50 protein-coding genes, 3 tRNA genes and 3 rRNA genes (1 of these 56 running past the window's edge) are annotated in these 57,671 nt (G+C 37.9%); 49 read left to right on the forward strand and 7 right to left on the reverse strand.

Going from position 1 to position 57,671, the window contains the following annotated elements:
• Nucleotides 1-665 precede the first annotated feature (665 nt).
• From EVJ47_04405 to EVJ47_04440, 8 genes are all read left to right on the forward strand, one after another.
• Nucleotides 666-2,218: ribosomal RNA gene (locus tag EVJ47_04405) — 16S ribosomal RNA — on the forward strand.
• Nucleotides 2,219-2,292: 74 nt separating this feature from the next.
• Nucleotides 2,293-2,369: transfer RNA gene (locus tag EVJ47_04410), tRNA-Ile, on the forward strand.
• A 19-nt stretch (nt 2,370-2,388) separates the two neighbouring features.
• Nucleotides 2,389-2,464, forward strand: a tRNA-Ala gene (locus tag EVJ47_04415).
• 92 nt (nt 2,465-2,556) lie between these two features.
• Nucleotides 2,557-5,578, forward strand: a 23S ribosomal RNA gene (locus EVJ47_04420).
• A 62-nt stretch (nt 5,579-5,640) separates the two neighbouring features.
• Nucleotides 5,641-5,757, forward strand: a 5S ribosomal RNA gene (gene rrf / locus EVJ47_04425).
• The 16S, 23S and 5S rRNA genes sit together here with 2 tRNA genes alongside, the layout of an rRNA operon.
• Before the next feature lie 90 nt (nt 5,758-5,847).
• Complete coding sequence (locus EVJ47_04430) at nt 5,848-6,738, forward strand: prepilin peptidase (GenBank protein RZD14421.1); 891 nt, start codon at nt 5,848-5,850, stop codon at nt 6,736-6,738.
• A gap of 104 nt (nt 6,739-6,842) precedes the next feature.
• Nucleotides 6,843-8,516, forward strand: a complete 1,674-nt coding sequence (locus EVJ47_04435) for a hypothetical protein (protein ID RZD14422.1) — start codon at nt 6,843-6,845, stop codon at nt 8,514-8,516.
• 87 nt (nt 8,517-8,603) lie between these two features.
• Nucleotides 8,604-8,680 (forward strand) — tRNA-Met (locus EVJ47_04440).
• A 292-nt stretch (nt 8,681-8,972) separates the two neighbouring features.
• Here the strand turns inward: EVJ47_04440 and EVJ47_04445 are convergent.
• Nucleotides 8,973-9,356, reverse strand: coding sequence for a hypothetical protein (locus EVJ47_04445; GenBank protein ID RZD14423.1), 384 nt, complete (start codon nt 9,354-9,356; stop codon nt 8,973-8,975).
• 84 nt (nt 9,357-9,440) lie between these two features.
• On the opposite strand from EVJ47_04445, the gene EVJ47_04450 reads away from it, so the two are divergent.
• From EVJ47_04450 to folK, 6 genes are all read left to right on the forward strand, one after another.
• Nucleotides 9,441-10,274, forward strand: a complete 834-nt coding sequence (locus tag EVJ47_04450) for a GGDEF domain-containing protein (protein RZD14424.1) — start codon at nt 9,441-9,443, stop codon at nt 10,272-10,274.
• Between the two features lie 96 nt (nt 10,275-10,370).
• The gene (locus tag EVJ47_04455) at nt 10,371-11,321 is read left to right on the forward strand and encodes a chemotaxis signal transduction protein CheV (GenBank protein ID RZD14425.1); all 951 of its coding nucleotides are present in this window, start codon (nt 10,371-10,373) and stop codon (nt 11,319-11,321) included.
• Between the two features lie 130 nt (nt 11,322-11,451).
• Nucleotides 11,452-11,727: a peptidoglycan-binding protein gene (locus EVJ47_04460; GenBank protein ID RZD14696.1), complete on the forward strand. Its 276-nt coding sequence runs from the start codon at nt 11,452-11,454 to the stop codon at nt 11,725-11,727.
• 100 nt (nt 11,728-11,827) lie between these two features.
• The gene (gene bioD / locus EVJ47_04465; protein RZD14426.1) at nt 11,828-12,547 is read left to right on the forward strand and encodes a dethiobiotin synthase; all 720 of its coding nucleotides are present in this window, start codon (nt 11,828-11,830) and stop codon (nt 12,545-12,547) included.
• A 38-nt stretch (nt 12,548-12,585) separates the two neighbouring features.
• A complete protein-coding gene (locus tag EVJ47_04470) occupies nt 12,586-13,746 on the forward strand; it encodes an aminotransferase class I/II-fold pyridoxal phosphate-dependent enzyme (GenBank protein RZD14427.1) in 1,161 nt (386 codons plus the stop codon).
• 27 nt (nt 13,747-13,773) lie between these two features.
• The gene (folK, locus tag EVJ47_04475) at nt 13,774-14,388 is read left to right on the forward strand and encodes a 2-amino-4-hydroxy-6-hydroxymethyldihydropteridine diphosphokinase (GenBank protein RZD14428.1); all 615 of its coding nucleotides are present in this window, start codon (nt 13,774-13,776) and stop codon (nt 14,386-14,388) included.
• 1 nt (nt 14,389) lies between these two features.
• On the opposite strand, the gene speD is transcribed toward folK, so the two are convergent.
• The 3 genes from speD to EVJ47_04490 form a co-directional block, all read right to left on the reverse strand.
• Nucleotides 14,390-14,797, reverse strand: a complete 408-nt coding sequence (speD, locus tag EVJ47_04480) for an adenosylmethionine decarboxylase (protein ID RZD14429.1) — start codon at nt 14,795-14,797, stop codon at nt 14,390-14,392.
• Between the two features lie 103 nt (nt 14,798-14,900).
• On the reverse strand, nt 14,901-16,895 hold the full coding sequence (locus EVJ47_04485) for a hypothetical protein (protein RZD14430.1): 1,995 nt from the start codon (nt 16,893-16,895) through the stop codon (nt 14,901-14,903).
• Between the two features lie 74 nt (nt 16,896-16,969).
• Complete coding sequence (locus tag EVJ47_04490; GenBank protein RZD14431.1) at nt 16,970-18,664, reverse strand: methyl-accepting chemotaxis protein; 1,695 nt, start codon at nt 18,662-18,664, stop codon at nt 16,970-16,972.
• 269 nt (nt 18,665-18,933) lie between these two features.
• Here EVJ47_04490 and EVJ47_04495 point away from each other — a divergent pair, with 269 nt between their 5' ends.
• The 17 genes from EVJ47_04495 (at nt 18,934) to EVJ47_04575 (ending at nt 32,883) form a co-directional block, all read left to right on the forward strand.
• On the forward strand, nt 18,934-19,278 hold the full coding sequence (locus tag EVJ47_04495) for a cytochrome c (protein RZD14432.1): 345 nt from the start codon (nt 18,934-18,936) through the stop codon (nt 19,276-19,278).
• A gap of 159 nt (nt 19,279-19,437) precedes the next feature.
• Nucleotides 19,438-19,791 (forward strand): cytochrome c, encoded by a 354-nt coding sequence (locus tag EVJ47_04500; GenBank protein RZD14433.1) that lies wholly within the window; start codon nt 19,438-19,440, stop codon nt 19,789-19,791.
• Nucleotides 19,792-19,986: 195 nt separating this feature from the next.
• Nucleotides 19,987-20,973 carry an Lrp/AsnC family transcriptional regulator gene (locus EVJ47_04505; GenBank protein RZD14434.1) on the forward strand — a complete coding sequence of 329 codons (987 nt, stop codon included), beginning with the start codon at nt 19,987-19,989 and terminating at the stop codon, nt 20,971-20,973.
• Entirely contained in the window at nt 20,966-21,568 is a 603-nt protein-coding gene (locus tag EVJ47_04510; GenBank protein RZD14435.1) for a MotA/TolQ/ExbB proton channel family protein, read from the forward strand. Before EVJ47_04505 ends, EVJ47_04510 begins: the two co-directional genes overlap by 8 nt.
• Nucleotides 21,569-21,623: 55 nt before the next feature.
• Nucleotides 21,624-22,022: a biopolymer transporter ExbD gene (locus EVJ47_04515; GenBank protein ID RZD14436.1), complete on the forward strand. Its 399-nt coding sequence runs from the start codon at nt 21,624-21,626 to the stop codon at nt 22,020-22,022.
• A gap of 29 nt (nt 22,023-22,051) precedes the next feature.
• Entirely contained in the window at nt 22,052-23,344 is a 1,293-nt protein-coding gene (locus EVJ47_04520; GenBank protein ID RZD14437.1) for an adenylosuccinate lyase, read from the forward strand.
• A 57-nt stretch (nt 23,345-23,401) separates the two neighbouring features.
• Nucleotides 23,402-23,665, forward strand: coding sequence for a phosphoribosylformylglycinamidine synthase subunit PurS (gene purS, locus EVJ47_04525; GenBank protein ID RZD14438.1), 264 nt, complete (start codon nt 23,402-23,404; stop codon nt 23,663-23,665).
• Nucleotides 23,662-24,378, forward strand: coding sequence for a phosphoribosylformylglycinamidine synthase I (purQ, locus tag EVJ47_04530; GenBank protein RZD14439.1), 717 nt, complete (start codon nt 23,662-23,664; stop codon nt 24,376-24,378). Before purS ends, purQ begins: the two co-directional genes overlap by 4 nt.
• A gap of 4 nt (nt 24,379-24,382) precedes the next feature.
• Nucleotides 24,383-26,713, forward strand: a complete 2,331-nt coding sequence (gene purL, locus EVJ47_04535) for a phosphoribosylformylglycinamidine synthase subunit PurL (protein RZD14440.1) — start codon at nt 24,383-24,385, stop codon at nt 26,711-26,713.
• An 86-nt stretch (nt 26,714-26,799) separates the two neighbouring features.
• Nucleotides 26,800-28,206, forward strand: coding sequence for an amidophosphoribosyltransferase (locus EVJ47_04540; GenBank protein RZD14441.1), 1,407 nt, complete (start codon nt 26,800-26,802; stop codon nt 28,204-28,206).
• Between the two features lie 19 nt (nt 28,207-28,225).
• Nucleotides 28,226-28,780 (forward strand): orotate phosphoribosyltransferase, encoded by a 555-nt coding sequence (pyrE, locus tag EVJ47_04545; protein ID RZD14442.1) that lies wholly within the window; start codon nt 28,226-28,228, stop codon nt 28,778-28,780.
• A 156-nt stretch (nt 28,781-28,936) separates the two neighbouring features.
• Nucleotides 28,937-29,500: a hypothetical protein gene (locus EVJ47_04550; GenBank protein ID RZD14443.1), complete on the forward strand. Its 564-nt coding sequence runs from the start codon at nt 28,937-28,939 to the stop codon at nt 29,498-29,500.
• Nucleotides 29,497-31,140, forward strand: a complete 1,644-nt coding sequence (locus EVJ47_04555; GenBank protein RZD14444.1) for an L-aspartate oxidase — start codon at nt 29,497-29,499, stop codon at nt 31,138-31,140. The genes EVJ47_04550 and EVJ47_04555 overlap by 4 nt, the downstream gene beginning before the upstream one ends.
• Before the next feature lie 220 nt (nt 31,141-31,360).
• A complete protein-coding gene (locus EVJ47_04560) occupies nt 31,361-31,567 on the forward strand; it encodes a hypothetical protein (GenBank protein RZD14445.1) in 207 nt (68 codons plus the stop codon).
• Between the two features lie 107 nt (nt 31,568-31,674).
• Nucleotides 31,675-32,334 (forward strand): hypothetical protein, encoded by a 660-nt coding sequence (locus tag EVJ47_04565; protein RZD14446.1) that lies wholly within the window; start codon nt 31,675-31,677, stop codon nt 32,332-32,334.
• 8 nt (nt 32,335-32,342) lie between these two features.
• Nucleotides 32,343-32,573: a hypothetical protein gene (locus EVJ47_04570; GenBank protein RZD14447.1), complete on the forward strand. Its 231-nt coding sequence runs from the start codon at nt 32,343-32,345 to the stop codon at nt 32,571-32,573.
• A 109-nt stretch (nt 32,574-32,682) separates the two neighbouring features.
• A complete protein-coding gene (locus tag EVJ47_04575; protein ID RZD14448.1) occupies nt 32,683-32,883 on the forward strand; it encodes a hypothetical protein in 201 nt (66 codons plus the stop codon).
• Nucleotides 32,884-33,101: 218 nt separating this feature from the next.
• Here the strand turns inward: EVJ47_04575 and EVJ47_04580 are convergent, their stop codons facing one another.
• Nucleotides 33,102-33,821 (reverse strand): type II secretion system protein, encoded by a 720-nt coding sequence (locus EVJ47_04580; GenBank protein RZD14449.1) that lies wholly within the window; start codon nt 33,819-33,821, stop codon nt 33,102-33,104.
• 420 nt (nt 33,822-34,241) lie between these two features.
• On the opposite strand from EVJ47_04580, the gene EVJ47_04585 reads away from it, so the two are divergent.
• Nucleotides 34,242-34,613, forward strand: coding sequence for an FMN-binding protein (locus EVJ47_04585; GenBank protein RZD14450.1), 372 nt, complete (start codon nt 34,242-34,244; stop codon nt 34,611-34,613).
• Between the two features lie 187 nt (nt 34,614-34,800).
• On the opposite strand, the gene queC is transcribed toward EVJ47_04585, so the two are convergent.
• Nucleotides 34,801-35,520, reverse strand: coding sequence for a 7-cyano-7-deazaguanine synthase QueC (queC, locus tag EVJ47_04590; protein ID RZD14697.1), 720 nt, complete (start codon nt 35,518-35,520; stop codon nt 34,801-34,803).
• Nucleotides 35,521-35,782: 262 nt separating this feature from the next.
• Here queC and pstC point away from each other — a divergent pair, with 262 nt between their 5' ends.
• The 4 genes from pstC (at nt 35,783) to phoU (ending at nt 39,238) form a co-directional block, all read left to right on the forward strand.
• Complete coding sequence (gene pstC, locus EVJ47_04595; GenBank protein ID RZD14451.1) at nt 35,783-36,727, forward strand: phosphate ABC transporter permease subunit PstC; 945 nt, start codon at nt 35,783-35,785, stop codon at nt 36,725-36,727.
• Nucleotides 36,728-36,739: 12 nt separating this feature from the next.
• Nucleotides 36,740-37,669 carry a phosphate ABC transporter permease PstA gene (gene pstA / locus EVJ47_04600; protein RZD14452.1) on the forward strand — a complete coding sequence of 310 codons (930 nt, stop codon included), beginning with the start codon at nt 36,740-36,742 and terminating at the stop codon, nt 37,667-37,669.
• Between the two features lie 37 nt (nt 37,670-37,706).
• On the forward strand, nt 37,707-38,471 hold the full coding sequence (pstB, locus tag EVJ47_04605; GenBank protein ID RZD14453.1) for a phosphate ABC transporter ATP-binding protein: 765 nt from the start codon (nt 37,707-37,709) through the stop codon (nt 38,469-38,471).
• Nucleotides 38,472-38,557: 86 nt separating this feature from the next.
• A complete protein-coding gene (gene phoU / locus EVJ47_04610; GenBank protein ID RZD14454.1) occupies nt 38,558-39,238 on the forward strand; it encodes a phosphate signaling complex protein PhoU in 681 nt (226 codons plus the stop codon).
• Nucleotides 39,239-39,272: 34 nt separating this feature from the next.
• Here phoU and EVJ47_04615 read toward each other — a convergent pair whose 3' ends face one another.
• Nucleotides 39,273-40,109 carry an ABC transporter permease gene (locus EVJ47_04615; GenBank protein ID RZD14455.1) on the reverse strand — a complete coding sequence of 279 codons (837 nt, stop codon included), beginning with the start codon at nt 40,107-40,109 and terminating at the stop codon, nt 39,273-39,275.
• A 136-nt stretch (nt 40,110-40,245) separates the two neighbouring features.
• Between EVJ47_04615 and EVJ47_04620 the strand changes: the two genes are divergently transcribed.
• From EVJ47_04620 to gatB, 13 genes are all read left to right on the forward strand, one after another.
• Nucleotides 40,246-41,217 carry an ABC transporter permease gene (locus tag EVJ47_04620; protein ID RZD14456.1) on the forward strand — a complete coding sequence of 324 codons (972 nt, stop codon included), beginning with the start codon at nt 40,246-40,248 and terminating at the stop codon, nt 41,215-41,217.
• A 126-nt stretch (nt 41,218-41,343) separates the two neighbouring features.
• On the forward strand, nt 41,344-41,748 hold the full coding sequence (locus EVJ47_04625; GenBank protein RZD14457.1) for a hypothetical protein: 405 nt from the start codon (nt 41,344-41,346) through the stop codon (nt 41,746-41,748).
• Nucleotides 41,749-41,781: 33 nt separating this feature from the next.
• Nucleotides 41,782-42,675 carry a diaminopimelate epimerase gene (locus EVJ47_04630; protein ID RZD14698.1) on the forward strand — a complete coding sequence of 298 codons (894 nt, stop codon included), beginning with the start codon at nt 41,782-41,784 and terminating at the stop codon, nt 42,673-42,675.
• 57 nt (nt 42,676-42,732) lie between these two features.
• Nucleotides 42,733-44,730 (forward strand): hypothetical protein, encoded by a 1,998-nt coding sequence (locus EVJ47_04635; GenBank protein ID RZD14458.1) that lies wholly within the window; start codon nt 42,733-42,735, stop codon nt 44,728-44,730.
• A gap of 49 nt (nt 44,731-44,779) precedes the next feature.
• The gene (gene ligA, locus EVJ47_04640; GenBank protein RZD14459.1) at nt 44,780-46,786 is read left to right on the forward strand and encodes an NAD-dependent DNA ligase LigA; all 2,007 of its coding nucleotides are present in this window, start codon (nt 44,780-44,782) and stop codon (nt 46,784-46,786) included.
• A gap of 29 nt (nt 46,787-46,815) precedes the next feature.
• The gene (locus tag EVJ47_04645; GenBank protein RZD14460.1) at nt 46,816-48,216 is read left to right on the forward strand and encodes a hypothetical protein; all 1,401 of its coding nucleotides are present in this window, start codon (nt 46,816-46,818) and stop codon (nt 48,214-48,216) included.
• Nucleotides 48,213-49,862, forward strand: a complete 1,650-nt coding sequence (locus EVJ47_04650; GenBank protein ID RZD14461.1) for an AarF/ABC1/UbiB kinase family protein — start codon at nt 48,213-48,215, stop codon at nt 49,860-49,862. The genes EVJ47_04645 and EVJ47_04650 overlap by 4 nt, the downstream gene beginning before the upstream one ends.
• Nucleotides 49,863-49,944: 82 nt before the next feature.
• Nucleotides 49,945-51,447, forward strand: a complete 1,503-nt coding sequence (gene glmU / locus EVJ47_04655) for a UDP-N-acetylglucosamine diphosphorylase/glucosamine-1-phosphate N-acetyltransferase (protein ID RZD14462.1) — start codon at nt 49,945-49,947, stop codon at nt 51,445-51,447.
• Nucleotide 51,448: 1 nt separating this feature from the next.
• On the forward strand, nt 51,449-53,410 hold the full coding sequence (gene glmS, locus EVJ47_04660; GenBank protein ID RZD14463.1) for a glutamine--fructose-6-phosphate transaminase (isomerizing): 1,962 nt from the start codon (nt 51,449-51,451) through the stop codon (nt 53,408-53,410).
• A 4-nt stretch (nt 53,411-53,414) separates the two neighbouring features.
• Complete coding sequence (locus EVJ47_04665; protein RZD14464.1) at nt 53,415-55,604, forward strand: ATP-dependent DNA helicase PcrA; 2,190 nt, start codon at nt 53,415-53,417, stop codon at nt 55,602-55,604.
• A 21-nt stretch (nt 55,605-55,625) separates the two neighbouring features.
• Nucleotides 55,626-55,985 (forward strand): aspartyl/glutamyl-tRNA amidotransferase subunit C, encoded by a 360-nt coding sequence (locus tag EVJ47_04670; protein ID RZD14465.1) that lies wholly within the window; start codon nt 55,626-55,628, stop codon nt 55,983-55,985.
• Between the two features lie 138 nt (nt 55,986-56,123).
• Nucleotides 56,124-57,626 (forward strand): Asp-tRNA(Asn)/Glu-tRNA(Gln) amidotransferase subunit GatA, encoded by a 1,503-nt coding sequence (gene gatA, locus EVJ47_04675; protein RZD14466.1) that lies wholly within the window; start codon nt 56,124-56,126, stop codon nt 57,624-57,626.
• Nucleotides 57,627-57,665: 39 nt separating this feature from the next.
• Nucleotides 57,666-57,671, forward strand: the beginning of a protein-coding gene (gatB, locus tag EVJ47_04680) for an Asp-tRNA(Asn)/Glu-tRNA(Gln) amidotransferase subunit GatB (GenBank protein RZD14467.1). The gene runs 1,521 nt beyond the window's last position; the window shows 6 of its 1,527 coding nt (coding positions 1-6); it begins with the start codon at nt 57,666-57,668; its stop codon lies beyond the right edge, outside the window.

A 57,671-nucleotide genomic window follows, 5' to 3' on the forward strand; every position in this document is an offset into this window, starting at 1 on the left:
GATGGATACTTACGATTGTTCTTGCTTCCAAGAAAAGCGATTTCAGGTCTGACCCTTTATTGGAAAGCGCCGTGATAAAAGGCAGGATGATGGAAGACATATGTAAAAAATATATAAATAAAGCGCTAAAATACTTTGAAGATAAGTTTCAAAAGAAGGTGAATCCGGAAGACCTTACGGTTATTGAACTTGAATATGAAGAATACGGTAATTTTTTAAAAGGTGAAACAAAGCAAAACGAATATAAAAATATTAATACAGCGTCGGTTTCGTCTGATATAATAGTAGATTTTTTAGTAAAGGTTGATGCCGCGTCCAGTAAAAGCGAAGCAAAAAGGCTTATCAAACAGGGGGCGGTTAAGATATATTTCGATACTTTAAATGAAAAAAATATTGAGTCTAAGGTAGGGCAGGACTTTTTTCAAGTAGCTGAAAACATTGAAGAATTTATTATAAAATCCGGAAAGAAAAAAATATTTAAAATAAAATTAAAAAAAGATTAAAAAAACGCTTGACATTGATTTAACATTTTTATATACTATTTTAACACTTCGAGATTAGGTATTAAACAAACCTGCTAATGAAGATCGGTCTTTGAGAACTAAACAGCACGCATTAAAAAGCATTAAAAACAAATCAGTTAATTTCTTGATAATAATTTATTGTTATAGAGAGTTTGATTCTGGCTCAGAACAAACGCTGGCGGCGTGCCTAACACATGCAAGTCGTACGTGAAAGTCCCGCAAGGGATGAGTAAAGTGGCGAACGGGTGAGTAATACATAGGTAATCTACTTATAAGTTCGGGATAACAGTTCGAAAGGACTGCTAATACCGGATAACGTACCGTGTCACAAGATGCGGTACCAAAGGTGGCCTCTTCACAATGCTATCGATTATAAATGAGCCTATGGACCATTAGTTAGTTGGCAGGGTAATGGCCTACCAAGACAAAGATGGTTAGCTGGTCTGAGAGGATGATCAGCCACACTGGAACTGAAACACGGTCCAGACTCCTACGGGAGGCAGCAGTGGGGAATATTGCGCAATGGGGGAAACCCTGACGCAGCAACGCCGTGTGAGCGATGAAGGCCTTCGGGTTGTAAAGCTCTGTTAAATAAGAAGAAACTCCCGCATTCTAATACAATACGGGATTGACGGTATTATTAGAGAAAGCACCGGCTAACTCCGTGCCAGCAGCCGCGGTAAGACGGAGGGTGCAAGCGTTGTTCGGAATTACTGGGCGTAAAGGGCGTGTAGGCGGTTTAATAAGTTAGGTGTGAAATCTTCAGGCTCAACCTGAAAAGTGCACTTAAAACTGTTAGACTAGAGAGTGGTAGGGGGAAGCGGAATTCCTAGTGTAGAGGTGAAATTCGTAGATATTAGGAAGAACACCGGCGGCGAAGGCGGCTTTCTGGACCATTTCTGACGCTGAGACGCGAAAGCGTGGGGAGCAAACAGGATTAGATACCCTGGTAGTCCACGCTGTAAACGATGAACACTAAGTATGGGGAGATTTATCTTTCTGTGCTCAAGCTAACGCGTTAAGTGTTCCGCCTGGGGAGTACGGTCGCAAGATTAAAACTCAAAGAAATTGACGGGGGCCCGCACAAGCGGTGGAGCATGTGGTTTAATTCGACGCAACGCGAAGAACCTTACCTGGGTTTGACATCCTCTGACAACTGAAGAAATTTAGCTTTTTCCGTAAGGAAACAGAGAGACAGGTGCTGCATGGCTGTCGTCAGCTCGTGTCGTGAGATGTTGGGTTAAGTCCCGCAACGAGCGCAACCCTTACTTTTAGTTGCCATCATTAAGTTGGGCACTCTAAAGGAACTGTCGGTGATAAACCGAAGGAAGGTGGGGATGACGTCAAGTCCTCATGGCCTTTATATCCAGGGCTACACACGTGCTACAATGGACTGTACAAAGGGAAGCGAATTTGTGAAAATAAGCAAATCCCAAAAAGCAGTCCTCAGTTCGGATTGAAGTCTGCAACTCGACTTCATGAAGTCGGAATCGCTAGTAATCGCGGATCAGCATGCCGCGGTGAATACGTTCCCGGGCCTTGTACACACCGCCCGTCACACCACGAAAGTCTGCAATACTAGAAATCGTGATGCTAACTCGCAAGAGAGGCTAACGCTTAAGGTGTTGCCGGTAATTGGGGTGAAGTCGTAACAAGGTAGCTGTAGGGGAACCTGCGGCTGGATCACCTCCTTTTAAGGGAGTAAAATATTAAGCGTGCTGTTTAGTTTTGAAATACCGGTTAGCATTTATTGGCTATAAAGGCTTATGGGCCTATAGCTCAGGTGGTTAGAGCACACGCCTGATAAGCGTGAGGTCTCTGGTTCGAGTCCAGATAGGCCCACCATTAGCTTAAGGCTTATATCGGGGGTGTAGCTCAGATGGCAGAGCGCCTGCTTTGCACGCAGGAGGCCATCGGTTCGATTCCGTTCACCTCCACCATTTTATTAATACCGGTTAAATTTTTTATTTGCTCTTTGAAAATTGAATGTGAAATTAAGCAATTAGTGATTAGGATCAAGGCGAATGTTTTAATATAGATTAAGTTACTAAGAGCGTATGGTGGATGCCTTGGTATCCGGAAGCGATGAAAGACGCGGTAAGCTGCGATAAGCATTGGGGAGCTGCCTAACAAGCTATGATCCAGTGATTTCTGAATGGGAAAACCCACCGAGATAAAATTTCGGTATCTATAATTGAATTCATAGGTTATAGAGGCGAACGAGGGGAACTGAAACATCTAAGTACCCTCAGGAAAAGAAAACAATAGTGATTTCCTTAGTAGCGGCGAGCGAAACGGAAAGAGCCTAAACCATGCATAATTATAGCCTGTAAGCGTTTTATGCATGGGGTTACGAGATGTCTTTGGGGTTTTACAGAGACCCGATGGAGTTACAAAATTAATTCATAGTTGAACAGTCTGGAAAGGTTGATCATAGTGGGTGATAATCCCGTAAACGAAATGAATTAGTCTCCATAAGATATTCTCAAGTACTGCGGAACACGTGAAATTTTGCAGGAATTACGGAGGACCATCTCCGAAGGCTAAATATTACCGGATGACCGATAGTGAACTAGTACCGTGAGGGAAAGGTGAAAAGCACCCCGAGAGGGGAATGAAATAGTATCTGAAACCATATGTTTACAATCAGTAGAAGCTCTATGTTTATTAGCAATAATAAGCAGAGCGACTGCGTGCCTTTTGCATAATGAGTCAGCGAGTTATTATGTATAGCAAGGTTAAGCCGTTAATGGTGGAGCCGAAGCGAAAGCAAGTCTTAATAGGGCGAATTAGTTATACGTAATAGACCCGAAGCCAAGTGATCTATCCATGGTCAGGATGAAGCAGGAGTAAAATCCTGTGAAGGTCCGAACACACTAACGTTGAAAAGTTAGGTGATGAACTGTGGATGGGGGTGAAAGGCCAATCAAACTTGGAGATAGCTGGTTCTCCTCGAAATATATTTAGGTATAGCCTCGCAAATTAGTAACCGGGGGTAGAGCACTGGATGAGCTAGGGGTCTTACCGGACTACCAAACTCAATCAAACTCCGAATACCGGTTATGTTATTGCGGGAGTCAGACTGTAGGAGATAACTTCTATGGTCAAAAGGGAAACAACCCAGATCGCCAGCTAAGGTCCCAAAATTCATGCTAAGTGGAAAAGGATGTGGAAGCGCATTGACAACCAGGAGGTTGGCTTAGAAGCAGCCATCCTTAAAAGAAAGCGTAATAGCTCACTGGTCAAGTGAATCCGCGCCTAAAATGTACCGGGGCTAAGCATGATACCGAAGCTGCGACTATGTATGTAAATACATGGGGTAGAGGAGCATTCCGACAACCGCTGAAGGTAGATCGAAAGAACTGCTGGAGGAATCGGAAGAGAGTATGCTGACATAAGTAGCGAGAAAATATGTGAAAAACATATTCGCCGTAAGTCTAAGGTTTCCTGAGCAAGGTTAATCCTCTCAGGGTTAGTCGATCCCTAAGTCGAGGCCGAAAGGCGTAGATAATGGGAAACGGGTTAATATTCCCGTACTACAATATTAGCGTCACCAGTGAAGGGGGGACGCAGAAGGATAGGTTGTCCTGCTGACGGAATAGCAGGTTTAAGCAGGTAGGATTGATACTTTGGAAAATCCGGGTATCTTTAAGTCCGAGATGCGAATAGGAGAGTCGAAAGATTCATAAACCGACCGATTCCATGCTGCCAAGAAAATCCTCGTAGCGAGTTAATATTGTAATCGTACCGCAAACCGACACAGGTAGACTGGGAGAGTATCCTAAGGCGCTTGAGATAACTCTGGTTAAGGAACTCGGCAAATTGACACCGTAACTTCGGGATAAGGTGTGCCTGTTTTAGTTAAAGATTTACTCTGTAAGCTTTAGCAGGCTTCAATGAAATGGCGGTAGCGACTGTTTAATAAAAACACAGGTCTCTGCAAAGTCGCAAGACGAAGTATAGGGACTGACGCCTGCCCGGTGCCGGAAGGTTAAAAGGAGAGGTTAATGCCGCAAGGCGTGAAGCTTTGAATTGAAGCCCCGGTAAACGGCGGCCGTAACTATAACGGTCCTAAGGTAGCGAAATTCCTTGTCGGGTAAGTTCCGACCTGCACGAATGGCGTAACGACTTCCGCGCTGTCTCAACCAGAGGCTCAGCGAAATTGAATTACCGGTGAAGATGCCGGTTACCCGCAACTAGACGGAAAGACCCCATGCACCTTTACTATAGCTTGGCATTGAAATATGGAACGATATGTGTAGGATAGGTGGGAGACTGGGAAGCCGCGGCGCTAGCCGTGGTGGAGTCAACCTTGAAATACCACCCTTATTTTTCTGTGTTTCTAACTACAATCCGTAATCCGGATTTAGGACAATGTCTGGTGGGTAGTTTGACTGGGGCGGTCGCCTCCTAAAGAGTAACGGAGGCGCGCTAAGGTTCCCTCAAGCTGATTGGAAACCAGCTGTAGAGTGCAAAGGCATAAGGGAGCTTGACTGCAAGACTGACGGGTCGAGCAGGTACGAAAGTAGGTCTTAGTGATCCGGTGGTCCCTCATGGGAGGGCCATCGCTCAACGGATAAAAGGTACGCTGGGGATAACAGGCTGATCTCCTCCAAGAGCTCATATCGACGAGGAGGTTTGGCACCTCGATGTCGGCTCATCACATCCTGGGGCTGTAGCAGGTCCCAAGGGTTTGGCTGTTCGCCAATTAAAGTGGTACGCGAGCTGGGTTTAGAACGTCGTGAGACAGTTCGGTCCCTATCTGTTGTGGGCGTAGGAAATTTGAAGGGAGCTGTCCTTAGTACGAGAGGACCGGGATGGACGAACCTCTAGTGTTCCAGTTATCACGCCAGTGGTAATGGCTGGGTAGCTATGTTCGGAAGGGATAACCGCTGAAAGCATCTAAGTGGGAAGCCCCCCCTAAGATTAGATTTCCCCTGTGGCAACACAGCTAAAGATCCCTCATAGACTATGAGGTTGATAGGTCGGGTGTGTAAGCGCAGCAATGTGTTTAGCTTACCGATACTAATAGATCGTGAGGCTTAATCATTTATTTATTGCCATTGATTCATTTACTAATTTGCTTAATTTTCATTTGATTATTTATAGACAAGTTTTCGGTAACTATAGCATAGGGGAAACACCCGTTCCCATTCCGAACACGGAAGTTAAGCCCTATAGCGCCGATGGTATTATGCGGGTAGCTGCATGAGAGAGTAGGTCGTTACCGGATTTATTTACCCCGAATAATAAGTTTAAAATCTTATAAGTTATTCGGGGTATTTTTTTATTTATTAACGATATTAATGTACACTGCAAATTTATGGTTTTTAATAGCTTCGAACCCGTAAATTTTTTATTTTCCCATAATAGTTTTTTTTTAATCACGGTATTTCTCTTATTTATCGGGTTATCGATCGGAAGTTTTTTGAATGTGGTTATATTCAGGCTTCCCGTTAAATTATCGATTATATACCCGCCTTCAAAATGTCCTGATTGCGGTTCAAAAATTAAATTTTATGATAATATTCCTGTTTTAAGTTATATAATTTTGTCTGGAAAATGCAGAAAGTGTGGTCATAAGATTTCCCCCGTTTATCCAATGGTAGAATTATTAACGGCCTTAATTTTTTATTCGTTATTTATAAAATATTTTTATAATGCTTATTTTTTTTATAAAATTAACATATTAAATATCGATTACTTTAAGGATTATCTGTGGGCGCGGCTTGATTATTTTATTACGTATAGTATTTTTGTATTTATTCTGATTCCCATCGCCTTTATCGATTTATTCCATCAAATAATACCGGATATTTTGAATGTTTTAACGATTATTTTGGGATTTGTTTTAAATATTCTATTGCTTCATAAATCCTTTTTGTTTCCATTATACGGTTTTCTGGGGGCAGGGTTATTTTTTTATTTCATAGCTTTTTTTTATGAAATTATTAAAAAAAGGGAAGGGTTGGGGGGCGGCGATATAAAGTTAATCGCAGGAATAGGCTCGTTCATTGGACTTCCTGGAGCCATATTTACAATTTTTGCAGGCTCTGTTTTTGCTTTGATAGGATTTTTTATTGCCTTCATATTTTTTAATTCTTATAGTAATAAAAAAATACCGTTTGGTCCATTTTTATCGTTAGCCGCGGTTTTGTACGCATTTTACGGTCGCAACCTGTTAAATTTATATATCGGTTTAATAAAAAAATAAAAATGTAAAAAATTGACAAATTCTTTTTAATATGTAAAAATAAAAGGGTTACGGCGGTAATGAATATCTATTAATTAAATTTTAATTAAATTAAGAGGCTTATTATGAATACGGCTTTTCAAAAAAAATCAATTAGAATGGCAATATTTTTCATTTTTTCCATTTTTGTATCGATGCTTTTGCTTGCGAAAAGCGCAGATGCCTCTGTTAAAATAGGTATTCTCCCCTATAAAATAATTTCTACGCATTACGGAAGGTACTCTTATATAAAAGACAGTATTCCCGTCATATTGGCTTCAAATTTATCCTCAAGCGGCATTTCTGTCTCAAGAAATTCCGATATAAATGATTTTATTACGAAAAATCATATAACCTCTTTTTCAACCGGCAATCTTTTAAAAATTTCGGAACATTTTGATTTAAAATATTTAGTTTTTGGAAGGGTAATTAAAATCGGGAATGTCTTTGATATTACAACAAATGTATTCAATCCTTCCGAAAAGGCGGTGGTTTACAGGCATTCCATTCAGGTTTCAGGCTCAAAATTTATAATAAATGATATAAGCGGATTATCTAAGGACATTAAAACAAAAATTGCGTCGCTGACATCTCAAGAAAAGGTTAAAAAACCGGAGGAACTTCAAGCGCCTTCCCCCGTCATCTCTTCTGCCCCTCCCGCTACAAGCAATATGTACATAAAAAGATTTAATCAAAATAGCAAAGGACTTTTAAGAACTCCGACAAAACATTATGTAATTCAAGCATTTAGCGCGGGCAAATTTTTAAATAAGGGCGCGCAGGTGGCCGTTGCCACAAGAAGCCGTGTTATACTGTACAACCTTTTAATAAACGGCGGTTTGAAAAAACTTACCCAATATAATCTATCATTGCGGTCGAATGCCATATATATCGGATTTTATAAAATATCAAAAAATAGAACGGCGATAGTGCTTACAAAGACAAAGCTGGGTATGGTAATATCGTATTTACTTGCCTATAATGACGGGAAACTTATTAAAATCACCCCAAATTATAATCTATTTTTAAGAGTAATGAGCCTTAAAAACCATAAAAAGGTGATAGTGGGGCAAAATCCTATATCGGTTGTTCCTTCCGGCAGGTACTTTAACGATTCGGTTATAGGCCAAAATACCTATCCGATCGGCCAATTTGGCGGCGATACTTATGTTTACAGATTTAATGAAAATAATAATACTTTAGTAAAAGCAGGTAATTTGCCGTTTTTTTCAGGCATAACTCTTTATGGCACGGCTTACGGCAATTTTATGGGGAACGGAAAAAAATATCTTTTAGCTTTATCTAATTCCGGAAACTTAATGATTATAAATGAAAAAGGAAAAACTGTCTATACGGGTTCAAAAACTTACGGTGGCTCACCCCTTCAGATTAAGGTTCCGTCCTTTGGCGGGGTTCGCAGTTCAAGCGTCACAGGTGGCTTAATTTACAATGTTCCCGCCCAAGTTAGCAAGTTTCATATTAATGGAAAAGACGGCATAGTCGTAATAAAGAACTATCGGCAGGGAGCTTTTATGCAGCATTTAAATTACTACACTAAAAACTCCGTTTATAGTTTAGTCTGGAATAATGTAAATTTTTATCCAATGTGGAAAATAAGGCCTGTTGCGGGATACAGTGCAGGATTTTCCATTTTTAAATTGAATAAAAAAACCTATCTGGCAAATGCGGTAGTCGAAAGTTCCGGTTCCATGTTTTCAAAACCGGAAAGTTATATAGCGATATATAAGCTGTCATCGTAATAAAAGTATTATTGTAATTTAAAGCATAATCTGATACAATAAAACCCTGCCGTTAAACAAACAACTTTAATAAGGTTATTTTAAGAAGGCGGTGTAGCTCAGCCGGTTAGAGCATACGGCTCATATCCGTAGTGTCCGGGGTTCAAGTCCCTGCACCGCCACCACTAAAAACTGCAGTAAATAAGCCGTTTGCGGGAATGCCGTTTCTATTGGCAATATCTAAAGTATATATGAGATAATTTAACGCAAATGCATTTAAAGCCCCAATTCTAATTTTAATGCTGTCATATTCGTGCATAGCCGCAACATTACTTGACATACGATTAGTAAAACACTTCTTTTTGTTATGTTCTTATGAAATAGAATATACTACATTTGTAGTTAAACCATTTTTGCCGTACAATAATTATACATTTATAAATCTGGGGTACGGTTTTTGATAACCTGCGCCGCCGTTTATCTTGTCAGTATCCTGCCTTCTTTTTTATCGTAAATAAATCTTTTTCCTAAAGGTGATAGGGGATAGCCTTTGTTATCGACCTTAATATTTTTAATAAATTTATTCTTTATATATTGTATTTTGCCGTTTATTATCCTTTTTTTTAAATATCCGCTCTTTGCCAATATCGATAGATTTTCTGGAAATCTGCCGTATTTTAACCTGTATAAAATCAATGCGGTATTTATTTCCTGAACATCTTCTTTATATGCGGCAATTTTGGCATATTTTGTAATCTTTAAATACTGATGAATCGAGATAACGACCAGAACGAAAACCATAATCAGCACAATAATATTTTCGAAAGAAGTTTCAGAGTTTTTATTTATAACGATATTCACAATAATATTGGTAAAAAATAAATTGTAATAAGTCTTAAAAAAATATAAAATTTATTTAAATTATAAATAGATATTATAAATTTTATGAGAAAGCAATGGTATTATTCCGCATTTTTTGCAATTATAATTATCCAATTTTTAATCGAATTGGGCTTAATTTTTATTAATTTTGACCTTCTATCGGCATATAATTCCATTAAAAAACAATATAACATAATAGGCGCGATAAATCCATTCGTATTAATATATAAAAATACGCTTAATGCCGTTTTTATCGGCTTATTTTTGGCTTCAATTTTATTGATTTTAACTTTATCGGCATTTATTTTAGCAGTAAGATTTAAAGATAATATATTTGATAATAATAACTATCTTGAAAATGAGGCTTTCACCGACGGTCTGACCGGCCTTTATAATAGAAGGTATTTTGACAGCTTTTATGAAAATATATTTGCCCAAAGTTATAGATACGACATCCCTCATTCTTTGATAATGTGCGATATAGATTACTTTAAGAAGATTAACGATACTTACGGCCACGATAAAGGCGATATTGTTTTAAAAGAGGTTTCGGATGTATTAAAAAACAATATAAGAAAATCGGATATTGCCGTGAGATTTGGCGGAGAGGAATTCATAGTGTGTTTGCCTTCCACCGACATCGCTAATGCCGTAGATGTTGCAAGGAAAATAAAACAAATGATTTCAAAGATTCGGACAAAAGACATAAAAAAGGTTACCATAAGCATGGGTGTTGCTTTTTATAAAAAAGAATTCGGAAATGAATCTAAAGATATGTTGAAACATCTCGATAATCTTTTATACGAAGCAAAAAATCGAGGCAGAAATCGGATAATATCGGGAGACCATCAAGGCAGTATTATAGAAGTCGAAGAAAATCCATGGGCAGATGAATAGGCAGGATATTTTAATAACGCACCGTTATTGATTAATTACAGGTGCGCATTTTATTGGTTGTTGCATAATAAATCATTAAACCTTACGGAGGAGTTTATGGCAAACCATTCTAATAACGGCGCAAGCTCAATAAATCCCGGACACGATATTCTCGAGGTTGGACAAAATAGGATGGAATTAGTGGATTTCAGGCTCTTTAGCGTGAATGAAAACGGAGAGGAAAAAGAGGGGGTTTATGGAATAAATGTAGCTAAGGTTATCGAAATTATTAAAATGCCGGCAGATATATCCGAGACTCCTAATACTTCCGAATTTGTGGAAGGAATGTTTAACCTTAGAGGGTCTGTTGTTCCCTTGGTCAATTTACCAAAATGGATGGGAATCGCCGAGCCTGAAGAATTAGACAGAAAAAATTTTAAGGTTATTATCACGGAATTTAATAGAGTTAAAGTCGGATTTGTTGTTCATGAGACCACAAAGATAAGGCGTGTCTCGTGGAACGATATAAGCGCCCCCGAATTATCGTCCGTAAGTTCCGAGGGTTCAAAGGTAACGGGAATTATAAAGGTTGAAAACGATGAGCTTTTACTTTTACTTGATTTTGAATCCATTGTCGATGAACTTGGCTTTTACAGCAAGGAAAACAAAGAGATAGACATTGAAAAAAGGGAATACGATGAGGATAAAACCATACTTATTATCGACGACTCATCATCGGCAAGGAAAATAATTAACAATGCTTTAATAAAAGAGGGGTTTAAGACGGTTACGACTTTCAACGGTAAAGCCGCTCTTGACGCTGTCTATGAGGATAAATATAAATTTGATGCCATTATATGCGATGTCGAGATGCCGGTGATGGACGGCTACACTTTTACAAAAACTATGAAGTCTGACGATAAATATAAAAGTATTCCTATAATAATGCATAGTTCTTTAAGCGGAGCCGAGAATTCGACAAAAGGAATAAGTGCTGGGGCAGATTTTTATGTCGTTAAATTTGACCCTATCGAATTTATTAATACATTAAAAAAAGCGTTAGGATAATTTATTTTTATTGCAATAATTTTATGAAAATGTTAAATAATAAAAGATGTTAAGTTTGTAAAAAAAGGAGGTGAAAAATAAATTGAAGAAACTATCTTTGTTTTTAGTTATGCTTTTGGCTTTCGCTGTAATGCCGTCAAGTTCCTTTGCTATGAATAAATCAAAGGTTGCGGCGAAACCTGCTCCTAAGAAGGTTGTAGTAAAAAAGGCCGTCAAATCGTTACCGGTTGCAACAATCAAAGCTGCTCAGCAGGCGCTTTCCAAAGACGGGCTATATAAAGGGAAAATCGATGGAATGATCGGACCTATGACCACAAACGCGGTCAAAGCCTTTCAGAAGAAAGAAGGATTAAAGGTTGACGGGATTATCGGTCCTAAAACCCTTAAAGCCTTAGGTGTAAAATAAGTTTTTTTAATCTGTCTTCCCCGGTTTAACCAACCGGGGGATATCCTTTCTTTAAGTTCAACAAGCCAAATTAAATCATGCAAAGCTATAGCTGTGCCGTATGCCAAACAAAACATTCTTTATAACGGGGATAGATACAAATATCGGAAAGACCTTCGTCAGCCTGCTGTTACTCCTTGCTTTTCAGCAAAAAGGCTTAAACGCGGGGTATATGAAGCCGGTTGAAACAGGGGTTAAAATTAATAAAGCCGGTTCAAAAAATTACTTAGACGGACGCCGTTTGAAAGATGAAGGCGGGCTTTTGGCAAACCTTGAAATTATTACGCCCTACACCTTTCAATCTCCTTTATCTCCCTATGCCGCATCAAAGATTGAAGATAAGACAATATGTATAAAAGAAATACTTTTCAAATTTTATGAATTAAACAGGATGTATGATTATATGATCGTCGAAGGGGCGGGCGGGATGCTTGTTCCTTTAAAAAAGAACCATTTTGTGATAGATATTGCAAGGTATATAGATGCGGGTGTAATTCTGGTAACGAAAGCCGGACTGGGAATGATAAACCATACTTTGTTAAACATAGAATATGCAAAAAGCCATGAGATTAAAATATCGGGGATAATTATCAATAATGCCTTAAATGAAAATGACGAAAGTGTTTTATCCAACAAAAAAACATTATTGGAATATACCGATGTCCCTATTTTAGGAGATATTCCCTATCTGCGAACAGAAAAAGATTTAAATTTAAAAAATAGGGATTTACTTAAAGAATTAGCCTCTAAATATATAGACATCGAAAATATTTTAGGGTAAAATATATTTAATATCAAAGGAGGATGCAAAAAGCCGATATGAAATTTGAATTTTCAGAGAGATTAAACAAACTTCCGGTGTATCTTTTTGCCGAGATAGATAAATTAAAAGCTCAGGTGAAGGCAAGGGGAGTCGATATAATAAGCTTTGGTATCGGAGACCCCGATCTTTCCACGCCTAAAACAATTGTGGATATATTAAAAAAGGAAAGCGGGATAGACATTAATCAAAAATATCCTTCATATGAAGGGCTTTTAAAGTTTAGGGAATCGGTAGCAAACTGGTATAATAAAAAGTTTGGCGTTTCATTGGACCCTGAGACGGAAGTTTTGTCGTTAATCGGTTCCAAAGAAGGCATAGGGCATCTTCCCTTAGCGTTCATAAATCCCGGCGATGTTGTTTTGGTGCCGGACCCTGGTTATCCCGTCTATAAGGCAGGCACGATTTTTGCCGGAGGCATTCCCTACATAATGTCCCTTAGAGAGGATAACGACTTTTTACCGGATTTTTCCGATATCCCGCCTGATGTTTTAAAAAAAGCAAAATTAATGTTTTTAAATTATCCCAATAATCCGACTTCCGCAAGAGCTGACAGGCATTTTTTTAACGAGATCGTAAAATTTGCCAAAGAAAACGATATAATTGTTGCCCATGATTTTGCGTATTCGGAGGTTTACACGGGAGAAAGGGGAAATGATTCGTTTTTAAGCGCTCACGGAGCTAAAGACATAGGAATAGAGTTTCATTCCCTTTCAAAAACATTTAATATGACTGGATTCAGGATAGGGTTTGCAGTTGGAAACAAAGATATACTTCACGGACTTGGAGCCGTTAAAACAAACCTTGATTCAGGGGTTTTTCAAGCGATACAATTAGCAGGCGCTTACGGGCTCGATAACGAGCTTGATACGATAAGAGATAATAACATTATATATAGAAAAAGAAGAGAAATTTTGGTTGCGGGGCTGGAAGAACTCGGCTACGAAGTATATAAATCCGATGCGACATTTTATGTATGGGCGCATGTCCCAAGGACAGGTATGACCTCTAAAGAATTTGCAATATCTTTATTGAACGAAACGGGCATCATCATAACCCCCGGTTCAGGCTTTGGAGATTTTGGCGAGGGTTATGTCAGATTTTCTTTAACCATCAATGAAGACCGCATTAGAGAGGCATTACTTCGCATGGGCCTATAGATCTGATAGATAAATCTGTGGATAAAAATGGGTAGCAGAAATGCATATTATGATATTTACCTCGGTTTTGGGAGCAATGTAGGCAACTTAGAAAATAATCTGCTTAACGCGGTGTTTCTTATACGGAAAGAAATAACAAATATTAATATTATAAGTTCATCCAATATTTATTTATCTTCGCCGGTGGGAAATGCGAAATTGAAAATCAGTGCGGCTCATCAGCCTGATTTTTTGAATTGCGTGATTTTATATAGAATGACAGGGGCAAATCAAAATCTTTATAAAACATATAAGGATTTTGGAAAGCAGCTTCTTTTCAAATTAAAAAATATTGAAAAAGATTTGGGCAGAAAAAAAGAGGCAGTTAGATATTCGCCGAGAGTTATCGATATCGATATACTCTTTATTTATGATAATTATAACCGAAAAACAATAAAACTAAACTTACAGGAGCTCAAATTACCTCATCCAGAAATCAAAAATCGCAAATTTGTACTTTTGCCGCTATTAGATTTGTGCGGTAATTTAAAAAATATAAAAGAAGCTTTGATAAAAATAGATAAAACCGATGCAGGGCTTTTTCAAAAAATAACCCCTTATGGCTGTTTTAATAAAAACTTTACAAAAATTTTGAAATTCTAAGCTAACGGGCTACAAGCTTCTCTTCGCAAAAAACTTTATGGGGAAGGTCTTCATTGTATATCGATATAAGTCCTCTTTTTATCTCCATAATTTGCGGTTCTTTCGACCCAAATCTTTCGATTAAGAATTTAGCCGCCTCTTGAGGCTTTATTAGATTTCCGCAGGTAAATATATCGATAGCGGCGTAATCATATTCAGGCCATGTATGTATAGAAAGATGAGACTCCGCAATTATTACCATTCCGCTTATTCCAAACGGGTTAAATTCGTGAAACTTATATTCCACAATGGTAGCTTTTGCTTCCGTAGCCGCATCTAACAGGGCAGTTTCCACAAAATCAAGGTCTCCAAGGATATTTTTCCTGCAATTTTTAAGCTCTAAAAGTAAATGCGTTCCTAAGGAATTCATTTTACTTTACCTCCTTCTTAAAATTAAAATAAAGACACGATTTTTTATTATATTTCATATAGATAAAATTGCAAGAAAAATTTTAATAATTTTTAATATTTTTTTATTTATTTACTAATAAAATATTATTTACTACTCCATTTGAATTTCCATAAAAGCTAAATATTTTATGAACTTTGTTAGTCGTCTTGCCGGTGGATATTTCATACAAATCCTTTTGGAATATTCCACGTTTTAAGTAATTTTTAATGAAAAAAATATTTCCTTTTATATTCCCGGTAAAATTTCCTATCAAGCCTTTAAAATTCGTTATATTTAATATCGATAAATTATTTTTTGCATTCTTTCTGATTTCTATTAAATCGTTTAAGAAATCGTTATCATAATATGAATGCTTAAGAATAAATATAGACCCGTCGTTTTCTACAAGAAAAGGCATCGTACCGTAAAAATGGCCTTTAAATGAATATATTGTTTTAATACCCTTGCTTTTAATTTTATTATTCGCCTTTATGCTTTTATATCCAAGCATTTTAATATAATTAACGACGCCGTTCCCGGAAGGCGTTAAACCGCTCATCCATAAATTGCCATGACTATCGAATGTTAAATAGGATGAATAAAAATTGAGTTTTATTTTGCGGGCGGGATATGTCTTGATTCTGCCGTTAATAAAGCTAAAGGTGTTTTCTTCGAGATAGTCTTTAAGCTTGCCGTGCTTATACTGATATAAAATAAACCAAATCTTATTTCTGTTGACCGCTATATTGCTCAGTATTCCTTCATTTTTATGTCTTACGGTTGAAGCCATTTGTATATTGCCGGGGTTATTTAACATAAAACAATAAACGCTTCTGTCGAATGTACCTTCGAGCGATTTAGTATCGGAGAAAAAAATTAATTTATTTCTTAACTTTCTGCCTCTGCCTCTACCTATACTAATAAAATTAATATTAGAGGCATAATTAATATCGGTCGTTAAAATAGTTTTATCGTTTACTTTGTTTCTTTTTGAATAAAAAAGCCTGATATAGGCTAACGGCACGCCGTTGTAAGCATAACTGTGTTCAACATATAACAGCTTAAATTTTCTGCTTATCTGTTTTAATTGTTTGAGTTTTAATTTTAGATGAAATTTTTTTGGCCTTAGCTTTTCATTATATGCAGGTTTTTCGCCTATATATTTCTTGACAATAATCAAAGAACCGTAGCTCAATTTTTTCCATGCCGCATAGGAATTTATTATTGGAAGTTCTACGCATCCCATGCTTTGATTAACGCCGTAAATCCCCCTTGGAAAACCGTGCAGCGCTTCGCCGCCGTTAAAATAATTTACGAACGGGATATCCGTGTCGTCGTATTTTGTTTTCCATGGGGTAGTTCCGCTCATATTTGTAGTGAAAAATTTCAGGTATATCGGAAAAACTCCATCATTTGTCGGCGCTTCGGTAATCCCTGTATTTGCTAAAGAAGTAAAGATAATATTCCCGTTTCTCCAGATACTTATAGTTTCCGGAAAATTTTTATTGACTATCGTATAGTATATTCCCCAATAATTAATACCGCTTTTTTTCAGATAATCTTTTATTAAAACTTTCCATAATGATTTATTTATCGCGCCCGTTACTATAAGTCTTTGTTCATACTGAAAATTCATAACGGCGCTTTTAATCAGGGTATTAAAATAACCGGGTTTCCATTTAGATTTTACTTCAACAGGGATATTTTTATATTTCCATTTCCAAATAAATTTTACTTTTTTGTGTTTTTCTTTAATAACGCAATTTAACGGCAGATAGCCCAACTTAGAAAGGATATAATCGGCCAATAATACATCTTTTCCGTAATTTCCGTAATAAATAGCATGAAAGTCCCGAAGGGACTTCACAAGACCGCGGGCAGAAAGCGAAGCGGCCGCATTGTAATCTTTATTCGAAACTTTGTCTTCTTTTTCAGGAGGTTTAAAGGATGGTCTTTGATTTTTTAAAACGGCGGCATTGATATACCGGAATTTAAGTATAAAGAAACCTAAAGAGCCGATGGCGATTAAAATAAAAAAAGTTATTAAAACTTTAAAAATTTTGTATTTTAACGGCATTTATCTTAATTATTTGTAACTTTTGTAAGTTAATTTATTAAGTTTTATATTGCATATATATACCTTTGTTCCATTTATATTTTAAAAACGCTGATGTTCTTAGATAGCAACGAGGCAAGTTTTGATAATTCTAATGCGCTCGTCTGTATTTGATCGGTGCTTGCCGATGTCGATTCCTGCGCCCTCAAGATTGAATCGCTTGAGGCGGAAATCTCTTCGGTGGCTGTTGACTGTTCTTCCGCAGCCGTTGCTATTTGCGTAATCATATCCTTCAGTTTATTTGTAAGCTCCCTTATAGCTTCAATCCTTTCCCCTGCTTTTTTCGCAACCTCGACGCCGTTTCTTACCTCTTCTTTTCCGTTATTCATCGACTTTATGGCTTTTACGGTATCCTCCTGGATGGAGATTATCATTGTGGTAATTTCTTTTGTTGCTTTTGTGGTTCTTTCGGCTAATTTTCTGACTTCATCCGCCACAACCGCAAAACCTCTTCCCTGTTCTCCTGCTCTCGCAGCCTCTATTGCCGCATTTAAAGCCAATAGATTAGTTTGATCGGCTATTTCATCTATTACCGCGATAATTTCGCCTATTTTCTGCGATGAAACCCCCAGTTCTTCCATTACGGCTGCTGCCTTATCAACCGCCTTTTCAATTGAATTTATCTCTTTGATAACGCCCTGGACTGCATTATATCCCTCTTCGGTCGCTTTTTGCGTGCGGTCCGCTTCCTGTGCCCCGGAACTTGAATTTTTTGCAACTTCTAAGATAGCCATAGTTATTTGTTTTATGGATTCAACTATCGAAGAACTGTTTTGTTTCATATTTTCCATATTGCTTTTAAGCTCTTTCGAAGAATAATTAAGCTCTTCTCCCGAACTCGAAATGGAATCTACCGCATTGTTGATAGATTTGACATTAGCAGACAAAGATTCTACCAGGGTATTAACATGCCCAATGAGCCTTCCTATTTCGTTTTTGGGGTTTACGCAGGTTTTTATCTTGGACCTTAAATCTCCGTTGGCGACGTCTTCTATTTTTTTGATTGTAATTTCAAGTTCGTCTATTAAAAATCTTTTAAAATAATAGCTCACAGAAAGCAACGCTAACAATACTAAAAATGGGACAACTATGAACATATCCAATAAAAATTTAATTTTATTATTCATGCCGGAAGACATGGCGTACCGGTCAAAGTCAAGCAATTTAATAATAGCGTCCATCTTATCGTTAAAATAAGACGCTTTTAAATTTGGTCCAGCTTTAATAGGATTTTTTAAAAGTTCGATAACATGAGGTCTGTATTTTGCCATAATTTGCTTAAGTTCGTTCATTTTTACTTTAGCTTCGGGAGTTTTTAAAGCGGCAGGTCTTTTCAATAAACTCTTTTCCATTCCGAAAAGCTTTTTAAAATGTTCGCGTTGAAATCCTGAGTAAAAACCGTTTACGGCTATAACGTTGCTTTTTCTCGCCAATTTAATTTTATCTACCAGAATGTTTATTTTTTTATCGATAGATGCGGTATTATATTTTTTTTTCGTAAGTTTGGCCAATGCAATGCCGGATTTTCTCAGTTTGGTTAAGTATATTAAATTAATGGCATTTCTGTTAACCTTCAATAAAGAAATAGATACGGAGCCCAAAACAGCTTGAATATACGACCTGTTTTTGATTTTATTTAAGAAGCCGAGCAGGGAAAAATTTAAAATCAGAAAAACGATAAACATAACAATTGCCGCTATGTAAAGTCTTGATTTAAAAGTTGAAAACATAATTCCTCCAAAGGTATTAGTAATTATTGCTTATTCATTTTTCTTTTAAATATTTTTCTTTTCGGGTATTTTAATTCTTATAAACAGTAAAGGTCAATAAAAAAATAATATTAATTGAGCGCGGCGCTAATTTTAATTCCGCACCGCTTGCACCACTTGTAAAAACCATTGACATTAAACTTATTATATTATATAAATTTATATTATATAAATAATAATGGTATTGTTTTAAAATTAATTTAATTTTTAAGGGGGTGAAAATTTTAATTATGCAAAAATTTATCGCATCTTTATTTGTTGCCGCAGCTTTGATGTTTAGCGCAAGCGCTGTTTTTGCCGCATCGGGGGCATCGCTTTTTAGCTCCGAAGGCTGCATTGCCTGCCACACCATTAACGGAGAAGGCGGTTCAGTAGGGCCTGATCTATCGCATGTCGGGAGCAAAAGAAGCCTTTCATGGATTAAGACCCAAATAACCGATCCCTCCGCTCATTTTGCGGATGGAAGTTCCGTTACGATTGACGGCAAATCCTATATGGCAATTATGCCAGGGCATAAGCATATGGAAGCGTCAGACCTTAACGCATTGGCGGAATATCTTGAATCTTTAAAATAAACCTTTTATCTACCTCTTTTTAATTCGATATGCGCGGCTTAACTTAATCGGTTTTTATATTTTTGGCTTAATTGTTAATAAATCTATTTTGAAATATGTACAATAAATTAAGTTTGCATATATTACAATTAAAATAAAAAAAGGAGGTAAAAAAAATTGATGTTTAAAGTTAAAAAGTTTGTTTTGATGTCGGTTATTTTTCTAAGCGTGTCGGCATTTGGGATTTCGGCATACGCGTATAGCGGGGTATCGCTTTTCAGCTCTGAAGGATGTATTGCCTGCCATACCATTAACGGAAAGGGCGGAACGGTTGGACCTAACCTTTCGCATGTCGGGAGCCAGAGAAGTTTGTCATGGATCAAGACCCAGATAGTTACGCCCAGCGCTCATTTTGCATCAGGCAGTATGGTTACGATTAACGGCAAATCCTATATGGCAATTATGCCTAACCATAAAGATATGCCTGCATCTCAGGTAAACGCTATTGCGGAATATCTTGAATCTTTAAAATAGTTCTAAAGCATTCTTTCTTTAATTTAAAGCCCTCGGTTGTTAAAACTAATAACCGGGGGCTTTCCTTTTATAATTAGTGCAGGGCGAATTTCATTCTTGACGGTTATTTTAATAAATTGTTATAATTATACTGTTATAAAAATATAAAAAATTTACTTGACCGAAAACCTTTAAGGAAATTGCATCGGCTTTAATATGGAATTTGAATTAACCGATAAAAAGATATTAAATATACTGCAAACGGATTTTCCAATTTCCGCAAGGCCGTTTCTTGATATCGCAGGCGCAATCGGCATAACCGAGCAAGAGGTTATAGATAGAATTTTAAATTTAAAGAAAATTAAAGTTATAAGGCAAATAAGCGCCATATTTGATTCTCATAATATAGGTTATAAAAGCACATTAGCCGCATTCAAGGTAAGCGAAGGTTCGGTGGATTTTGCCGCAAATATTATTAATTCTCATAACGGGGTCAGCCATAATTATTTAAGAAGCAACGAATATAATATCTGGTTCACTATAACTTTGCCGGCCGAATTAGATCTCGAAGAAGAGATTAAAGTTTTAAGCAAGGAGTCTAATGCTTCGGATTATTTAATACTTCCGACCCTTAAACTTTTTAAAATAGGGGTTAACTTTGATATGACGGGTGAAGATAACGCCTCCTTTAAATTTTTTTCCCATGACGATTTTAAAGATGATGTCGATATAAATGTGTCCGATTTTGAGAAATGCTGTATAAAAGAACTGCAAAAGGATTTGGAAATTACGCCCGAACCCTTTAAAAATTCATCCGTGTATTTAGGGATTTCTCAAGATAAACTCTTAAATCAAGTAAAAGATTTTATATCCGAAAAAAAGATGAGAAGATTTGCCTGCGTTTTGTATCATCAAAAAGCCGGATTCAGTTATAACATAATGGGAATATGGAAATCAAAACCTGAAGATGTCGATAAAAACGGTAAGCTGATGTCTTCGGTAAAAGAAGTGTCCCATTGCTATCAAAGGCCTGTTTATCCCGGAAGGTGGGAATATAACATATTTACGATGATACATGCAAAATCTAAAGAAGAGGCTTTTAAAATAATGAAAGACATTTCCGCTCTTACTGGAATTAACGATTTTGACGCTTTAGAAAGCGTTAGAGAATTTAAAAAGGTTCGGGTCAAATATTATGTTTAATCAAAGCGAGTTATTAACGGAATTCTTTCTATATCCATTAATATTGTGTTCTATCGTTGCTTTAGCTATTATAATAGAAAGGTTTTACAGCCTTCGTAAATCAAAAATATTTCCGGAAGATTTTTTATCGAATGTGGAAGATTCTTTAAAAAATGGAGATATCGAAAAGGCTAAAGGTTTATGCCTGCTCAGCAAGACCCCTATCTCAAGGATTTATCTTGCTATTATAGGCAACTATAAAAATTCCGCCGATACAATGAAGCTTGAGGTTGAGGAGTCTGGTAAAAGGGCATATTTAGACCTTGAAAAAAACCTTGAAGGATTGAGCGCGATAACCACGATTGCTCCGCTTTTAGGCCTGTTGGGAACGGTTGTCGGCATGATAAAGGCGCTCGGCGCCGTTTCATATCAAAGCGGCATCACAAACCCCCACTTATTGGCTCTGGGTATTTCGGAAGCTTTGTATTCAACCGCTCTTGGGCTTATAATCGCCATTATTTCCTTTTTGTTTTATAAATATTTTGCCTCTAAGGCGTTTAATTTTGGCGCCATGATGGAAGACACGGCGTCAAGGGTTATAGCCTTTATAAAATAAGATTAATTTATCGTTCTCATCGTATCCGCTTTTTAAATTATAAAATTATTATTATATGAAGTTTGTGCAAAGAAGAAAACCTGACCCGGTCATAAATGTCATCAACATGGTTGATGTTTTTTTAACTTTACTCATATTTTTTATGATGACAACCACATTTACTTCTAATTACGGTCTAAAAATACATTTACCCAAATCGGGAATTAAATCCGTTACCGAATCTAAAAAACCTGTTACCATATACATAACAAAAGGCGGCAGAATTTTTTATAAAAAGAAACAGCTTTCTTTAAAACAGCTTTCTTTATTTTTAAAAAATCTTAAGGTAAACGGCGGTAACCCGACTATTATAATTAAGGCCGATAAAAAATCCACGGCGGCCGATATCGTAAGCGTTATGGGTTTAAGCGTAGAACACGGGTTTTATAAAATAGCCATTGCTACAAAAAAATAATTGTATTTATAATACGGAGGGTATTTTACTTGATAGAAAGGTATTCCTTGCCCGAAATTGCAAAAATTTGGTCTTTAGAAAACAAATATGAGACATGGCTTAGAGTTGAATTAGCCGTGTGTTCCGCTTATAATAAATTTGGTAAAATTCCTGACAATTCCATAGGCAACATAATTAAAAAAGCCAGATTCAATGTTGTCGAAATAGAGGAAACGGAGCGGATTACAAGACACGATGTAATTGCTTTCTTAACCAATGTCGCAAAATATGTCGGAGAAGATTCAAGATTTATCCACATGGGACTCACATCGTCGGATATCGGCGACACATCCTTTTCTTTAATTTTGAGGCAGGCGCTGGAACTGATACTTAAAAAAATCGAAGCTCTCGAAGGGTCTTTAAGAAATCAGGCGCTAAGGCATAAGCTTACCCCTATGATAGGCAGGACGCATGGAATACATGCGGAACCTATTACATTCGGCTTTAAACTGTTGATATTTTATGAAGAGATCAAAAGAGTTAAAAAGAGGGTTAAGGATGCTATTTTATCGATTTCTTACGGCAAACTTTCTGGGGCTGTGGGAACTTATGCTAACATACCGCCCGAAGTCGAGCATGACGCGCTAGATTTGCTCGGCTTAAAATCCATTTTGTCAAATCAGGTTATTCAAAGGGATGTTTACGCCGATGCCTTTTATGCGCTTGCCACTCTCGGCGCTTCATGTGAAAAAATTGCTCTTGAAATCAGGCATCTTATGAGAACGGAGGTTGCCGAATTAGAAGAGCCTTTTGCCCCCGGACAAAAAGGATCGTCCGCTATGCCGCACAAGAAGAACCCTATCGTATCGGAAAATATTTGCGGTCTTTCGCGTGTTTTAAGGTCGAATCTTATTGCCGCCATCGAGAATATCCCGCTCTGGCATGAAAGAGATATTTCGCATTCATCCGTTGAAAGGATTATAGGACCTGATTCTACTATTTTAGCGTATTATGTGCTCAATCAGCTAATCTATTTAATTGATAATATGATTGTAAGCAAGGACAATATGCTTAAAAACATAGATTTGACAAAAGGAGTAATCTTTTCTCAAAAGGTTCTTTTATCTTTGACCGGTAAAGGCATGCTGAGGGAGGATGCTTACAAAATCGTTCAAAAATTGGCGCATGAAAGCATTCAGACGCAAATAAATTTTAAAGATTTATTAAAAAAGGATGAGTCGGTGTTAAAGCTTATGACGATTAACGAAATTGAAGGCATTTTCGATATAAATTACTACTATAAATATATTAATTATATTTTTGATAAGTACGCAAATATTTAAATTAAGCATCTATTGCGTCTATCTCATCTATATTATTTTAATCTTACGGGGGGGGGAATGAGCGGCAAAAAAGCAATGATTAAGGTAACATTAAAAGAAGAAGTCCTTGATCCTCAAGGAAAAGCAGTTTTATCCGTGTTAAAATCCTCAGGTTATAATAATATTAAGGATGTCAGGGTCGGAAAATATATAGAACTTACGATAGATTCGGATAAAGAGGATAAGAGTAAAGCTGATATGTTAAACGGAGAAATAAAAGAAATATCCGAAAAAGTTCTTTCAAATCCTTTAATAGAAGAATTCGATATCGAAATAAAATGAATAATAAAAACATAAAAGCCGGCATAACCGTTTTTCCAGGCTCAAACTGCGATTTTGATGTATATTATGCTTTAGCCGATATTTTTGGCATAAGTACCTCTTTTATATGGCATAAAGATAAAATTAACGACTTAAGCGGGTATAATTTAATTGTTATCCCCGGCGGTTTTTCTTACGGCGATTACCTCAGGGCAGGAGCGCTGGCGGCAAGAAGTCCGGTTATGGAAACCTTAAGGGAATACGCGGCTAAAGGGGGCATAATACTGGGCATCTGCAATGGTTTTCAGATACTTTTAGAAGCGGGACTCTTAAGCGGGGTTATGCTCGCCAACAGGTCGTTAAAATTTGAGTGTAAAAATGTATATCTGAAGACATTAAAAGCCGATACGCCGTTTACATGCGCCGTAAAAAAGGGCGCCGTTCTTAAAATGCCCATTGCCCATCATGACGGCAATTATTTTGCCACACCCGAAATAATAGGCGATCTGAACAAAAACGATAAAATAATTTTTAAATATTGCGAACCTGACGGGGGATTAACCGATAGTTCTAATCCGAACGGCTCGCTTTATAATATAGCAGGCATTTCAAATGAAAAATTTAATGTAATGGGGCTTATGCCCCACCCTGAAAGGTCATCCGAAAAACTTCTCGGCAGCGAGGACGGGGGTTATATCTTTAAATCGATAATAAAATATATAAGAGAAAAATAATAAAATGGCAATCAAACCAAAAGTGAAAAAGCAGCCGCTTGCAAAAAAACGGGGCAAGAAGCTCGTTGAAAAGGAAAAGGAAAATTATAAGCTATTCGGTTTATCGTTAGATGAGTACAAAAAGATAAATGAACTGTTAGGACATGAACCTGACGATTTTGAACTTGGAATATTTTCGGCAATGTGGTCGGAACACTGCTCTTATAAAAGTTCAAAGGTTTATCTTAAAACACTGCCTACGAAGGGTGATAAGATTGTCATAGGGCCGGGTGAAAACGCGGGCGCCGTGGACTTTGGCGGCGGAGATGCGCTTATTTTTAAAATGGAAAGCCATAATCATCCCTCCTTTATAGAACCGTTTCAAGGGGCTGCCACGGGAGTCGGCGGTATTATGAGGGATATTTTTACAATGGGCGCCCGCCCGATTGCAAATCTTAATTCATTAAGGTTTGGAAGTTGTTTTAATCCGAAAACGCCTTACTATGTTTCCGAAGTCGTCAAAGGGATCGGGTTTTACGGAAATTGCATGGGCGTTCCGACCGTAGGGGGGGAAGTTGTTTTTGACGAATGTTATAACGACAATATATTGGTAAACGCTTTTACGATAGGGATAGTAAAAAAAGACGGAATATTTTTATCTTCAAAATGCGAGGTTGGAAATATTGTCGTTTATGTCGGTTCCGCAACGGGGATGGATGGGATACACGGGGCAACAATGGCTTCCGAGGAGTTTGACTCAAAAAAGAACAAGAAGAGGAGCACGGTGCAGGTCGGGGATCCTTTTACGGAAAAGCTATTATTGGAAGCCTGTCTTGAGGCAATGGATAAAAAACTCATAGTTTCCATTCAAGATATGGGAGCGGCAGGCATTACGAGCTCATCCTTCGAAATGGCCGACAAAAGCGGACACGGTATGATCATTAACCTTGACGCTTTTCCTTTGCGAACGCCCAACATGACTCCTGTCGAGATTATGCTTTCGGAATCGCAGGAAAGAATGCTTCTTGCCACAGGAAGAGAAGATTTCGACGCGTTAAACGGGGTTTTTGACAAATGGGGTTTAAACTGCGTTAAAGTGGGTGAAGTTATAGACGAAAAGACCATAAAGTTCTATTATAATTCTAAACCTTATAAGTCTCTCGATGTCGGCATGGTCGTGAATGGTCCCGCATATAACAGGCCGAAAATAAAACCTGAATATTTACAAAAAATATTACCTGTAAAAATTAATAACTATAAGGTTCCGAAAAATTTAAACGAAGTAGCTAAAAGGTTGATGATGCATCCTAATATAGCATCAAAAAGGCCGATTTTTACCCAGTACGATTACTCTATAGGTACAAATACCGTTACCCCCCCGGGTTTTTCGGCTGCGGTTTTAAGGGTTAAAGGCTGTAACGAAGCAGGCAAAGACGACAGGAACGATAATAATAAGGGATTTTTGTTGAATGTTAGCGGCAATTCCAGATATGCTTACTTAAATCCGTATATGGGGGGTGTCCTTGCCGTAGCGGAATGCGCCAGAAATATTGCGGCCTGCGGCGGAACCCCCGTTGCCATAACCGACTGTCTTAATTTTGCAAGTCCGGAAGACCCTGAAGTTATGTGGCAATTTAGCGAAGTAGTTAAAGGCATTAAAGACGCCGCCACAAAACTAAATACACCTGTTATAAGCGGGAATGTCAGCTTTTATAACGAAACCGCAAAAAAGGAAACAGGCAAAACCATAATTTCTAAAATCTATCCTACGCCGGTAATCGGTATGGTTGGATTTATAGAAGATGTCAATAATGCCGTAACGCCGTATTTTAAAGACGAAGGCGATGAAATTTTTTTACTCGGCAAACTTAAGGGGGATTTGGGCGGCAGTTTATATATGGATTTAGTTCATAAAGATTTTTATCAAAAACCGGCAGGCATCGATTTAGACTATGAAATAAGCCTTCAAAACTGCATAAGGTCATTGATAAAGAGCGGCATGGTGAAAAGCGCCGCGGATATTAGCGAGGGGGGTATTTTTGTTGCCTTAGCCGAAAGCTCTATTACAAATCCGAATAAAATTCTGGGATTTACGGTCGATTTAAATATTAAAGAATTAAGGAACGACGAGATTTTGTTTTCCGAATTTGAACAGGCTTTCATCATAACCTCAAATAGCATTGTTAAGCAAAAATTATTAAAGGCGGCGGGTAATTTTAATGTAAGTTTGTTGAAGATAGGAGCTGTCGGCAAAGATGTGATGAAAATTAATAACACAATAGAGCTAAAAAGTGATACAATAAAATATGGATACGAAAGGGGAGTAGAAAAGATTATTAGCGCCGCCTATATGTAAAGTTGCCCCGTTATATTTATTTTTTTATTTAATTAGATTTTTATAATTTTTAAAACCTTAAAAATCAAAAGAGGTTTTTGTTAAAAATGGAAGAAATTAAAGATGAATGCGGCGTATTTGGCATATATAACCATGAAGAAGCTCCGAATATTACATATCTGGGGTTATATGCTCTTCAACACAGGGGTCAGGAGTCCTGCGGTATTGCATCATCCGATAATAGAAACATATACTTTCATAAAAGTTTAGGGCTGGTAAACGATGTCTTTAAAGAAAATACCCTTTCCCAGTTAAAAGGTAAAAATGCCATAGGGCATGTCAGATATTCGACATCAGGCGAAACACTTCTTAAAAACGCTCAACCCTTAGTTGCGGACTACTATTACGGGTCAATCTCCGTGGCACACAACGGGAACTTAACAAATGCGCATGTGATAAAAGAGGAACTAGAGGAAAACGGCTCGATATTTTCCTCCACATCGGATACCGAAGTTGTAATCCATTTAATTGCCTCATCAACCGAAAGCCTTCTTATAGACAGGGTCGTCAGCTCGCTAAAAAGGCTTAAGGGCGCATACTCCTTTCTTTTTCTTTCGGAAAAAGAGGTGATAGCGGCAAGAGACCCGTTTGGCTTTAGGCCGCTCGTCATGGGAAAGGTTAACGGTTCCATTGTTTTTGCATCGGAAACATGCGCCTTAGATTTGATAAATGCCGTCTATTTAAGGGATGTTGAACCGGGAGAGGTAATATTGGTTAACAACGAAGGGATTAAAAGCATATTTCCCTTTGAAAAAGAAAAAAAATCGCGGTGCGTATTTGAGCTGATATATTTTGCAAGACCGGACAGCCTTTTTAACGGAAAGTCCATTTATAAACTTCGCATTCAAATGGGCATGGAACTTGCAAAAGAAGCTAATGCCGATGCCGACATAGTGATACCGGTTCCGGATTCCGGCGTTCCAGCCGCTTTAGGATTTGCCAAGGAATCCGGCATCGACTTCGAGATGGGTTTTACAAGAAACCACTATGTCGGACGAACCTTTATAGAGCCAAAAAAGGCTATAAGGCATTTCGGCGTTAAGGTTAAGCTAAACCCTGTTTTGGATGTTATAAAAGGAAAAAGAGTGGTTGTCGTGGACGACTCCGTTGTAAGAGGCACCACATCGAAAAAGATTGTGGATATGCTAAAACTTGCAGGAGCAAAAGAGATACATCTTCGCTTAAGCTCCCCGATGGTGACGGCTCCATGTTTTTATGGAATCGACACCCCCGTTAAAGACGAACTTATAGCATCGAAATATAGCGAAAAAGAGATTAATGCTAAGCTTGGCGCTAGTTCGACAAGATTTTTATCGTTAGACGGCTTAAGAAGGGCGGTCGGAGATGAAATGAACTTTTGCGAAGCCTGTTTTTCCGGTATCTATCCGCAGGCAATTTATATAGAAACTCAAGAAAACAGGCAGCTTAAACTGTTCAGTAAAGAGATTTTTTAAGCCTTAGCCGTGTAAGTTTATGGAAAACATAAAAGAAAAAATTTTAACGGCGATAAAGTCCCTTTGTTACGAAAAGAAGGAGTTTACATTAGCTTCAGGTAAAAAAAGCAATTTTTATATCGATTTAAGAAGAATTTCCTTTGACGGCAAATACTTATATCACATCGGCAAACTGCTTTACGAATACATTAAAAGTCATCCGGATTTAAAATTTTCGGTTGTTGCCGGCGTTCCGATAGGAGGCTTGCCGCTTGTGTCCTCGACGATTATTGCCGGTTTTTTAGATAATAATCCTTTAAAATCGGTCGTTATCAGAAAAGAAAAAAAGGATTACGGCAAAGGGAACCTTATCGAACCGGTGCAATTTTTGTCTAAAGATTTCAATATCCTCATTATAGAAGATGTTGTTACTACGGGAGGTTCCATTCTAAAGGCCGTGAAAAGCGCAAGGGACGAAGGTTATAAAATTACCGATGCTTTATGCATAGTCGATAGAAATGAGGGCGGAAAAGAGAACTTAAAAGAAAACGGTGTTATGCTTCATTCTATATTCTTAAGAAGCGATATCGAATAAAATTGTTAAATTCAGTTAATTTATTAATAAGCCATGATTAGAGAAAGCCAAAACAGACATAACTTGCCCGCGGCTTTTTTTATTTTAATTCTGCTTGTGTTAATTTCATCCCTCGATTTTTCAGGGTGCTCTTTTGCCCCGTTATCTAAACCATACATGTATAACAGCCGAGTTCTTCCGGGTAAATTCAGCTATAAGGCGTCTTTAAAGAAATGGACAAGAAAAGCGGACATTTATAACAGGTTCAATACCGTAATGTTCCTCAGGGCCACATTCTTTAATGCCCCGTTCAGGTATGCCTACGCGATGGAGTATGCAAAATATTACATGTTAACCCAAAAAGCCTTTAAGGAAAAACTTAATAAGTCATATTCAAATCTTAACAGGCATATCGGCTTTTTTGTTTCCGTTTATACTCCCCAGAAAGATTATAACAATTTAGATTCTATTCGTTCGATATGGTTAGTCTATTTGATAAATAATAAGGGAGAAAGCGTATTACCGTTCAGTATAAGGCCTGCACAGCAAAAAAGAGTATTTTTAAAGACATTTTTTCCCTATGTTACCGACTGGTCAAAGCAATATATAATTAAATTTCCAAGATATTATAATAAAAAAAATAAAAAGTTATTAATAAGCCCCGCTACCAAATGGATTAAACTAATCATTACGGGAGTGAACGGGAGAGCTGTTTTAAAGTGGGATTTTAACACGCCGTGACACATTTTAATGTTCTAATTATAGGTTCTGGAATAGCGGGTCTTTCTCTTGCAAATAGATTCGGCGAAACGGTTTCCGTCGGCATATTTACAAAAAAAGAGGAAGCGGAATCCAACACAAATTACGCTCAGGGGGGGCTTGCCGCCGTTATGAATCTTACCAAAGATTCTTATGAAAAGCATGTAAAAGATACATTAGCCGCAGGCGACGGTTTATGCGACGAGGATGTCGTCAGAATGGTGGTGGAAGAGGGGCCGGGTGTCGTACGCGACCTTTTAGACTGGGGGGTTAATTTTGCGAAACACAAAGAAAACAATGAGGAATTTGATTTAGGACGAGAAGGCGGGCATTCCGAAAGAAGGGTCCTTCACGCGGGGGACATCACCGGAAGGGAGATAGAAAGGGCATTAGTCGATACATCGAGGAAAAAACCTAATATAAAAATATTTGAGAATCATATCGGGGTAGATTTGATAACGACGCATAAGCTTAAAGCCGAGAGAGAGAAGAAAAATAGGATTTTGGGGGCGTATTTTTTAAATAAAAATATCAATAAGGTTATAACGGTAAGCGCGGATGTTGTCGTTTTGGCAACGGGCGGCGCGGGAAAGGTTTTTCTATATACATCTAATCCCGATATATCCACCGGCGACGGTGTTGCAATGGCAAAAAGGGCAGGCGCGAATATTGCCAATATGGAGTTTTATCAGTTTCATCCAACCATACTATATCACCCTGAGGCTAAATCTTTCCTGATATCCGAGGCCTTAAGGGGAGAGGGCGGGGTTTTGAGGCTAAAAGACGGAACGCCCTTTATGGATAAGGTTCACCCTTTAAAGAGCTTAGCCCCGAGGGATATTGTGGCAAGGACGATTGACTTCGAATTAAAAAGAACGGGGGATGATTGCGTCTATCTCGATATGAGTCACAAAAGCAGGGAATTTTTAGAGAAAAGGTTTCCCGATATATTTAAAACCACTTTAAGTTTCGGCATAGATATGTCAAAGAAATGGATTCCGGTCGTTCCTGCCGCCCATTATCTTTGCGGGGGGGTGTTGACCGACAAAAAGGGGCTTACATCGATAGACAATTTATATGCAATTGGCGAGGTAGCCTGCACCGGTCTTCACGGGGCAAACAGGCTTGCAAGCAATTCGCTTCTCGAGGGATGCGTTTTTGCAAAAAAGGCTTATGAGGCAACAGTCCCGATGTTTAAAAAAGACAAGGGGTTTGGTAAGGGCAAGGCAGGAGCGGTTTCGGGCATGAATATACATAGCGGTGAGCCTGTTACACTGCCCGAGTGGAAAGATTTTGGGCTGGAGGTAGCGGACGAGCTGATAGTTATAACGCATAACTGGGATGAACTCCGGCGCGCTATGTGGAACTATGTGGGTATTGTCCGTTCAAACAAAAGACTTGAGAGGGCAAAAAGAAGAATAGACAACCTCATAGCCGAAATCAAGGAATATTACTGGAATTTTAAAATATCTCCCGATTTATTGGAATTAAGAAACATAGCCGAGGTTGCAAACCTTATAATCACATCCGCAAGCCTAAGAAAAGAATCAAGAGGAACACACTACAATATTGACTATCCCTATAAAGACGATACTGCGTTTAAGCACCCTACAATACTTTAATTCAACAATTAACAATTAATCCCGCTGTTTCTAAGTTCTTCCATTTTATTTATTCTCTGCTTGTAATTTCATTAAAATTTCACAAAAATTTCATGAAATTGACACAATTCCGTCATAATCCTGTAACATAAATATGGTATAGTGGATTTAAATAAATTAAATCAAATTAAAATTAAACTAAACCTGAATCAAAAAAGAAAGGGAGGGATTTATCGTGAAAATGAAAAACAATTTTAATATTTTTTCTCTTTTTAAATCAAAGCAAAAGAAGCTTCGAAGAAAACAAAAAAGCTATAAACAAATTATGAAGGAAATATCTAAAAGAATAAAAGAACAGAAGGATTTTGAAGATTTATATATACGGCTGATGAAAATAAAAACATACGCCTCTCTTAAAAAAGCCGGAATAAATGTGGAAAAATTATAAGCCGAAACGGAAATGGAATTATATCAATGCAGAATATATGATATAATAATACTGTGCTTTTAAAACTTTAATTTGCAAGAATAATAAAAATATCTTAGAGGTTTGCAATGCAGGTAGATACTAACGAAAGGATTAATCTTATAGAAGATGCCTTATATAAACTTACGATAAATGTCGATAACTTGACAAAAAATATAAATAATTTTCATAACGAAATGTCCGAATTCAAGGAAGAGATGTCCGAATTTAAAGACGAGATGTCCGAATTTAAGGACGAGATGTCCGAATTTAAAAAAGAAACGATAAAAGACCGCAGGAATATGAATAAGCAGTGGGGCGACCTTGCGAATAAGTTTGGAACCCTTGTGGAAGATATAGTCCTGCCTTCCGCAATACCTTTGATAAAAAGATATTTTAATTCTAAAGCCACCACTTCGATGCCGAGACTTCACAGAAAAATTGACGGTAGAGAGGGGGAGTTCGATCTTGTGATAGCGGATGAAGGCAAGCTGTTTTTATTCGAGGTAAAATCCTCTTTTTACAGGGAATATTTAAATGATTTTATTGAAAATATAAAGGGGTTTAAAGAGCTGTTCCCTGAATATAAAGACAAGCAAATTATTTCCATATTTGCCTCCCTAAGCTTAAACAATAAAGCCGTAAAAGAATTAACGGACAAAAATATTTACGCCATGGCTTATAAGGAATGGGATTATATGGACCTGCTGAATTTTAACGATATAAAAATGTCCGATTTTAAAGCTTAATAAAAAATATGACCCAAATACTTAGAAATTTTGATAACGAAAGTCTTAAAGATAAATCATACTCGGCATCAAATTATTTTAACCTGCCTGAGGGAGCCCCTTATCAACTTATCGAAGGAGATTTAATAATGAGTCCGTCGCCAAAACGGCTTCACCAAGCCCTGCTTATGAGTTTAGCGGATTCAGTCTATAATCATGTTAAAAAAAATAATTCGGGCTATGTTATCCGTCTCCCATAGATGTGTATTTAGACGATAAAAATGCATATCAGCCAGACATAGTGTTTGTATCCAAAGAAAACAGTTCCATTTTAAGAGAAAGAAAGAGGTATAGACGGAGCCCCCGACCTTGTCATCGAAATACTTTCTTCATCAAGCAAGGATTATGACGCTGTTCGGAAAAAAAGCGGTTTATGAAAGGCCGGGCGTAAAAGAATACATAATAGTCGATCCGACAATAAAACCGTTGAATCCTTTATTAATAACGAATCTAAAAAATTTACCCAATTTCAAAAGCAGGATTATAAGAAAAACGGCGGCAAGTTTTTGATAAAAACCCTTTCTTTAGAAATAGGCCTCGGAGAGCTGTCCAAAGCGGAATAATTCTTGGAAATTAAATATTCCTTTTTGTTTGCCGCAAACTCCTCAAAAAAACTTACCCCCGCAAATGCAGGCGGGAGTAAGAATACGGAGGCTGGCGCTTATATAAAAGCATTGCTTTTATGCCAGCCGAAGTGAATAAATCTGACACCTTTTTCTATTTATTTTTTAATCTGTACCTGTCGGACATGGATATAAATAGAAGCCGTCGGTATTGCCGTTTGCGTCGGTTACCGCGTAATAAAAATAGCTGTCTTCAGTATAACCGTTAGAATAAACGTAGTCGATATTGCCCAGCGGGGTGATGTATTCGTTTATGGGTACCGTAATATCAACGGGGGTGGCGCCATTATCGCACGTTGGCGTTACGGTTACCGGCGTGCCGCCGTTTCCTTTTGAGGAAATTTTCCCTTGTGCAAAATTCAACCACCATGAATTTCCCGGAGCCGTTGCGGGCGGTTTACCGGAACCTCCGGAATTATAAACGGTTCCAGTTCCCGCGCCTGCGGTAGTCGAAGCCGAATAATTAGGCAATAACAAAAATGGATTTTCATACGGATTTGTTCCGGACGTTGTCGTAGTAGGAGCGGTTAACTTAAACGTTATTACTCCCGTTCCCTGAGCCACGGTTAAATAGGTGCTTAAATCGTTATTCACCAAATTCTTTGAAAGCTGTGTCGTCAACCCTTCGCCCAGCGAACCGACTACGCCCTGCGAAGCCGCCTTGTTTGCCGAGCCCGTTAAATTTACGAACTTAGGCAGGACGACAGCCGCCAGAATGCCTATCAGCAAAATGACCATAACTAATTCGATAAGGGTAAACGCCCCGCTGTCATAAATAACCCTTAAGCCTTTTCTCCTCGCTAAATCATGAGATTTACTTCCCATAAATTAATCCTCCATAAAAAATTAATAAAAATAAATTTCACATTAAACTTGCCAAATTATATTAAATAATAAATAAACATAAAATACCATATTGTTTTTATTATACATCCCGATTATTTTAAAAATCAAACAAAAAATTTAATATACATTATCCCAAATCCCGATTTAGAAATTTATTTTCTGGATTCCCGCTTTCGCGGGAATGACTTTGAGAGGATTTATCGTTTCACCCGTTGGGTGTCATTCCTGCGAAAGCAGGAATCCATATTTACTTAGCATTGGAATATATAAATATTTTCTAAATCGGGATTTGGGATTATAATCAAAGTATAAATATTCTGTTAATATTCTTGATATTGATATAATATATACATTGGTATAAAATAAAAAAATTAAAATTGCATAGGGAGGCATTTTTTTATGATTAACGACAAAATCATCGAAATTCTTAAACACGAAGGACCGGCAAGTTTTGCGACGAATGGAACGGACGGAATTCATATGGCCGCAACATGGAACAGTTATATCGAGGTTTTAGATAATAGCACTCTTTTGATTCCAGCGGGCCATTTAACAAAAACGCAAAGGAATATTGAGGCGGGCAGCGAGGTTCAAATGATACTTGCTTCCAAAGATGTTGCCGGCTTGCAGGGCAAAGGCGCAGGGTTTTTGCTTAAAGGCAAGGCGAGGTTCGAGGATAGCGGAGCTAACTTCGATAAAATGAAATCCCGTTTTAACTGGGTAAGGTCGGCGATGGTGTTTAATGCAAAAGAGGTGACAGAACTCACATAATAAGGTCATTTGGCATTGGCTCATTGTTGGATTAACGCTTTGCTCCCTTCCTTCGGCATCTCCGGCACGCAAGGGCGGCGTGCGCCTTTCAACGCGTGCCTCCGATATGTGAAGTTTATCCTAAACTTTCCTGCTTCCTTCGGAATGACAAACAAATTAGAGCGTTGCATTCAGTATTGATTACCCCTTATTTATAATACTTGGTTGGGTCTTTAATTTCAGCCTCTTCGAATCCTCTTCTCCTTAAAATGCAGGAGTCGCACACCCCGCACGCCAGACCTTCTATCGGGTCATAACAGCTATGGGTCAGCTCAAGCGGCGCGCCGATTTCAAAAGCCCTGATAATTATATCTTTTTTGGTTAATTTAAGGAGCGGCGCATTTATCTTAAAATTTATTTCACCCGTTACCGATGCTTTAGTAGCCAGATTTGCCATTTTTTCGAAAGCCCTTAAATAGCCAGGTCTGCAATCGGGATAACCGCTGTAGTCGATATAGTTAGCCCCTATAAAAATGTCGCCTGCCATGTTAACCTCCGCAACGGCAAGGGCATAAGACAAAAATATCGTATTCCTTGCAGGAACATAAGTTATCGGAATATCATTTTTGCCGCCTGCTTTTTTAGGTTCGCTCTTATTAATCCTGTTTTTCGGCACATCCATAGACAAATCTACTAAAGCCGAGCCTTTAATTTGACCGAAATCTAAATTGACGATGGCATGATTTTTTAAATTAAAAAATTTAACTATCTTTTTCGCGTGTTCTATTTCGGTCTTGTGTCTTTGGTTGTAAAAGAATGTAAGGGGAATAACCTCGAAGCCTTCATCTATTGCAATCTTCAGCACAGTGGCGGAATCGAGTCCCCCGCTAAAAAGAACGACGGCTCTTTTATCGTTCGCATTGTGCATATTTTTTAGCTTATCCATTTACCTATTATAATATATATTGTCATAATTTGGGATATATTTTTAATTCCGCGCCACAATCTTTGCCGCTAATTCGCTAATTGTAATAAAAATTTAACATAACTGTAATAAAACCGTAATATTGAAATGATAAAATAATAAAAACAAAGATTTTTTTAATGAAAATCCTAAACGGATATGTTATAATCGGACAAAATTTGATAAAGGAATATTAACTTAGAAAAAAGGAAGGTTTTTTATCCCGATGTTTAATCTAAAATATAAAGACGACCTGTATAAGTTTATCCTTTCGATTTTTGTGTTATCCGTTATTTCGGTTTTTTTAATAGCGGTTACCGTTATACTTTTTTATAGCTACCCCGCAATTATCAGGTACGGCTTTCCATTTTTATGGGTTAAGGAGTGGAATCCTCCAAAAGAGGTTTTTGGCGCGCTCACCTTTCTTGCCGGAACTTTTATGGTAACATTTCTTGCTTTATTGTTTGCCATACCTTTTAGTTTCGGCATAGGTATATTTCTTCAGGAATACTGCCCGTTATTTTTAAGAGGAATTTTTACCGTAATCATAGAAATGCTGGCAGGGATACCAAGCGTTGTTTTCGGCGTATGGGGTGTTTTAACCATAGTTCCATGGCTGAGGGAATCCGTCGAACCCTTTTTTGACAGACATTTTTCGAGCATACCGTTTTTAAAGGTCGAGGAGAATATCGGATACGGAATACTTGCGGCAAGCATTGTCGTGGCGTTTATGATTTTACCTATTATATCATCCATCACGAAAGACTCTTTAGCATCCGTCCCTAAAATTGCAAAAGACGGAGCGCTTGCTATGGGGGCTACAAGGCTCGATGTCATCAAAGATGTTTCGCTGCCTTATGCATTGAACGGGATTTATGGGGGAATAATACTGGGTTTCGGTAGGGCGGTGGGAGAAACGATCGCCGTCGTGCTTCTGATAGGAAATCAGGCTATCGTTCCAAAGTCTTTGTTTAGCGTCGGCTATACGATATCGGCCGTTCTTGCCAATACTTTTACCTTTGCGGTAATCAGCCCTATATACGCATCCGCCGAGGTTGAGCTTGCGCTGATACTGTTGGCCGTCAGCCTCATAGTTAATATAGTCGGAAGGAACATATTGAACAAGGTGATAGGCGGAAGGTTTAACAGGTCGCAATTTGGCGGGGGTTGATTAAGAGGTTTTATGGCAGAACTTGCAAATATTAAAAAGGATGACGATCCAATGCCGGTATTCCCTATAAACAGGGGATATATTAAAAGAAAAAAATTTTATAATAGCATTGCGGTATTTTTTGCGGTAATGGCTTTCATTATAGGCGCCTTTCCGGTTTTTCACATTATTTATAAGGCGGTCGCCTTAGGACATAAATACCTTAACTGGAGATTTATTTCGACTCTGCCCACCGGTTTTCCTATCGGAGCGCAGGGCGGAATATTAAACGCAATTATAGGCGATGTTTATCTTATAGTTATTGCTTCCATTTTTGCCGTTCCGCTCGGCATAGGTTCCGGATTATATTTATCCCTTTTTGGAAAGAAAAGAACAAATACTTTTCTAAGGCTGTTAAACGAATTAATGATAGGAATTCCATCGGTGGTTTGGGGTATTGTGGGTTTTTATGTATTTTCCACAAATGCCGGCTTAGGTTTTCATTTTGGTTTTTCTGCCCTTGCAGGCGGGCTTACGCTTGGTTTTATTATGACTCCTATTATTGCCCTGTTGACCGAACAGGCTATAAATCAGATTCCCGCAGGTTATATAGAGGGGGCTCTGGCTATGGGCGCGACAAAATGGCAGGCGACAAAATCGGTTATAATGAAAGCGGCATTAGGCGGTATATTTACGGGGATACTTTTAGGTATAATGAATATTATCGGACAGACGGCCCCGCTTTTATTTACAAATTATTATAATACAGGCTTGCCTACGGGGATTACCGGTCCCGGCGGCGCTGTGGGCGATCTGGCAATGCTGATTTTTATATACATTCACGAACCTTCCAAAATTTTGCATATCAAAGCCGAAGCGGCTTCGGTTGTTCTGCTTTTTTTTATTTTTGCGATAGATTTGGGGTTAAGGCTTATAAACTATTTGACGAGAAAATTTTTATAATAATTTTTGATTTTTTTAGAAGGGGCAAAAACTTAATATGGCGGAACAAAACGAGATTAAAGTCGAGGTTAAAAACCTAAATTTTTATTACGGAAATTATCATCTTTTGAAAAATATTAATCTATATTTTAAAAGAAATTCGGTTTGCACCTTGCTTGGCCCTTCAGGATGCGGAAAATCGACTTTTTTAAGAACTTTAAACAGAATGAACGATTATACCGAGGGGGCTAAATTAACGGGTGAGGTTTTAATAGACGGAAAAAATATATACGATAAGTCTGTCGATGTTGTTGAGTTAAGAAGAAATATCGGCATGGTCTTTCAAAGCCCGAATCCGTTTCCCAAATCTATTTTTGATAATATTGCTTTTGGATTAAAAATACACGGGATAAAAAATAGGGAGTTTATTGCCGAAAGGGTTGAGAAATGTCTTAAATATGCTGGTCTTTACGACGAGGTAAAGGATAAACTTCATAAGTCGGCTTTTTCTCTTTCGGGCGGCCAGCAACAAAGGTTATGTATTGCAAGGGCTATCGCGACAAACCCGTCCATTCTTTTGATGGATGAACCCACCGCTTATTTAGACCCTGCCTCGGCAAGCATTATATTAGATTTGATTACGACATTCAAAAAATATTATACCATTATAATAGTAAGCCATAATATTCAGCAGGCAGGCAGAATTTCCGATTACAGCGGATTTTTTCTTGACGGAGAACTCATAGAATTTGACGAAGCGGGCAATTTCTTTACAAGGCCGAAGGACAAAAGGACGGAGAATTTTATAACCAGCAGGTATTAAAAATAATAAATTTTTGTTAAAATATAAATATAATATCAGGGACAGACTTAAGTCTGTCCCTGATATATAAAGGAGAGGAATTGCCGGTGAATGTATTAGATAATGAGCTTGCAAAATTGAAAAAAAATGTTGTCGAAATGAGCGAGATTGTTAATAATCAGCTCAACAATGCTACCATATTTCTTTTCGAAAGGGATAAAAAACTTGCCGAAGACACTATTAAAAATGACCTTAAAGTAAACTCGATGGAAGTCGGTATTAATGAAAACTGTATAAAACTTCTGGCATTATACCAGCCCGAAGCCGCCGATTTAATGTTTATAACTACATCGATGAAAATAATAACCGACCTTGAACGGATGGGAGATTTATGCGCTTCTATTTGCCAGATAGGGCTTAAGCTGACGGATGGTTCTTCGTCTTCGGAGGAATTTAAGTGCATTTATTCATATTTCGAGGATGTTGCAAGAAGGGGCGACGAAATGCTTAAGATGGCGATAAAGATGTATTCCGACGGGGTAAAAGATAACATAGGACTGAAAGACATTATCATAAAAGACGAAAATGTTATCGATGTATTGTCCCATAAAATCGTCGTCGATATTATAAATAACTCTTTAAATAATTTAAAAGCATTGGAGAACAATATAACTTATATATTTATCGCGCGAAAATATGAAAGGTTTGCCGACCACGCCCAAAAGATTATGGAGTTATTACTCTATATGGACTTAGGAAAAGATTTAAGGAACCTGCCCGAGTTTTAAAAGTTAAATAAAACCCGGTGCATTTTCTATCATTTTATTTTTCGCCGGAATATCTCGGGTCTAACGCATCCCTAACCGCCTCTCCTATAAGGTTAAAACTTAGAACCGTTAAAAGAATTGCAATTCCGGGGAAAAGCGTAAGCCACCACGCAATCATTATGTAAGTTTTACCTCTCGAGAGCATTCCTCCCCAGCTCGGCGTTGGCGGCATTATTCCTATTCCGAGGAAGGCAAGCGAGGCTTGAATCAATATTGCCGCCGCAATACCTAATGTTGCGGAGACTAAAATAGGAGCAATAGTGTTCGGCAATATTTCAGAAAACATTATATAGGCGGCCGAAGCCCCGGAGGCTTTTGACGCCAACGCGTAATCCTTTTCTTTGTTTTGAGCAAATTCGGCCCTTATAATTCTGGCAACCCCCATCCACGATGTAAGCCCGATTATAATCATTATGTTGATAATGGAGGGTTTTAATATTGCGCTGATAGCAAGGATTAAAAAGAAAGACGGAAATGTCAGCATAATATCGACAAACCGCATTAAAATGCTGTCGATTATGCCGCCGTAATAGCCTGCATACGAACCGACAATAATTCCGATAAACAAAGAAATGGAAACCGCGATAAATCCAACCTCTATCGAAATCCTGCTGCCGTAAATAAGCCTTGACAGTACATCTCTTCCAAGCTGGTCCGTTCCCAAAGGATGGGCAAAACTTGGCGGAAGTAAAATCGAGTTTACATTTATTTTATCGGGGTTGTATGGAGCAATATAGGGAGCAAATATTGCGGCTAAAATCACGATTAAAATAAATGCAAGAGAAATTAACGCCAGTTTGTTATTTTTAAAAGCATTAATAAGTTCTTTCATAAAATATGCGTATAAGCAAAATATGCCGAATAATTTTATTTGCCGGCGATGTATATTAAGCCGCGTTATATTGTTTTAAAATACACTCGTTATATTGTATAATAAACGAAAATAAAAAACTATAAGCTATTTTATTATGGGCATTTACATTTTTAAAAGATTTTTATTTATGATCCCGATTTTAATCGGAATCACGCTGATATCCTTCTTTGTCATTCACCTTGCGCCGGGTAATCCCTTAACGGAGCAGCTGGGATTAAATCCCAAGGTATCTATGTCTGCAAGGACTCAGCTCGAAAAACTGTACGGCTTGAATAAGCCGCTTTTAATGCAATATGCAGAATGGTTAAAAAGAATAGCCACTTTTAATTTCGGATTATCGTTTACGGCGAATCACGAACCTGTTATAACTGAAATCAAAAGAACAATAGGGATTACGATTATCATTAACACGCTTGCGATAATATTTATCTTTATATTTTCTATACCGATAGGGGTGTTATCCGCGGTGAAACAGAATTCATTATTTGATAAAATATCTACTGTTTTAGTTTTTATAGGCTTCGCCGCCCCCTCTTTTTGGGTGGCGCTGCTATTAATAATATTTTTTGGGATAGATTTGCGTATTTTGCCGATAGGAGGGATAACATCCATCGGTTATAACTCTCTTTCATTGGGGGGGAAGATTATCGATATCGGGAAACATCTGGTTATGCCGGTTTTTGTTGCAGGATTCGGCGGTATTGCAGGGCTTTCGAGGTATTTAAGGGGAAACATGCTTGAAGTGTACAGACAGGATTATATCATGACTGCAAGAGCAAAGGGATTAAAGGAATGGGTGGTCATTTACAAGCATGCCTTAAAAAATGCGCTCATTCCATTTATAACTATATTAGGATTAAGCGTTCCGGGACTTATTGGCGGAAGCGTCATAATAGAAACGATATTCGATATAAACGGCATGGGCAGGTTATTTTATCAGAGCGTTCTCGCCCGAGACTATCCCACAATAATGGGTATTTTAGTCATAGGAGCGATTCTTACCCTTCTTGGCAATCTAATGGCGGATATAGCCTATGCTTTGGTTGACCCCAGGCTTAGAAAGTGAGATGAGCGGGAGGGTTAAAGTTGAATTAATATTCCTGCTTATGTTAAAATTGAAAATATTTGAAATTAAGAAAAATTAATAAATATAATTTTTAAGGAAAATTTTCGGTTTTCGGAGGTATTTAAAATGACAAAAAGAGCCTTTCTGCTTTTATCGGTTCTGCTTTTATCCGTTTTTACCTTAACCGGCTGCGCTACGACAAGAAATATTCAGGGTAAGCCGATAATATCAACCAATGTAAATAAAATTATTAACGGGACGACAACCGAATCCCAGATTATCTCCATATTCGGACCTCCTTATGCCATGGAAAAAAACCCGCTGACCCCTGGCGAGGTTACATATAAATACAGATTTTATTACCATAAGTATGTGCATTTGGGCAACGAGATACTTAAAAGTTCGACGAGGAAGTATGAGGAAAAGCTCGATGTCGTGATAAAACATGGAATCGTTATTGCTCATAGCTTTACCACCCGGGGAAATACATCCTTAAAAACCATATTAAAAAGGCATAAAATTCAAGATTGATAAATACAGGCAGAGGATAATTTAAGAATGAATATCAAATTTACCAAGCTCCAGGGGGCAGGCAACGATTATCTGTATTTGGATGCCGTAAACGATTTGCCCGGCTGTGTTGCGGATGACACGGATTTTTATAAAGAATTGGCCGTCAAAATAAGCGATAGGCATTTTGGCGCAGGTTCGGACGGCATCATAGTTATTTTGCCTGCATCCACCGCATCTAACGTTTCCGAAGTCAAAGCGGATTTTCGCATGCGTATGTTTAACGCCGACGGTTCCGAAGGCGAGATGTGCGGAAACGGGATAAGATGCTTTGCCAAGTATGTTTATGACCATCGCCTTACGGATAAAAGGGTCATAGATATAGAAACCCTTGCAGGGATTAAAACCGTCGAGGTGTTTTTAAAGGACGGCAAAGTAAAAGAGGCGAGGGTATTTATGGGGCTTCCGGCTTTCGAGACCTCTAAAATTCCTGCCAATTTTAGAAATTCCGAAATAGTCGAGGAAAAATTAAACGTTAAAGGAAAGGATTTCACGGTTTCCTGCGTTTCTATGGGTAATCCCCATTGCGTAATATTTATTGACGATGTAAAAGATTTCGATGTTCATTTTTACGGACCCTTAATAGAAAACAACCCAATGTTTCCAAAAAGGACAAATGTAGAATTTGTTCAGGTTTTAGACGATAACAATGTGCTGGTTAGAACATGGGAAAGGGGTTCGGGAGAGACTTTAGCATGCGGGACTGGCGCTTGCGCCGTGTATTCCGTTATGAGAAAGACAAATAAAATAAGCCATGGTAGTTTAAATGTGAACCTTTACGGCGGAATACTAAAAATATCGGGTGAGCTTGCGGACGGTATTTATATGGCAGGCCCTGCGGAAGAGGTTTTTACCGGATATTTTAACTTGCCGGCCGGCAAGCGGTAACCTTCGGTATTTTAGATAAAAGTTAATTCTAATTGCATAATAAAGTAAAATAATAAAATGTCAAGATTAATTAAAATATGCATTTTTTGCGTTTTTATCATCCTGCCATTTTTTATAAAGTTAAAGCAGTCTTTTTCATATTTAAGCGGCTACAATGAAAAATATAATAAAAACGGGATTTATTTTAAAGAGGCCTATAACTTTTACAAGGGCGGCAATTATAAAAAGGCTGCGGGCATGTTCTGGCTCTACACGCTTAAGGGAAGATTATTAAGCGACTATGCCTTATACTATCAGGGTATTTGTTTTGTAAAATTAAAGGAATACCGTAAAGCAAATTATGTGCTTTTTAAATTGGCTAAGGATTATCCAAATTTTGTTTTTTATAAAAATTCTGTTTTTTATCTTGCCGTTTCGGAAAAAAAGAATGGATATTTATATTCGGCAATAGATCATTTTAAGTATATTATTAAACATTCAAAATCTCCGTCAGTAAGGCCGTACGCAATTTTTCAAGCCGCGAAAATTTATTTACGATTAAAGAATTACAGGGAGGCAAAGAGCTATTTGCTGCGGCTTTATATCCGCTATCCCTATTTCTCGCACAAGCATTACATAATTAAAAAGATAAAGAATATCCCCGGCTTTAACGGTTTATACCTGACAAATCCTCAAAAAATCGAAAGGGCGCAGGATTTGTATTATGATGCTTATTATGTAAAATCGTTAGAACTATTATCGGGCATAAACGGTCAAAAAGCCGCTTTAATAAAGATTAAAGACTTGCTTATGACAAAAAGCCCTTTATTTTTAAAAGATGTTAATAAATTATTGAAGCATGATAGCAAAAATAAGGATAGCAGCATATCATCGAGGCTTTTATATATGAAAGTCGATTACTATTATTATAATCTGCATAATCAAGATAAGGCATTAAGCTTGTTGAAACATATAATAAAAAATAACGGTTATTTAAGCGAACGGGGTTTGTCTATTTATAAGGCAATAGTCTGGAATAAGACCATGAAGGATTTAAAAAATGGAGCGGTTATAAATGCAAGAAAAGAGCTCGAGCCGCTTTTAAGCGTTACCGGAAGTTACGGCAGTGATGCAAAATACCTGTTTTGGTATGGCATTATACTGAAAAAACTCGGGATGACAAACAAAGCCTCTTTTTATTTTAATTTGGTAAAAAGCGCGTCTGTTTTTTCATATTACGGCATAATGTCGAGAATAGAATTAAAAGACCCTTTTAAACTTAACAATTATAAAAAATTAAACCTTGAAAGTGATTTACATCTTTTTAATGAGGCATTAAGACAAAATCCTGCTTTAAATATTAAGTTTAAAAGGTTTAGAGCATTTTTAAATCTTAAAATTTATTCTTTAGCAAATATAGAAGTCCAGGATATAATAAAACAGGCCGGAAAAGCAGCTAAAAATCATAAAAAGAAACTAAATAAGGCGGTTTTGATAAGTTTAGCAGGTATTATGAATCGTTTCGGCGATTACTGGCAGCTTTCAGGTTTGGCCATGGTTTTACTCTATAATGATAAACCTCTCGTTAAAAACGCCGATTTTTTGAAATTTATTTATCCGCGGCCTTATTTTTCTTATGTAAACAGGTATGCAAACCATTATGGCATTCCCATTAATTTGATTTATGCCGTTATGAGGCAGGAAAGCCTTTATAATCCTGCCTGTTATTCAAGCGCAAGCGCTATCGGACTTATGCAGATTATACCTTCCACCGGATATTATATAGCAAAAAGAGTCAAGTGCTATAATTTTAATCCACCCATGCTTTATTCTAAAAATATTAATATTCAATTCGGCTCTTATTATTTAAAAACCCTTTTAGACCAGTTTAACGACAAAAAATATCTTGCCATAGCATCTTATAATGCAGGACCTAATGCCGTTAATTACTGGAAGACTTATTCGTTTAAGGGGGATAATATGCTGTTATTCATTGAATCCATCCCTTTTAATCAAACAAGAAACTATGTTAAAAAGGTTTTGACAAATTATTACTTATATAACGCGATTTACTGATGCTTCTTCTATAATATCGAAAACAATATCGAAAACCTTCGGAGTCCAAGTGAAAGACGATTCAGCCGCAAAAAAAAAGATAGATGAATTAACGGATGCCGTAAATTACCACAACTACCGTTACTATATGCTTGAAGACCCCGTTCTGTCCGACTACGAATTCGATAAATTGGTTGAAGAATTAACGGAGCTTGAGAGAAAATATCCTCAGTATGCAAGGGAAGACTCTCCATCTAAAAGGGTCGGTGGCGCAGTCAGTGAAAAGTTTGCGCAGGTTAAACACAATATTCCTATGCTTTCATTGGACAATACCTATTCGAAAGAAGAAGTCGTAGAATTTGATAAAAAGATTAAGAGATTTTTAGATTACGATATGGACGGTAATATTGAATATGAGTGCGAGCTTAAGTTTGACGGGCTTGCAATAGAACTTATTTATCAAAACGGCATATTCATTCAAGGTTCTACAAGGGGGGACGGGGTAACGGGCGAAGATGTTACGGCGAATTTAAAGACGATAAAAACGATACCCCTTAAGCTTTTAAAAGATATAAGCTATCTTGAGGTGCGCGGCGAGATTCTAATGGATAAAGAAAACTTTAAAAGACTTAATAGGGAAAGGCTCAACGAAGGGTTGTCCCTTTTTGCAAACCCTAGAAATGCGGCATCGGGCAGCATAAGGCAGCTCGACCCTAAAATTACCGCACAAAGGAATCTTATAATGTTTGCTTACGGCATCGGGAAGTATTCAAAAGAAATAAACTTTAAAACCCAGTTTGAACTCATGAATCTTTTAAAATCTTTTGGAATCAATATAAATAAAAATATGACGGTTGCAAACGGTATCAAGGGGGCGGTGAATTTTTTTGACGAAGCCTCAAGAAAAAGGGAATCCTTTCCTTTTGAAATAGACGGCGTTGTTATAAAAGTGAACGATGTTTTTCTGCAGGAAAGGCTTGGCGAGATTTCCAAAAGCCCGAGGTGGGCAACCGCCTATAAGTTTTCGGCGAAACAGGATGTTTCGGTTATCGAAGATATCGAGGTATCGGTCGGCAGAACGGGGATATTGACTCCCGTAGCGGTTTTAAACCCCGTAAACATCGGAGGAGTTATAGTTAAAAGGGCGACGCTTCACAATCAGGATGAAATAGATAAAAAAAATATTAATATCGAGGACAGGGTTCTGGTTGAGCGTTCGGGGGATGTCATACCTGAAGTTGTCAAGGTCGTTTTGAAGGGGAAACGGAGCGGGGCTTTTAATCTTCCCGATAAATGCCCCTGCTGCGGGTCCGAGGTTGTAATAGACGGTGCGGCGCGCAGATGCATGAATGAGCTTTCCTGCCCGTGTCAGATTAAAGGCGCAATAGTTCATTTTGCCTCAAAAAGGGCAATGGACATAGAAGGGCTTGGGGAAAGAATAGTGGATAGGCTGGTTGAAACAGGGTTGATTAAAAATGTGGCGGATATTTATTATTTAAAACATGGAGATTTGAGTAAGTTAGAAGGGTTTGGAGAAAAATCCGAAGAAAATCTTTTTAATTCTATTGAAAAATCTAAAAATATATCTTATGATAGATTTATTTATGCGTTGGGTATAAGACATGTAGGCGAACATATCGCCTCTTTGCTTGTTCGTTATTTTGGCAATATAAACGGTATTAAAAGCGCAACGGTTCAGGAACTTTCATCAAAATTCGGCATAGGCGAAGAGATCGGAAGTTCGATATATAATTTTTTCAGGCTTAAGTCAAATATTGATGTTATAGAAAGGCTTTTTAAAGCAGGCGTATTGCCGTATATTAATATCGTAAAACCCAATGAATCAAATTTGATAGCGGGTAAAAGTTTTATTTTTACTGGCGCTTTAAATGATTTTACGCGGGACGAAGCCGAAAATTTGATAAAGGAACGGGGCGGGATTATCGAAAAAACCGTAAAAAAGAGTTTGGATTATGTCGTAGCCGGCGCCGAACCCGGTTCTAAATACGATAAAGCCGTGAAGCTAAAGCTTAAAATAATCGGCGAAGACGAATTTAAATCTTTACTAAAATCATAAAAATAAAGTTTACCTGCGGGGTGCAAATCATGTTAAAAGTTTTTGGCAATACAAAGGCATTATTTCTTTTTATAGTTATATTTATTTTTGGAGTTTTTTTAAATTCATCTCTGTCTTACGCATTTCTTGCCCCACGGCTTTCAAGAAATATCCCTGTCGGGAGTTTTCCTTTCGGCGTCGCTTTTTCCCCGAACGGCAGTTATGCCCTTATTACAAATGCCGATAACGATACCGTTTCGGTTGTAAGCATGGCTACAAAGGGTGTCGTTGCATCTATTAAGGTCGGGTCTCATCCCACCGGCGTAGCCATTGCCCCTTCGCTTACCTTTGCGTATGTCTGCAACACCGCTTCGGGTAATGTAAGCCTTTTAAATATGGCAACCCTTACGAAAGCGCTTAATATCAATACAGGCGGCAGTCCCGTCAATGTTGTATTTACCCCAAATTCAAGGCTTGCTTTTGTTGCAAATATTCATAATAACGAAGTCGATGTAATTAACACGAGGCAAAATGCCGTAATTAAGAGGATCGGAGTAGGGAAAAAACCTCAAGGCATTGCCATATCTCCTAACGGAAAAATTGTTTTAGTTACAAATGCGGGAGGCTCTTCAGTTTCGATTATAAATGTCTCTTCTTTGAGCGTTATCAGAAATATACGCACGGGGAAAAATCCGACATCCGTGGCTTTTTCGCCACTATCTTCTCCTGTTCGCTATTTTTATGTTGCTTCAGGCAAAGAAAATAGGATTTATGTTTACAATGCAAAAAATTTTGCCCCGGCAGGAAAATTTAAAACATTGTCCGATCCGTCATCCTTAGGTTTAACGCCTGATGGAATGATGTTATTTGTCGTAAACTATCAAAATATGGCAGTTTCGATATACAATGCCGTTCATTTTGACCATATTAAAACTATAAATTTACCTACAGGGCCGATAAATGTAGCGGTATCCCCAGACGGCAGCGTTGCCTTAGTAACCGTTACCTCGGCTTCGAGCGCCGCCTTTATAAGGATTAAAAAGACAACCGCAGCTTATGCGCAAGTTGCGCCTGCTTCCCCCGTTGTTCCCGGCGCATTGTCTCCGGCGCAGGCGGCAGCGGCAATTACACCTCCGGCCGCTCCAACTCCTGCTATTCCTGCTCCGTCTTCAAACTATATTCCTCAGCCGTTTGGAAAGGTTGCCACCGTTTATACGGGCAAAGGTCCTTCCGCCGCGGCGATAACCCCGTCAGGCAGGTATCTATATGTCGTAAATACGCAGGGTTCCACATTAAGCGTTATCGATGTCGCTAAGGACGAAGTGGTTAAAACGATAAAAGTTGGGGATTATCCGACAGCGGTTAGCATTTCTCCCGACGGACACTACTGTTTTGTCGTAAATTCAAGCTCTAATACGGTAACAATAATCTCTACGGGCAATTACTATTGATAAAGAGAAACCTTTATATCTTTTTTAAAGCAATACCATTTATTTTATATATACTTTTTACTCAAAAAAGGTTTGTAATATTCGGAAGAAGAAGAGCATTAAGCGAAAAATATCACTTAAAGTCCGCAAAATGGCTTACCGGAATTATTGCGTCTTTAGGACCCACTTTTATTAAATTGGCTCAAGTAATCTCCACAAGGGCCGATTTTTTGCCGCCCGAATACATAAATGCCCTCTCTACGCTTCAGGATGAAGTTCCCCCCGTTCCATTTGCCAGGATTAAACCTATTATCGAAAAAGATTTAGGGAAACCTATAAATGCGGTTTTTGATAAGTTCGATAAAGAACCGCTTGCCGCCGCTTCGGTAGCTCAGGTTTATAAGGCTGCCTATAACGGCAAGGATGTCATTGTCAAGGTTATCAGGCCTGATATAGAAAAAAATGTGGGAATAGATATTGTAACGCTAAGAAACGTATTAAATCTTTTGAAAATTTTTTTTCCGCAAAATAAATCCATTCAATCGATTTCGGTTGTCTTAAGGGAATTTCAAATAACGATTTACGAAGAGATGGATTTAATGCACGAAGTTAAAAATATTAAAGAGTTTAGAAAAATAGGAAAGAAACTTGACTATATAATTGTTCCCAAAACCTATTCGGAGATTAATTCAAAAAATATCCTTGTTATGGATTTTTATGAAGGTGTTAAAATTACGAATTTTGAAAAATTAAAAGATATGAGGATAGAGCCTGAAATGGTCATTAACAGGCTCATAGAGTTTTATATTTATCAGTCTTTGATTAAGGGCGTAATTCATGCAGACCCCCACCCGGGCAACATTTTAGTCAATAAAGAAGGAAAGATAATAGTGCTTGATTACGGGCTTGTTATACATATATCGGAGGATACAAAAAAAAATCTTGTTAAGGCGGTTCTTGCGGGCATTAAAATGGATTTTCCGGGGATAATAGATGCCTACTATGCTCTTGGGATTATAAATAAAGAGGTCTCCCGCCAGCTTTTGGAAAAAATGGCAGAAAAATTGTACAGGGTTTTAAGCCAAAAAGATATTTCGAACAAAAAAATACAGCAGATAATTAATGACATTATGAAAAGCTTTTACGCCTTTCCGTTCGAACTTCCGCAAAATTTGGTTTATATATTTAAAACGGCGGCGGTTTTAGAGGGGATAGGAACGGCTTTGGACCCCTCCTATAATCTTGTAAAGGACATAGTTCCCGTGGCAAAAAGGTATATAAAAGAAACCCCTCTCGGGAAAAAAATGACGCCGTTAAATATTATCAAAGAGGGGTTCAACCATGTGAAAGAGTTTATATTGGACACAAAAAGGGTTATGCATGCCGCTTACGCAGAGGATTTCAGGGTTAAGATTCATCCGAACAATATTTCTGGATTGGAAAACTTTTTGATACATATTATAAAAAGGCTGATGGCGGCGCTTATCGGCGGTTTTATCGGAATAATATCCGCTTTAATATTTATAGAGGACAAAAATATGTATTTATTAATCGGGGGATTTTTTATATCGGCATTAGTGGTGTTTGTTTCTATAAGCCTTCCCATAAAAACGACCTATGGCTATTCCACCCTCCTTGACATATTCAGGCATCGTAATAATGATTGATTAATACCTGCAATATTATATATAATTAAATATTAAATAGAAAAATTTACGAAATAAATAATATAAGAAAATAAGAAATAAAATGAATAAGGAGATAAAAAATATTTCCGTAGCCGTGCTTGCAGGCGGTCTTGGAACAAGGATGAAATCCGAGGAGCCAAAGGCTCTTTCGGCTTTATTGGAAAACCCGTTGATATTTTATACGGTAGAGGCGCTTATAAATACGAGAAGGGCTTTTAATATTTACAGAGGATATAAGCACAGGGTTATAATAGGTAAAATCGGCATTGTAATAGGACACAAGGGTGAATCCGTCAAAAATTATATTTTAAAAGAAAAGAGGTTTAAAGTAAAGGGCGTACTTTTTGATTTTGCCGAGCAGGAGAAGTATCTTGGGACCGGCGATGCGGCTTTAAAGGCTTTAGATATGTTTACGCCTGCGGACGATGAATCCAGCCTGTTAATCCTCCCCTGCGATATGCCGTTAATCGAAGCAAAAACCTTTGAAGATTTAATCAAGTTTCATTTAGACAACGAAAATGATTTGACCGTTCTTTCGGTAAAAGCGGAAAACCCTTATTCCTACGGAAGAATTTTAAAAGATAAAAATGGACATGTTAAAGAAATAGTAGAAGAAAACGAACTTGCAAATTACCCTAAAAATATCGGAGAAATTAAAGAGATTAATTCTGGTGTTTATGTAGTTAAATTGAACCATCTTAAAAGATTGATAAAGAAAATTAAGCCCGATAATCTTAAGAAGGAATATTATTTTACCGATATTGTAAATATTTTCTTTAAAAACGGTTTAAAAACCATGTGCTATACCTCTTTTCACAGGGATGAGTTTATCGGGGTCAACTCTAAGTCAGATTTGCTTGACGCTCAAAAGGCGCTCCAAAAAAGAGTTCTTCGAAGGTTAATGGAAAACGGGGCAAATTTTATATCGGACGACAATGTTTATATAGGTTATAATGTAGAAATAGGTAAAAACACAACGATTTATCCAAATGTTTTTATATCCGGAAATACTCATATATTGAACGATGTAATCGTGGAAAACGGCTGTGTCATAAAGGAATCTTTTATTGCGGGTAAAACGGCAATAAAAAGCTATAGCATTCTGGAAGAAGCCTTCGTTATGGATGGCGCCAGGATTGGTCCTTTTGCGCGCCTGAGGCCCGGTTCTTTAATTCTTGAGGGCGGCAAAATAGGAAACTTTGTTGAGGTTAAGAAGTCTATAATAGGCAAAAATACAAAGGCGGCTCATCTCAGTTATATAGGCGATGCGCTAATAGGCGATGGCGTGAACATAGGCGCTGGTGTTATAACCTGCAATTACGACGGGGTAAAAAAATATAAAACAATTATAGAAGACGGCTGTTTTATAGGTTCGGATTCGCAATTGGTAGCCCCTGTTAAAATAGGAAAAAATTCTTATGTCGGTTCGGGAACTACGATTACTAAGGATGTTCCTGAAGGGTCTCTGGCAATAGCGAGAATGCCGCAGCGGAATATAGCCGGGTGGGCGGCAAAAAAAATGAAACAAAAGAAGACAAAAAAACAAAAACAGGATGGGGCATAAAATGTGCGGTATAATGGGTTTTTCCGGCAATCTTAAAAACGAAAGCTCGGTAGGCGTGGTATTGAACGGACTTAAAAGCCTCGAATACCGGGGTTATGATTCGTCGGGTATTGCATACTACGATAATGATGACAGGTTAATAAAATATATAAAGAAATCAGGAAAGTTAATAAATCTTTCAAACGAATTTAGTTGCGTTGCTCCTTTAAATTCCGATGTTGCCATCGGACACATAAGATGGGCTACCCATGGAAGGCCGACGGATGAAAATGCCCATCCCCATATCGATTGCAGCGGTAATATCGCAATAGTTCATAACGGAATAATAGAAAATTATGCGGCTTTAAAAAATAAGCTTATAAAAAAGGGGCACAGGTTTATCACTGAAACCGATTCGGAGGTTATAGCCCATTTAATAGAAGATTATATTAACGCAGGCAGATCATTTTATGAAGCGGTAAGACTAACATCTGCCGAACTTTTGGGGGCTTTTGCGATACTGGCGCTGGACGGAGCTTCCAGGAGCATTGCCGCGGTTAAGTTCGGTCCGCCCCTTGTTTTGGCGCAAAAGGGCAATAATCTTTATGTGGCAAGCGATATTTCGCCGCTGATAGAATACACGAACGATGTTATATACCTTAAAAACTCCGAAATAGCACATTTCCACGATGGTAATTTAGATATAACTACATTTAAAGGAAAAAAAGTTAACAAAACGATTACAAAAATAGACTGGGATGCCTCAAGGGCGGCAAAATCAGGTTTTGCCCACTTTATGCAAAAAGAGATATTCGAGCAGCCTGCCCGCATTTTAGACGCCTTTTCCTCGCGGGTAATGCTCAAGGAAGGAATTAAAGATAATGTTATAAATCTAAATAAAATTAAAATAAAAAAGGCTAAAAAGGGATTTATCGAAAATGCCAAAAATAGTTTTAATGATGTATTAGCAGGTCTTGATATTTCGCTCGAAGGGTTAAAACTTACTAAAAACGATATCGTAAATTCACCCAAGATTGTTTTTATAGCCTGCGGGTCGTCATATTATGCAAGCCTTGCCATTAAATATATGATGGAAACGATTTGCGGTTTGCCTGTTATCGTGGAGTATGGTTCCGAGTTTAGATACGAAAATTTTCCTATTTCTCAAAACGATATTTTTGTGGGCATATCCCAATCTGGTGAAACGGCAGACACCAACAGCGCTTTAGAGGTTGCAAAAGCCAAGCGGGCCAAGATATTATCTATTACCAATGTTCCCGGTTCTCAAATAACAGGTTTGTCAAATAAAGGGGTTATTTATACTCATGCGGGACCGGAGATCGGCGTTGCCTCGACAAAGGCATTCACGACGCAGCTTCTTTGCGGATTGCTTCTTGCATTATATGTGGGAGAAAAGTCTGGTTTAATGCCAAAGTATCAATGGCTTAATTCCCAAAATATTTTTAAAAATTTAGTAGAACTTCCAAAAAAAATGGAAAAGATTTTATTTATGGATGAAACCTTAGAAGATATTGCAAAGAAGTATTATAAAAGCAGCAATTTTTTATATATGGGCAGAGGCATATTGTATCCCGTTGCGCTTGAAGGGGCGTTAAAATTAAAGGAAATATCCTATATCCATGCCGAGGGGTATCCGGCGGGTGAGATGAAACACGGGCCTATTGCGCTGGTCGATGAAAATATGCCTGTTTTGTTCCTTTTGTCAAATAATATGCTTGCGCCAAAAACAATATCCAATATCGAAGAGATAAAGGCAAGGGGCGGCAAGGTTATTGCCGTTGCGGATTACGAACCCGAAATAGACGGTTTATCGGATTTAATAAGAATACCAGAAACACTGGAGGTCTTAAGCCCGGTGCTTTACACCGTTCCGCTTCAACTGTTTGCTTACCATATTGCCGCGCTTAAGGGAACGGATATCGACCAGCCGAGAAATTTAGCTAAAAGCGTGACGGTAGAATAAGAAAATGGGAAATAAATTAAACAAATTGAAAATCAGCGGAACTCAACCTGCCGAAAAAAATCAGCAAAGTTCATATTTAAACGGTTTAAATGAAGAACAGCTCAGGGCGGTGCTGCATGAAGACGGACCCCTTTTGATTTTGGCAGGCGCAGGTTCGGGAAAAACGAGGGTTATAACCTTAAGGGCGCTCCACTTGATAAAAACGGGAAGAGCTAAACCGTATAACATTTTAGGCGTAACCTTTACGAATAAGGCTGCTAAGGAAATGAGGGAGAGGATTGCACGGGCGCTGGAGAAGGATAGCATTAATGATCTTCCCGAATTTTCCACATTTCATTCATTTTGCCTTAAATTGCTAAGAAGACATGCCGATATAATTGGATACGGGAAGTCTTTCGTAGTATTTGACGATGACGATAGCGGAAAAATACTTTCCAAGATAGTCAAGTCGCTTAATATTAGCGAAAAGATATTCACCCCTTCTAAAGTAAAGTATTTTATAGAGAGAAATAAAAATTCTTATATAGGTTACGAAGAAGCCCACCTTAATGTGAAGCCATGGGAGAAAAACTATGCGATTATTTATGAGGCATATTCTAAAAAACTAAAAGAAAATAATGCAATGGATTTTGGGGATTTAATATTTAATGCAGTGAAGCTGTTCGAAAAAAATCCCGAAATTTTGGAACGCTATTCTAAAATTTACAGATACATCATGGTCGATGAGTTTCAAGATACCAATTTTATTCAAGATAAACTTATCAAGCTTTTATCCAAAAAATATAAAAATATCTGCGTTGTAGGCGATGATGACCAGTCCATATACAGTTTTAGAGGGGCGAATATCGATAACATATTAAGGTTTGAGGAAGCGTTTCCGAACACCTGTGTTATCAAATTAGAAAGGAACTACCGTTCGACTAAAAACATTCTCAATGCCGCTTCCAGTTTAGTGAGAACCAATAAATTAAGGAAAGACAAAACGCTTAAAACAGACAAATCGGGCGGCGGACTTATAACCGTTTACAGGGCAAATAGCGATTTGTCGGAGGCTTATTTTGTGGCGCGCGAGATAAGAAGGCTGGTGAGGGAAGACGGCTATTCCAATAAAGATATAGCCGTTTTATATAGGGCTAACTCTCAGTCGAGAATTATAGAAGACAGGTTGATAAAGGAAAGCGTCAGGTATCAAATTTATGGCGGTTTAAAATTTTACCAGAGAAAAGAAATAAAGGATATTCTCTCCTTTTTAAGGTTTGCGGTAAACCCTAAAGACTTAGTGGGCTTCGAAAGAAGCGTTCAGTGCGTGCCAATCGGGATTGGCGAAAAAACTATAAAAACTATGGAAGATATTGCCGAAAAAAACGGCATGGATATTTTAACGGCTTTTAAATCAGGTTTGCTTGGCGAGGTCAAAGGTTTAAAAAATACCCTGACGGACAAAAGCGGTTTTGATTTTAACCCCCTCTCTCAATCCCCCCCTGAAAACAGGGAAGGAAGTAGGGGGGGTGCGGGTCTGGCGAACTATTTTGATTTAATTTTAAAGTTAAGGCATTTAATTGAAAGCAACAATGAAACCGATGAAAAAATAGACTACCCGAGTCAAAATAAAAATCAAAAAGAAGGCGAAAATAAATTGGAAGCCGCCCTTAATTTAATTTATAAGGCTTCAGGCTATGAATCCATGCTCAGAGGGGAGACTTCAGAGATAAATGACCCGAAGGGCAGCGTAAGCCCAATGGATCAAAATAGAATAGAAAACATAGAAGAATTAATAAACGCTTCACAGGAATTTGAAAATATTATAGAATTTTTAGACCAGAGCTCGATTGACGAGAACAGAGGAAATACGGGAATTGAAAATCAGCGAAGCTCAATTGATACCGATATAGCGAAGGTTTCTCTTATGACGCTCCATAGCGCAAAAGGGCTTGAGTTTCCGGTTGTTTTTTTGGTCGGACTGGAAGAACAGCTTTTTCCGCATATAAGGTCGTTGGGGGATGAATCGTCGTTGGAGGAAGAAAGAAGGCTTTGCTATGTCGGCATAACAAGGGCGAAGGAAAAACTTTATATTACATGGTCTAAGAAAAGGAGAATGGCAAAAGAATATAAATATAATTTACCGTCAAGGTTTTTAAAAGAAATACCTGAAAACTTAATCGAAGAAATAGTCGATAGTTATGAATACTATTAGGCGTGGAGGGGTAAATTTATTATGAGCGATACCGGAAACATTATAGACATAAATCATGTTGTGAAACTTGCAAAGTTAAATTTAAACGAAAGCGATTCCGAACACTTTTCGAAGGAGCTGAATAAGATATTGGAATACATTGATATGCTTAAAGAAGCCGATGTTTCAGAGGTAAACGCCATATCAGGCGAACTGGATTATGATAACTTAGTCAGCGGGGTTGCTCTGAAGACAAATTTTTATAAGGATTGCAGACTTGACGAATGCGTCCCGGACGACAGTTTTAGTTTTAATATCGTCAAAAATGACGCTCCAAACTTTGAGGCAAGCGGGGAGACTTCGGAATACGGCTTTTTTGTCGTTCCACAGGTTATAGAATAACGATCGGCAATTTTAATAACGGACTGCATCTCAAAATTGACGAAGTGCGAGAGCGAAGCGATAATCCAGAAAATGATGACGGTTCGCATTTACAACACCGTATAATTTATAATTTTTATAAAAAGGGGAATTCAATAAATGGATTTATCTAATCTAACGATTCATCAGATTAACGACCTCTTGAAATACCGTGAGGTGAAGAGCGCAGATATTACAAATTCTTACATAGAAAGAATTAAAAAAATAGACCCTGTTATTTCCGCTTATCTCTATAACGATTTTGAAGAGGCTTTATCTAATGCCGAATATGCCGATAAAATAATTCAAAAAAATAAAGATTTCCCTTACCTCACTGGTATTCCGCTTTCTATAAAGGATATTTTTTTGATAAAAGGTAAAAAAACTACCTGCGCTTCAAAGATACTTGATAATTTTATAAGCCCGTACGATGCAACCGTTATAAAAAGATTAAAGAAAAATAATTATGTATTTATCGGAAAAACTAATATGGATGAATTTGCTATGGGGTCTTCTACGGAAAATTCGGCATATAAAATAACTAAAAATCCCTTCGATTTAAACAGGGTGCCGGGCGGCTCAAGCGGCGGTTCCGCCGCCAGTGTCAGCGCCGATTTGTGTGCCGGGTCTTTCGGGACGGATACGGGGGGCTCCGTTAGGCAGCCTGCAAGCCTTTGCGGCGTTGTCGGGTTAAAACCGACTTACGGGTTAATATCCAGATACGGTATTATCGCTTTCAGTTCGTCGCTTGATCAGGCGGGGGTTATTGCTAATGATGTCCTTGATGCCGCAATAATGCTTAAAGCGGTTGCAGGATTTGACGAAAAAGACCAAACCACAAGAAAACTAGAGATTAAAGATTATCCCGAAATAGTAAAAAGAGCGGATAAATCTATCATAAAAGGCTTAAGAGTGGGTATCCCCGTTGAGTTTTTCTCCGAAGGACTGGACCCAAAAATCCATTCAAAGATAATGGAAATAAAGGATTTATTAAAAGACCTCGGTGCAAATATCGTTAATATAACGCTGCCCGACACAAAATATTCGGTTGCAGCGTATTATGTAATAGCCACAAGCGAGGCAAGTTCCAACCTCGAAAGGTATGACGGCATTCGTTTTGGCGGCAGATTCAATGAAGGCAAAGGTATTCAAAGCCTTGACGAGCTTTATAGAAAATCAAGAGAATTCGGGTTTGGAAAAGAGGTTAAAAGACGGATAATATTGGGAACTTTTGCCTTATCCGCAGGCTATTATGACGCCTATTATAAAAAGGCGTCATTGGTTAGAAAACTAATAATTAAAAACTACAAAGACTCTTTTAATAATGTGGATATCATACTCGGCCCGACATCCCCGACGCCCGCATTTTTAATAGGGGAAAAAATGAGCGATCCGTTAAGCATGTATTTATCGGATATTTACACAATATCCATTAATCTTGCTTATTTGCCGGCGTTAAGTCTGCCTGTCGGCGTTACGGATAACCCGACAAAAAAAGGAGGCGTTCTTCCCATAGGCTTGCAGCTTATCTCGCCATGGACCACGGAAGCAAGGCTCCTTTCGGTTGCAAAGGTTATAGAGGATGAGGTTAAGTTTAGAGATAAATATACCCCTGTAATGTAATATGAATACGGTATGATTTATGCTTATCGAGGTAAAAATATGAGT

Origin of the sequence: Candidatus Acidulodesulfobacterium ferriphilum (genome assembly GCA_004195035.1) — a bacterium.
Taxonomy (GTDB): Bacteria; SZUA-79; SZUA-79; order Acidulodesulfobacterales; family Acidulodesulfobacteraceae; genus Acidulodesulfobacterium; species Acidulodesulfobacterium ferriphilum.

Bases quoted from the DNA above. Each gene is read 5' to 3' on its own strand.
- purS (RZD14438.1), top strand. From the start codon at position 23,402: ATGAGCGGCAAAAAAGCAATGATTAAGGTAACATTAAAAGAAGAAGTC.
- glmS (RZD14463.1), top strand. From the start codon at position 51,449: ATGTGCGGTATAATGGGTTTTTCCGGCAATCTTAAAAACGAAAGCTCG.
- EVJ47_04625 (RZD14457.1), top strand. From the start codon at position 41,344: ATGACAAAAAGAGCCTTTCTGCTTTTATCGGTTCTGCTTTTATCCGTT.
- EVJ47_04500 (RZD14433.1), top strand. From the start codon at position 19,438: ATGTTTAAAGTTAAAAAGTTTGTTTTGATGTCGGTTATTTTTCTAAGC.
- EVJ47_04505 (RZD14434.1), top strand. From the start codon at position 19,987: ATGGAATTTGAATTAACCGATAAAAAGATATTAAATATACTGCAAACG.
- EVJ47_04635 (RZD14458.1), top strand. From the start codon at position 42,733: ATGTCAAGATTAATTAAAATATGCATTTTTTGCGTTTTTATCATCCTG.
- speD (RZD14429.1), bottom strand. From the start codon at position 14,797: ATGAATTCCTTAGGAACGCATTTACTTTTAGAGCTTAAAAATTGCAGG.
- EVJ47_04495 (RZD14432.1), top strand. From the start codon at position 18,934: ATGCAAAAATTTATCGCATCTTTATTTGTTGCCGCAGCTTTGATGTTT.
- EVJ47_04565 (RZD14446.1), top strand. From the start codon at position 31,675: ATGCAGGTAGATACTAACGAAAGGATTAATCTTATAGAAGATGCCTTA.
- EVJ47_04620 (RZD14456.1), top strand. From the start codon at position 40,246: ATGGGCATTTACATTTTTAAAAGATTTTTATTTATGATCCCGATTTTA.
- EVJ47_04550 (RZD14443.1), top strand. From the start codon at position 28,937: ATGTATAACAGCCGAGTTCTTCCGGGTAAATTCAGCTATAAGGCGTCT.
- glmU (RZD14462.1), top strand. From the start codon at position 49,945: ATGAATAAGGAGATAAAAAATATTTCCGTAGCCGTGCTTGCAGGCGGT.
- pstB (RZD14453.1), top strand. From the start codon at position 37,707: ATGGCGGAACAAAACGAGATTAAAGTCGAGGTTAAAAACCTAAATTTT.
- folK (RZD14428.1), top strand. From the start codon at position 13,774: ATGGGTAGCAGAAATGCATATTATGATATTTACCTCGGTTTTGGGAGC.
- EVJ47_04430 (RZD14421.1), top strand. From the start codon at position 5,848: ATGGTTTTTAATAGCTTCGAACCCGTAAATTTTTTATTTTCCCATAAT.
- pstA (RZD14452.1), top strand. From the start codon at position 36,740: ATGGCAGAACTTGCAAATATTAAAAAGGATGACGATCCAATGCCGGTA.
- EVJ47_04510 (RZD14435.1), top strand. From the start codon at position 20,966: ATGTTTAATCAAAGCGAGTTATTAACGGAATTCTTTCTATATCCATTA.
- EVJ47_04665 (RZD14464.1), top strand. From the start codon at position 53,415: ATGGGAAATAAATTAAACAAATTGAAAATCAGCGGAACTCAACCTGCC.
- gatA (RZD14466.1), top strand. From the start codon at position 56,124: ATGGATTTATCTAATCTAACGATTCATCAGATTAACGACCTCTTGAAA.
- EVJ47_04485 (RZD14430.1), bottom strand. From the start codon at position 16,895: ATGCCGTTAAAATACAAAATTTTTAAAGTTTTAATAACTTTTTTTATT.
- EVJ47_04540 (RZD14441.1), top strand. From the start codon at position 26,800: ATGGAAGAAATTAAAGATGAATGCGGCGTATTTGGCATATATAACCAT.
- queC (RZD14697.1), bottom strand. From the start codon at position 35,520: ATGCACAATGCGAACGATAAAAGAGCCGTCGTTCTTTTTAGCGGGGGA.
- EVJ47_04570 (RZD14447.1), top strand. From the start codon at position 32,343: ATGACCCAAATACTTAGAAATTTTGATAACGAAAGTCTTAAAGATAAA.
- EVJ47_04580 (RZD14449.1), bottom strand. From the start codon at position 33,821: ATGGGAAGTAAATCTCATGATTTAGCGAGGAGAAAAGGCTTAAGGGTT.
- EVJ47_04670 (RZD14465.1), top strand. From the start codon at position 55,626: ATGAGCGATACCGGAAACATTATAGACATAAATCATGTTGTGAAACTT.
- purL (RZD14440.1), top strand. From the start codon at position 24,383: ATGGCAATCAAACCAAAAGTGAAAAAGCAGCCGCTTGCAAAAAAACGG.
- pstC (RZD14451.1), top strand. From the start codon at position 35,783: ATGTTTAATCTAAAATATAAAGACGACCTGTATAAGTTTATCCTTTCG.
- EVJ47_04460 (RZD14696.1), top strand. From the start codon at position 11,452: ATGCCGTCAAGTTCCTTTGCTATGAATAAATCAAAGGTTGCGGCGAAA.
- EVJ47_04560 (RZD14445.1), top strand. From the start codon at position 31,361: ATGAAAAACAATTTTAATATTTTTTCTCTTTTTAAATCAAAGCAAAAG.
- purQ (RZD14439.1), top strand. From the start codon at position 23,662: ATGAATAATAAAAACATAAAAGCCGGCATAACCGTTTTTCCAGGCTCA.
- EVJ47_04490 (RZD14431.1), bottom strand. From the start codon at position 18,664: ATGTTTTCAACTTTTAAATCAAGACTTTACATAGCGGCAATTGTTATG.
- pyrE (RZD14442.1), top strand. From the start codon at position 28,226: ATGGAAAACATAAAAGAAAAAATTTTAACGGCGATAAAGTCCCTTTGT.
- EVJ47_04615 (RZD14455.1), bottom strand. From the start codon at position 40,109: ATGAAAGAACTTATTAATGCTTTTAAAAATAACAAACTGGCGTTAATT.
- EVJ47_04435 (RZD14422.1), top strand. From the start codon at position 6,843: ATGAATACGGCTTTTCAAAAAAAATCAATTAGAATGGCAATATTTTTC.
- bioD (RZD14426.1), top strand. From the start codon at position 11,828: ATGCCAAACAAAACATTCTTTATAACGGGGATAGATACAAATATCGGA.
- EVJ47_04585 (RZD14450.1), top strand. From the start codon at position 34,242: ATGATTAACGACAAAATCATCGAAATTCTTAAACACGAAGGACCGGCA.
- EVJ47_04470 (RZD14427.1), top strand. From the start codon at position 12,586: ATGAAATTTGAATTTTCAGAGAGATTAAACAAACTTCCGGTGTATCTT.
- EVJ47_04515 (RZD14436.1), top strand. From the start codon at position 21,624: ATGAAGTTTGTGCAAAGAAGAAAACCTGACCCGGTCATAAATGTCATC.
- EVJ47_04645 (RZD14460.1), top strand. From the start codon at position 46,816: ATGTTAAAAGTTTTTGGCAATACAAAGGCATTATTTCTTTTTATAGTT.
- EVJ47_04455 (RZD14425.1), top strand. From the start codon at position 10,371: ATGGCAAACCATTCTAATAACGGCGCAAGCTCAATAAATCCCGGACAC.
- EVJ47_04450 (RZD14424.1), top strand. From the start codon at position 9,441: ATGAGAAAGCAATGGTATTATTCCGCATTTTTTGCAATTATAATTATC.